Source organism: Convivina praedatoris (assembly GCF_933208495.1).
Lineage (GTDB): Bacteria > Bacillota > Bacilli > Lactobacillales > Lactobacillaceae > Convivina > Convivina praedatoris.
Map to the genome: position 1 here is coordinate 1 of NZ_CAKOET010000003.1, position 57,671 is coordinate 57,671.

The 57,671-nt window shown below is 40.7% G+C and carries 59 protein-coding genes, 1 tRNA gene and 1 other annotated feature (1 of these 61 running past the window's edge); of the genes, 44 read left to right on the forward strand and 16 right to left on the reverse strand.

Annotation, left to right across the window (positions count from 1 at the left end; genetic code table 11):
- From M4974_RS03235 to M4974_RS03255, 5 genes are all read right to left on the reverse strand, one after another.
- Window positions 1–356: hypothetical protein (locus tag M4974_RS03235; protein ID WP_305883171.1), on the reverse strand; the 356-nt coding region annotated here is incomplete at its 3' end.
- 27 nt (window positions 357–383) lie between these two features.
- Entirely contained in the window at window positions 384–977 is a 594-nt protein-coding gene (locus M4974_RS03240) for a hypothetical protein (protein WP_248715747.1), read from the reverse strand.
- Window positions 978–1,127: 150 nt separating this feature from the next.
- Window positions 1,128–1,538 (reverse strand): hypothetical protein, encoded by a 411-nt coding sequence (locus M4974_RS03245; RefSeq protein ID WP_248715748.1) that lies wholly within the window; start codon window positions 1,536–1,538, stop codon window positions 1,128–1,130.
- A gap of 27 nt (window positions 1,539–1,565) precedes the next feature.
- Window positions 1,566–1,976 carry a hypothetical protein gene (locus M4974_RS03250; protein ID WP_248715749.1) on the reverse strand — a complete coding sequence of 137 codons (411 nt, stop codon included), beginning with the start codon at window positions 1,974–1,976 and terminating at the stop codon, window positions 1,566–1,568.
- Between the two features lie 27 nt (window positions 1,977–2,003).
- Window positions 2,004–2,714 (reverse strand): hypothetical protein, encoded by a 711-nt coding sequence (locus M4974_RS03255; RefSeq protein WP_248715750.1) that lies wholly within the window; start codon window positions 2,712–2,714, stop codon window positions 2,004–2,006.
- Here M4974_RS03255 and M4974_RS03260 point away from each other — a divergent pair.
- The gene (locus M4974_RS03260; protein WP_248715751.1) at window positions 2,683–5,088 is read left to right on the forward strand and encodes an LPXTG cell wall anchor domain-containing protein; all 2,406 of its coding nucleotides are present in this window, start codon (window positions 2,683–2,685) and stop codon (window positions 5,086–5,088) included. The two genes, M4974_RS03255 and M4974_RS03260, sit on opposite strands and share 32 nt — an antisense overlap.
- A 111-nt stretch (window positions 5,089–5,199) precedes the next feature.
- On the opposite strand, the gene M4974_RS03265 is transcribed toward M4974_RS03260, so the two are convergent.
- The gene (locus M4974_RS03265; protein ID WP_248706294.1) at window positions 5,200–5,838 is read right to left on the reverse strand and encodes a sunset domain-containing protein; all 639 of its coding nucleotides are present in this window, start codon (window positions 5,836–5,838) and stop codon (window positions 5,200–5,202) included.
- Between the two features lie 891 nt (window positions 5,839–6,729).
- Between M4974_RS03265 and M4974_RS03270 the strand changes: the two genes are divergently transcribed.
- Entirely contained in the window at window positions 6,730–7,503 is a 774-nt protein-coding gene (locus tag M4974_RS03270) for a TraX family protein (RefSeq protein WP_248706293.1), read from the forward strand.
- Window positions 7,504–7,814: 311 nt separating this feature from the next.
- Here M4974_RS03270 and M4974_RS03275 read toward each other — a convergent pair whose 3' ends face one another.
- Window positions 7,815–8,621 carry a CPBP family intramembrane glutamic endopeptidase gene (locus tag M4974_RS03275; protein WP_248706292.1) on the reverse strand — a complete coding sequence of 269 codons (807 nt, stop codon included), beginning with the start codon at window positions 8,619–8,621 and terminating at the stop codon, window positions 7,815–7,817.
- Window positions 8,622–8,683: 62 nt separating this feature from the next.
- A complete protein-coding gene (locus M4974_RS03280) occupies window positions 8,684–9,211 on the reverse strand; it encodes a hypothetical protein (RefSeq protein ID WP_248706291.1) in 528 nt (175 codons plus the stop codon).
- Between the two features lie 412 nt (window positions 9,212–9,623).
- On the opposite strand from M4974_RS03280, the gene M4974_RS07870 reads away from it, so the two are divergent.
- Both M4974_RS07870 and M4974_RS03285 read left to right on the forward strand, forming a co-directional pair.
- On the forward strand, window positions 9,624–9,749 hold the full coding sequence (locus M4974_RS07870) for a hypothetical protein (protein ID WP_256465518.1): 126 nt from the start codon (window positions 9,624–9,626) through the stop codon (window positions 9,747–9,749).
- 832 nt (window positions 9,750–10,581) lie between these two features.
- Complete coding sequence (locus tag M4974_RS03285) at window positions 10,582–10,728, forward strand: hypothetical protein (RefSeq protein WP_248706290.1); 147 nt, start codon at window positions 10,582–10,584, stop codon at window positions 10,726–10,728.
- Between the two features lie 153 nt (window positions 10,729–10,881).
- Here M4974_RS03285 and M4974_RS03290 read toward each other — a convergent pair.
- Window positions 10,882–10,955 (reverse strand) — tRNA-Arg (locus M4974_RS03290).
- Between the two features lie 113 nt (window positions 10,956–11,068).
- On the opposite strand from M4974_RS03290, the gene M4974_RS03295 reads away from it, so the two are divergent.
- From M4974_RS03295 to M4974_RS03335, 9 genes are all read left to right on the forward strand, one after another.
- Window positions 11,069–11,647 (forward strand): TetR/AcrR family transcriptional regulator, encoded by a 579-nt coding sequence (locus tag M4974_RS03295; protein WP_248706289.1) that lies wholly within the window; start codon window positions 11,069–11,071, stop codon window positions 11,645–11,647.
- A 38-nt stretch (window positions 11,648–11,685) separates the two neighbouring features.
- Window positions 11,686–11,769: a sequence feature (ribosomal protein L21 leader region), on the forward strand.
- A 12-nt stretch (window positions 11,770–11,781) separates the two neighbouring features.
- Window positions 11,782–12,081, forward strand: a complete 300-nt coding sequence (gene rplU / locus M4974_RS03300; protein ID WP_089937210.1) for a 50S ribosomal protein L21 — start codon at window positions 11,782–11,784, stop codon at window positions 12,079–12,081.
- A 27-nt stretch (window positions 12,082–12,108) separates the two neighbouring features.
- Window positions 12,109–12,423: a 50S ribosomal protein L27 gene (gene rpmA, locus M4974_RS03305; RefSeq protein ID WP_305883110.1), complete on the forward strand. Its 315-nt coding sequence runs from the start codon at window positions 12,109–12,111 to the stop codon at window positions 12,421–12,423.
- 132 nt (window positions 12,424–12,555) lie between these two features.
- Window positions 12,556–14,442 (forward strand): bifunctional metallophosphatase/5'-nucleotidase, encoded by a 1,887-nt coding sequence (locus M4974_RS03310; RefSeq protein WP_248706288.1) that lies wholly within the window; start codon window positions 12,556–12,558, stop codon window positions 14,440–14,442.
- 87 nt (window positions 14,443–14,529) lie between these two features.
- The gene (locus M4974_RS03315; protein ID WP_248715752.1) at window positions 14,530–15,621 is read left to right on the forward strand and encodes a M24 family metallopeptidase; all 1,092 of its coding nucleotides are present in this window, start codon (window positions 14,530–14,532) and stop codon (window positions 15,619–15,621) included.
- Window positions 15,622–15,706: 85 nt separating this feature from the next.
- Window positions 15,707–17,056, forward strand: a complete 1,350-nt coding sequence (locus M4974_RS03320) for a bifunctional metallophosphatase/5'-nucleotidase (RefSeq protein ID WP_248715753.1) — start codon at window positions 15,707–15,709, stop codon at window positions 17,054–17,056.
- A 12-nt stretch (window positions 17,057–17,068) separates the two neighbouring features.
- The gene (locus M4974_RS03325) at window positions 17,069–17,506 is read left to right on the forward strand and encodes a YutD family protein (RefSeq protein ID WP_248706285.1); all 438 of its coding nucleotides are present in this window, start codon (window positions 17,069–17,071) and stop codon (window positions 17,504–17,506) included.
- A gap of 107 nt (window positions 17,507–17,613) precedes the next feature.
- Window positions 17,614–18,168 (forward strand): biotin transporter BioY, encoded by a 555-nt coding sequence (locus tag M4974_RS03330; RefSeq protein WP_248706284.1) that lies wholly within the window; start codon window positions 17,614–17,616, stop codon window positions 18,166–18,168.
- A gap of 11 nt (window positions 18,169–18,179) precedes the next feature.
- The gene (locus M4974_RS03335; RefSeq protein WP_248706283.1) at window positions 18,180–19,175 is read left to right on the forward strand and encodes a biotin--[acetyl-CoA-carboxylase] ligase; all 996 of its coding nucleotides are present in this window, start codon (window positions 18,180–18,182) and stop codon (window positions 19,173–19,175) included.
- A gap of 38 nt (window positions 19,176–19,213) precedes the next feature.
- On the opposite strand, the gene M4974_RS03340 is transcribed toward M4974_RS03335, so the two are convergent.
- Complete coding sequence (locus M4974_RS03340; RefSeq protein WP_248706282.1) at window positions 19,214–20,254, reverse strand: branched-chain amino acid aminotransferase; 1,041 nt, start codon at window positions 20,252–20,254, stop codon at window positions 19,214–19,216.
- Between the two features lie 150 nt (window positions 20,255–20,404).
- Between M4974_RS03340 and M4974_RS03345 the strand changes: the two genes are divergently transcribed.
- The 16 genes from M4974_RS03345 to pyrE all read left to right on the forward strand — a co-directional run bounded on the left by M4974_RS03345 (window position 20,405) and on the right by pyrE (window position 39,425).
- On the forward strand, window positions 20,405–21,001 hold the full coding sequence (locus M4974_RS03345; protein ID WP_248706281.1) for a non-canonical purine NTP pyrophosphatase: 597 nt from the start codon (window positions 20,405–20,407) through the stop codon (window positions 20,999–21,001).
- A gap of 54 nt (window positions 21,002–21,055) precedes the next feature.
- Complete coding sequence (locus M4974_RS03350) at window positions 21,056–22,087, forward strand: tRNA dihydrouridine synthase (protein WP_248706280.1); 1,032 nt, start codon at window positions 21,056–21,058, stop codon at window positions 22,085–22,087.
- 126 nt (window positions 22,088–22,213) lie between these two features.
- Window positions 22,214–23,362 carry a cation:proton antiporter gene (locus tag M4974_RS03355; protein ID WP_248706279.1) on the forward strand — a complete coding sequence of 383 codons (1,149 nt, stop codon included), beginning with the start codon at window positions 22,214–22,216 and terminating at the stop codon, window positions 23,360–23,362.
- Between the two features lie 20 nt (window positions 23,363–23,382).
- Window positions 23,383–24,873, forward strand: a complete 1,491-nt coding sequence (gene murE / locus M4974_RS03360; protein WP_248706298.1) for a UDP-N-acetylmuramyl-tripeptide synthetase — start codon at window positions 23,383–23,385, stop codon at window positions 24,871–24,873.
- Entirely contained in the window at window positions 24,866–26,095 is a 1,230-nt protein-coding gene (coaBC, locus tag M4974_RS03365) for a bifunctional phosphopantothenoylcysteine decarboxylase/phosphopantothenate--cysteine ligase CoaBC (RefSeq protein WP_248706278.1), read from the forward strand. The genes murE and coaBC overlap by 8 nt, the downstream gene beginning before the upstream one ends.
- A 52-nt stretch (window positions 26,096–26,147) precedes the next feature.
- Entirely contained in the window at window positions 26,148–26,405 is a 258-nt protein-coding gene (locus M4974_RS03370) for a hypothetical protein (protein ID WP_248706277.1), read from the forward strand.
- Between the two features lie 163 nt (window positions 26,406–26,568).
- The gene (gene argS / locus M4974_RS03375) at window positions 26,569–28,260 is read left to right on the forward strand and encodes an arginine--tRNA ligase (protein WP_248706276.1); all 1,692 of its coding nucleotides are present in this window, start codon (window positions 26,569–26,571) and stop codon (window positions 28,258–28,260) included.
- 83 nt (window positions 28,261–28,343) lie between these two features.
- Window positions 28,344–30,425, forward strand: coding sequence for a PBP1A family penicillin-binding protein (locus M4974_RS03380; protein ID WP_248706275.1), 2,082 nt, complete (start codon window positions 28,344–28,346; stop codon window positions 30,423–30,425).
- 47 nt (window positions 30,426–30,472) lie between these two features.
- Complete coding sequence (locus M4974_RS03385) at window positions 30,473–30,820, forward strand: YlbF family regulator (protein ID WP_248706274.1); 348 nt, start codon at window positions 30,473–30,475, stop codon at window positions 30,818–30,820.
- A 56-nt stretch (window positions 30,821–30,876) separates the two neighbouring features.
- A complete protein-coding gene (gene lepB, locus M4974_RS03390; protein WP_248706273.1) occupies window positions 30,877–31,461 on the forward strand; it encodes a signal peptidase I in 585 nt (194 codons plus the stop codon).
- Between the two features lie 191 nt (window positions 31,462–31,652).
- On the forward strand, window positions 31,653–32,564 hold the full coding sequence (locus M4974_RS03395) for an aspartate carbamoyltransferase catalytic subunit (protein ID WP_248706272.1): 912 nt from the start codon (window positions 31,653–31,655) through the stop codon (window positions 32,562–32,564).
- The gene (locus tag M4974_RS03400) at window positions 32,551–33,825 is read left to right on the forward strand and encodes a dihydroorotase (protein ID WP_248706271.1); all 1,275 of its coding nucleotides are present in this window, start codon (window positions 32,551–32,553) and stop codon (window positions 33,823–33,825) included. The genes M4974_RS03395 and M4974_RS03400 overlap by 14 nt, the downstream gene beginning before the upstream one ends.
- 2 nt (window positions 33,826–33,827) lie before the next feature.
- Window positions 33,828–34,907 (forward strand): carbamoyl phosphate synthase small subunit, encoded by a 1,080-nt coding sequence (locus M4974_RS03405; RefSeq protein ID WP_248706270.1) that lies wholly within the window; start codon window positions 33,828–33,830, stop codon window positions 34,905–34,907.
- Window positions 34,907–38,086, forward strand: a complete 3,180-nt coding sequence (gene carB, locus M4974_RS03410) for a carbamoyl-phosphate synthase large subunit (protein WP_248715754.1) — start codon at window positions 34,907–34,909, stop codon at window positions 38,084–38,086. Before M4974_RS03405 ends, carB begins: the two co-directional genes overlap by 1 nt.
- Window positions 38,087–38,101: 15 nt before the next feature.
- Window positions 38,102–38,803 carry an orotidine-5'-phosphate decarboxylase gene (gene pyrF / locus M4974_RS03415; RefSeq protein WP_248706268.1) on the forward strand — a complete coding sequence of 234 codons (702 nt, stop codon included), beginning with the start codon at window positions 38,102–38,104 and terminating at the stop codon, window positions 38,801–38,803.
- Window positions 38,796–39,425 carry an orotate phosphoribosyltransferase gene (gene pyrE, locus M4974_RS03420; protein WP_248706267.1) on the forward strand — a complete coding sequence of 210 codons (630 nt, stop codon included), beginning with the start codon at window positions 38,796–38,798 and terminating at the stop codon, window positions 39,423–39,425. The genes pyrF and pyrE overlap by 8 nt, the downstream gene beginning before the upstream one ends.
- Window positions 39,426–39,474: 49 nt before the next feature.
- Here pyrE and fba read toward each other — a convergent pair whose 3' ends face one another.
- From fba to M4974_RS03440, 4 genes are all read right to left on the reverse strand, one after another.
- Window positions 39,475–40,356, reverse strand: a complete 882-nt coding sequence (fba, locus tag M4974_RS03425; protein ID WP_248706266.1) for a class II fructose-1,6-bisphosphate aldolase — start codon at window positions 40,354–40,356, stop codon at window positions 39,475–39,477.
- Window positions 40,357–40,358: 2 nt separating this feature from the next.
- Complete coding sequence (locus M4974_RS03430; protein WP_248706265.1) at window positions 40,359–40,925, reverse strand: 5' nucleotidase, NT5C type; 567 nt, start codon at window positions 40,923–40,925, stop codon at window positions 40,359–40,361.
- Between the two features lie 140 nt (window positions 40,926–41,065).
- A complete protein-coding gene (locus M4974_RS03435) occupies window positions 41,066–41,896 on the reverse strand; it encodes a Cof-type HAD-IIB family hydrolase (RefSeq protein WP_248706264.1) in 831 nt (276 codons plus the stop codon).
- A 2-nt stretch (window positions 41,897–41,898) separates the two neighbouring features.
- Window positions 41,899–43,404, reverse strand: coding sequence for a BglG family transcription antiterminator (locus M4974_RS03440; RefSeq protein ID WP_248706263.1), 1,506 nt, complete (start codon window positions 43,402–43,404; stop codon window positions 41,899–41,901).
- 219 nt (window positions 43,405–43,623) lie between these two features.
- Between M4974_RS03440 and ulaG the strand changes: the two genes are divergently transcribed.
- The 10 genes from ulaG to M4974_RS03490 all read left to right on the forward strand — a co-directional run bounded on the left by ulaG (window position 43,624) and on the right by M4974_RS03490 (window position 52,944).
- Complete coding sequence (gene ulaG, locus M4974_RS03445; RefSeq protein WP_248706262.1) at window positions 43,624–44,697, forward strand: L-ascorbate 6-phosphate lactonase; 1,074 nt, start codon at window positions 43,624–43,626, stop codon at window positions 44,695–44,697.
- 11 nt (window positions 44,698–44,708) lie between these two features.
- On the forward strand, window positions 44,709–45,347 hold the full coding sequence (locus tag M4974_RS03450) for a 3-keto-L-gulonate-6-phosphate decarboxylase UlaD (RefSeq protein ID WP_248706261.1): 639 nt from the start codon (window positions 44,709–44,711) through the stop codon (window positions 45,345–45,347).
- 5 nt (window positions 45,348–45,352) lie between these two features.
- Window positions 45,353–46,210, forward strand: coding sequence for an L-ribulose-5-phosphate 3-epimerase (locus tag M4974_RS03455; RefSeq protein ID WP_248706260.1), 858 nt, complete (start codon window positions 45,353–45,355; stop codon window positions 46,208–46,210).
- Between the two features lie 9 nt (window positions 46,211–46,219).
- Complete coding sequence (locus M4974_RS03460; protein ID WP_248706259.1) at window positions 46,220–46,918, forward strand: L-ribulose-5-phosphate 4-epimerase; 699 nt, start codon at window positions 46,220–46,222, stop codon at window positions 46,916–46,918.
- A 155-nt stretch (window positions 46,919–47,073) separates the two neighbouring features.
- A complete protein-coding gene (locus M4974_RS03465) occupies window positions 47,074–48,558 on the forward strand; it encodes an FGGY-family carbohydrate kinase (RefSeq protein WP_248706258.1) in 1,485 nt (494 codons plus the stop codon).
- A 39-nt stretch (window positions 48,559–48,597) separates the two neighbouring features.
- Complete coding sequence (locus M4974_RS03470) at window positions 48,598–50,016, forward strand: PTS galactitol transporter subunit IIC (RefSeq protein WP_248706257.1); 1,419 nt, start codon at window positions 48,598–48,600, stop codon at window positions 50,014–50,016.
- Between the two features lie 224 nt (window positions 50,017–50,240).
- Window positions 50,241–50,384 (forward strand): hypothetical protein, encoded by a 144-nt coding sequence (locus tag M4974_RS03475; RefSeq protein ID WP_248715755.1) that lies wholly within the window; start codon window positions 50,241–50,243, stop codon window positions 50,382–50,384.
- A 205-nt stretch (window positions 50,385–50,589) separates the two neighbouring features.
- Window positions 50,590–51,060, forward strand: coding sequence for a PTS sugar transporter subunit IIA (locus M4974_RS03480; RefSeq protein WP_089937275.1), 471 nt, complete (start codon window positions 50,590–50,592; stop codon window positions 51,058–51,060).
- A gap of 27 nt (window positions 51,061–51,087) precedes the next feature.
- On the forward strand, window positions 51,088–52,599 hold the full coding sequence (locus M4974_RS03485; RefSeq protein ID WP_248706255.1) for a PTS ascorbate transporter subunit IIC: 1,512 nt from the start codon (window positions 51,088–51,090) through the stop codon (window positions 52,597–52,599).
- 39 nt (window positions 52,600–52,638) lie between these two features.
- Window positions 52,639–52,944, forward strand: a complete 306-nt coding sequence (locus M4974_RS03490; RefSeq protein ID WP_248706254.1) for a PTS sugar transporter subunit IIB — start codon at window positions 52,639–52,641, stop codon at window positions 52,942–52,944.
- A gap of 58 nt (window positions 52,945–53,002) precedes the next feature.
- On the opposite strand, the gene lexA is transcribed toward M4974_RS03490, so the two are convergent.
- Complete coding sequence (lexA, locus tag M4974_RS03495) at window positions 53,003–53,641, reverse strand: transcriptional repressor LexA (RefSeq protein ID WP_248706253.1); 639 nt, start codon at window positions 53,639–53,641, stop codon at window positions 53,003–53,005.
- A gap of 161 nt (window positions 53,642–53,802) precedes the next feature.
- Between lexA and M4974_RS03500 the strand changes: the two genes are divergently transcribed.
- On the forward strand, window positions 53,803–54,024 hold the full coding sequence (locus M4974_RS03500; protein ID WP_089937288.1) for a YneF family protein: 222 nt from the start codon (window positions 53,803–53,805) through the stop codon (window positions 54,022–54,024).
- Between the two features lie 10 nt (window positions 54,025–54,034).
- Here M4974_RS03500 and M4974_RS03505 read toward each other — a convergent pair whose 3' ends face one another.
- Window positions 54,035–54,670: a lysophospholipid acyltransferase family protein gene (locus tag M4974_RS03505; RefSeq protein ID WP_248706252.1), complete on the reverse strand. Its 636-nt coding sequence runs from the start codon at window positions 54,668–54,670 to the stop codon at window positions 54,035–54,037.
- 62 nt (window positions 54,671–54,732) lie between these two features.
- On the opposite strand from M4974_RS03505, the gene M4974_RS03510 reads away from it, so the two are divergent.
- From M4974_RS03510 to tsf, 4 genes are all read left to right on the forward strand, one after another.
- Window positions 54,733–55,494: a tRNA1(Val) (adenine(37)-N6)-methyltransferase gene (locus M4974_RS03510; protein ID WP_248706251.1), complete on the forward strand. Its 762-nt coding sequence runs from the start codon at window positions 54,733–54,735 to the stop codon at window positions 55,492–55,494.
- Window positions 55,491–55,775, forward strand: coding sequence for a GIY-YIG nuclease family protein (locus M4974_RS03515; RefSeq protein ID WP_248706250.1), 285 nt, complete (start codon window positions 55,491–55,493; stop codon window positions 55,773–55,775). The genes M4974_RS03510 and M4974_RS03515 overlap by 4 nt, the downstream gene beginning before the upstream one ends.
- A 156-nt stretch (window positions 55,776–55,931) precedes the next feature.
- Window positions 55,932–56,705 (forward strand): 30S ribosomal protein S2, encoded by a 774-nt coding sequence (rpsB, locus tag M4974_RS03520; protein WP_089937294.1) that lies wholly within the window; start codon window positions 55,932–55,934, stop codon window positions 56,703–56,705.
- A 109-nt stretch (window positions 56,706–56,814) separates the two neighbouring features.
- A protein-coding gene (gene tsf, locus M4974_RS03525) for a translation elongation factor Ts (RefSeq protein ID WP_248706249.1) crosses the window boundary here: on the forward strand, window positions 56,815–57,671 show its 5' portion. Its footprint extends 25 nt past the window's final position; only the first 857 of its 882 coding nucleotides appear in the window; it begins with the start codon at window positions 56,815–56,817; the stop codon falls past the right edge of the window.

The window sequence follows — 57,671 nt, forward strand, 5'->3', positions numbered from 1 at the left end:
GCGAGTGAGTCCGTTTCGACATCAATTTCTAACTCAGCTTCAACGGCTTCGATGAGTACTTCAATTTCGAACAGCTCATCCAAGTCAACTTCGATTTCAGACTCTGCTAGTGAATCAGCTTCAACGAGTGTTTCGGTTTCTGATTCAACTTCTGGCTCAAAGTCAGCGTCCAAGTCGGCAAGTACGTCAATTTCTGATTCGAACTCTGACTCAACCGCCAAGAGTGAATCAGTTTCAAACTCAACATCAGTTTCAGATGCTGATTCAAAGGCAGCGAGTGAGTCCGTTTCGACATCAATTTCTAACTCAGCTTCAACGGCTTCGATGAGTACTTCAATTTCGAACAGCTCATCCAAGTCAACTTCGATTTCAGACTCTGCTAGTCAATCAGCTTCAACGAGTGTATCGGTTTCTGATTCAACTTCTGGTTCAACATCAGCTTCCAAGTCGGCAAGTACATCGACTTCTGATTCAAACTCTGACTCAAAGTCAACGAGTGAATCAACATCGACCTCAAGTTCAGTATCAACATCGATTTCAAAGTCGACTTCTGACAGTATTTCAAAGTCCGCTTCGACATCTGCTTCGGCAGCATCGGTAAGCACCTCGACATCGATGAGTGACTCAAGTTCTGATTTAAAGGTAGCGAGTGAATCAGTTTCGACTTCGATTTCTAACTCGGCTTCAACGGCTTCGATGAGTACTTCGATTTCGAACAGTTCTTCGAAGTCAACGTCAGCCTCTGATTCAGCGAGCCAATCAGCTTCAACGAGTGCCTCGATTTCTGATTCAGTGTCTGGCTCAAAGTCAGCGTCCAAGTCGGCAAGTACTTCGACTTCTGATTCAAATTCTGACTCAAAGTCAACGAGTGAATCAACATCGACCTCAAGTTCAGTATCAACATCGATTTCAAACTCGAATTCGGACAGTACTTCAAAGTCCACTTCGACATCTGCTTCGGCAGCATCGGTAAGCACCTCAACTTCGATGAGTGATTCAAGTTCTGATTCAAAGGCAGCGAGTGAATCAGTTTCGACTTCGATTTCTAACTCGGCTTCAACGGCTTCGATGAGTACTTCGATTTCGAACAGTTCTTCGAAGTCAACGTCAGCCTCTGATTCAGCGAGTCAGTCAGCTTCAACGAGTGCCTCGATCGCTGATTCAGTATCTGGATCAAAGTCAGCTTCGAAGTCGGCAAGTACATCGACGTCTGATTCAAACTCTGACTCAAAGTCAACGAGTGAATCAACATCAACATCAAGTTCAGTATCAACATCGATTTCAAACTCAACGTCGGATAGTATTTCAAAGTCTGCTTCGACGTCTGCGTCCGCAGCATCGGTAAGCGAATCGACCTCGATGAGTACTTCAAGTTCCGATTCTAATTCAACCTCCAAGTCAACTTCGAAGTCGGGCAGTACTTCAACATCTGATTCGACTTCAGATTCAACATCTATTAGTGGTTCGATCTCAACATCAATTTCTAACTCGGCTTCAACGGCTTCGATGAGTGCTTCAATTTCAAATAGATCATCCAAGTCAACATCAGCCTCTGAATCAGCGAGTCAGTCAGCTTCAACGAGCGCATCTATTTTTGATTCAACTTCTGGCTCAAAGTCAGCTTCGAAGTCGGCAAGTACATCGACGTCTGATTCAAACTCTGACTCAAAGTCAACGAGCGAATCAACATCGACATCAAGTTCAGTATCAACATCGATTTCAAACTCAACGTCGGATAGTATTTCAAAGTCTGCTTCGACGTCTGCGTCCGCAGCATCGGTAAGCGAATCGACCTCGATGAGTACTTCAAGTTCCGATTCTAATTCAACCTCCAAGTCAACTTCGAAGTCGGGCAGTACTTCAACATCTGATTCGACTTCAGATTCAACATCTATTAGTGGTTCGATCTCAACATCAATTTCTAACTCGGCTTCAACGGCTTCGATGAGTGCTTCAATTTCAAATAGATCATCCAAGTCAACATCAGCCTCTGAATCAGCGAGTCAGTCAGCTTCAACGAGCGCATCTATTTTTGATTCAACTTCTGGCTCAAAGTCAGCTTCGAAGTCGGCAAGTACATCGACGTCTGATTCAAACTCTGACTCAAAGTCAACGAGCGAATCAACATCGACATCAGGTTCAGTATCAACATCGATTTCAAACTCAACTTCTGACAGTATTTCAAAGTCTGCTTCGACCTCTGCTTCGGTAGCTTCAATAAGTACTTCGACTTCAATCAGTGCATCCGCTTCTGATTCTAGTTCGACCTCCAAGTCAACTTCAAAGTCGGGAAGCACGTCAACATCTGACTCAAGCTCTGAATCGAAGTCAAACAGTGAATCGACTTCAACTTCGATTTCGATGAGCACTTCAATTTCAAACAGCTCATCCAAGTCAACATCAGTCTCTGATTCAGCGAGCCAGTCAGCTTCAACTAGTGCATCTATTTTTGATTCAACTTCTGGCTCAAAGTCAGCATCCAAGTCGGCAAGTACTTCGACTTCTGATTCAAAGTCAATTAGCGATTCAACTTCAGCATCAATTAGTGAGTCGGCATCAGTAGAGTCGATGAGTACGTCAACTTCAACCAGTTCTTCGATTTCTGATTCAATTTCTGGTTCAAAGTCGGCTTCAAGGTCAGCAAGTACTTCGACTTCTGAATCTGGTTCTGACTCTAAGTCGGTGAGTGATTCTGCATCAATCAGTACTTCCATTGCAAATAGCTCATCAAAGTTGACTTCAGAATCGACTTCATCACATCAGTCGACTTCAACCAGGAACTCAATCTCTGATTCAGCCTCTGGCTCAAAGTCAACTTCAAAGTCGGCAAGTATTTCAACTTCTGAATCTAAGTCAGATTCACAGTCAACCAGCGATTCAAGTTCGATTTCAGCTTCGATTTCGACATCGGCTTTTGATTCAAAGTCAAGTTCTCTAAGTGCTTCTGTTTCCGGATCGAATTCGGCTGCTTCAGCGAGCGCTTCGACTTCAACTAGTGTTTCAAATTCTGATTCAAAGTCAGCCAGTGATTCAACTTCAGTGAGTCAATCGATTTCGAGTTCTATTTCAACTTCTGATTCGAACTCTGGTTCAAAGTCGACTTCAAAGTCGGTAAGTACCTCGACTTCAGAATCTGAATCTGACTCAAAGTCAAATAGTGATTCATCTTCTCAGTCAGGATCAACTTCAAGTTCAGCTTCTGGTTCAAAATCAACTTCGATTTCTGATAGTAGTTCAGTTTCTACTAGCAACTCAGAATCTGTTTCTCAGTCTGTTAGTGATTCAATTGCAGACAGTCAGTCGATTTCAACTTCAATGTCGATTTCAAACTCTGATTCCAAGTCTAATTCAGCCTCCAAGTCGACTAGCAGCTCAACTTCTGACTCGAATTCTGATTCAAAGTCAAGCAGTGATTCACGTTCGGCTAGTCAATCTGAATCTGAATCAACTTCAACTGCTGATTCAACTTCAGATTCAAAGTCAGCATCAAAGGCCGCAAGTACGTCGACTTCAAACTCAGATTCTGACTCAAAGTCAACTAGCGATTCAACTTCAGCATCAATTCATGAATCGGTATCAGCAGCTTCGATGAGTACGTCAACTTCAACCAGTACTTCGGTTTCTGATTCTGTATCTGGTTCGAAGTCCGCTTCAAAGTCGGCAAGCACCTCAACGTCAATGTCAAATTCTGATTCTAAATCAACTAGTGATTCGGCTAGTGAGTCAGCATCGGCTACTTCAATGAGTGCTTCGACCTCAACTAGTACTTCGATTTCTGATTCAGTTTCAGGTTCAAAGTCTGCGTCAAAGTCAGCAAGCACCTCAACGTCGATGTCGAACTCTGATTCTAAATCAACCAGCGATTCGGCTAGTGAGTCAGCATCGGCTACTTCAATGAGTGCTTCGACTTCAACTAGTACTTCGATTTCTGATTCAGTTTCAGGTTCAAAGTCTGCTTCAAAGGCAACCAGTACTTCGATTTCGATTTCAAATTCAGACTCCAATTCAATGAGCGATTCAGCATCACAGTCGGCAAGCACGTCAACTTCTCAATCGAATGCTGATTCAACGTCAAGTAGTGATTCGACTTCAATTAGTCAATCAATCTCTAGCTCGACTTCAGTTTCTGATTCGAAGTCCGCTTCAAAGTCGAGTTCAAAGTCAGTAAGTACGTCAATTTCAGATTCTGAATCTGACTCAAAGTCAATTAGCACTTCTACGTCAACATTAGTAAGCGCTTCAACTTCGACTTCGATTTCTGATTCGACTTCTGGTTCAAAGTCAGCTAGTGCTTCGACATCAGTCTCTAACTCAGATTCGAAGTCAATTAGTAATTCTGCAAGCGAATCAGTATCGGCTGCTTCAGTGAGTGCATCAACTTCAACCAGTACCTCACTGTCTGACTCGATTTCTGGTTCAAAGTCTGCCTCAATATCGGCCAGTGCTTCAACATCGACTTCAATCTCAGATTCAAAGTCCGAATCAAAGTCGGCTTCGATGTCAGCAAGTACGTCAACTTCTGAATCTAATTCAAATTCAAAGTCTGACAGTACTTCAGTTTCAACTAGTCAATCAGCTTCGATCTCGACTTCTAAGAGTGGCGATAATCCAGATTCAAACTCAGCCTCAACGAGTGCGAGCCAGTCGATTTCGACTTCAAAATCAAAGGCCGCTCATGACCCAGCGTCAATGCCTGATTCTGAATCAACGAGTCAGTCAGCTTCAGTTGCTGGTTCAACTTCGACATCAACGAGTGTGAGTCAATCGGCTTCAGCCTCAAGTTCAAAGGCCGCTCATGATCCAGCCTCAATGTCTGATTCTGAATCAATCAGTCAGTCAGCTTCAGTTGCTGGTTCAATGTCAACGAGTTCAGCCCACGGTAAGGTAGTACCAAACTCAACTTCAACAAGCTTGAGCCCTGCTCTTTCAACATCGGTTTCGAATGCGAAGGCGCAAGGACACAGTGCTTTGCCAAATACTGGTAAAGATAGTGATAATCAATCAGCCGCTGGTCTAATCGGCTTAGCAGCTGCAACCTTGTCACTAGGTGTACTTGGTTCAAAGCGTAAGAAAGAGGAAGAAAAGTAAAGCAATAACCATTACTTTCTAACCCTAAGTACGGCAAAAGCCCCTGGATTTTAAATCCAGGGGCTTTTTGTTGTGGAAATATATATAAATAAATGATAATTAATTTATTGCTTACCGTTTAGATTTTCTAAATCCGGCATTTAAGGCATCTTGTTCACTATTGAAATAAACAGTGTTACTCGGTTTGATATTGTAATGCTGTTGATTGGGCATATGATAAATTCTACTTTTAGCATCGCCGATAATTGTACCAGTTCCTTGTGAAGCCGGTTGCGCTACCTCTATTTCCGGTTGAGGTTGCGGACTGGCTGGAGATGTCGGTTGGTTGGGTTGACTCGACTCTGGCTCTACAGCTGGTTGTGTAGTAGAGCTGATTGATGAAGAACTACTAATAGTACTTGTACTGGCAGACTGACTAATGGTACTGCTATTGTGATTGGTTGTTGCAGAGGAGGATTCTTTTTTGATGGGACAAGAATAATTTTCTTGCTTGTGTGATGAGCTGCTAGTACTGGCTTTCTTACTGGATGAACTATTCTGGTGGACTTGTTGGGGTGTCGATTTGCTTTTAGAGCTATTGAAGCCAACGCCGACAAATGATATCAGCAATACAGCTAATGATACCAGTGCTATTTGCTTATTTTTGGCATAATCAATTTTATAAATGAATTTATTAATTAAAATTTTGATACTAAAAATTAAGCTAGTAAAAAAACTAATTAAAAGTAATAGTGCAAAAAATGTAAGCATACTTTTCTCCCGAAATCTATTTATCTGGAGGTAAATAACCACAATGTGGCATATTTAACATTCCAGTTGATTAATATTTTATCAATTTAGGTATAAAAAAAGAAAGCACACAATTATTTTGCATACTTTCGGAACATAAAATTTCAAAGTAGGGTCTTTAATTAATAAAAGTTGTATTACGAACCTTCCCATCTTCGAGTTTTATTCCAGCCATAAAGCATGACTAGCGTCTAGGGGGGACAGGATGCTGAATGAAAAGGCCGTAATGATAGAATTCTAAATAGACAAGCCAATTAAAGAAACTAAATCACCATCAAAGAATAAGGTACAACCGTTTCGAATTTCGTTTGTTGTAGCATTGAAATATTTCTCTTTATTTTTACAAAGCAACAATTTTAGTTTAACACGGTTGGTATTAGACCATTTTGAAAGCTACGGATTAAAAAATTCTCAACTATGAGAAGGCCAAACAATATGTACGCCTGAGATGTTTACATCTTAGACATCACTAATAATATTAACCCGAATACATAACAAGTTATGTATAGGACTTACATCACCATCAGCCAAAATCGATGGCGAACGCCTAGGGTAGACGTAAAAACGCCTGGGACTTATATCATCAGTGTGTAATGTGTGTAATCGTTTCAAACGAGGAGAAATCATCACTGATGAATGCCCGAAATCTGCTGGTTAAAGTTAAATTTTTAATTGGAGATTCACTTACTACACGCTCAGTATAAAACAATTATAAATAAAATCAAATAAAAAAGACCATATGCATACTAACAAATGCTTAAATCTAACAAACTGTAAGGTTCAAAAGATAATGGAAGATTTAATATGAATGTATTGAATATACAAGTTTAAAAGTGGAAAGGATGAGTAATTATGTCAATTGTTAAAAGGGGTTTGAATACCTTTGATATTAAAGTTATTGGGGTTATTTTGATGGTCATTGACCACATGCATGAAATGTTTTTCTATGCGTTACCAGACTGGCTTTCTGCTTTTGGAAGGCCGGTAGGGACTATGTTTTTCTTTGTCAGCGTAGTTGGATTTTCACATACACGTAGCAAAAGAAAATATTTATCTCGTCTTTACGTAGGGGCCGTGATTATGGCAATTGGTAGTTTAATTATTACAAACATTGTGCCAAGTTATGGACCAATGAACAATTTGGGACTAATAAATAATATCTTTCGAGATTTATTTTTAGGTGTAGTTTTGATGTATGGGGTAGATTTTATTGACCGTTTTATGAAAACAAAACGTTTTTCTGATATTTTGGCTGGTATCGGTTTAATACTGTTGCCCATTCTATTAGCTATTCCAATGCTTTTTATGGCACAATTGCCAACTAACGTCCTGATGGCCTATAGTTCTTTGGTTCCAAACATGATGACTGCCGAAAGTAATTTCATGATTTATATAATTCCGCTGCTGTATATTTTCAGAGAGAAAAGGTTGGCACAAGTTCTGATTATTGTTTTAGCATCTTTGATTTCTATTTTTGCTGGGGGAATCCAGTGGTTAATGATTTTAGCCGTTATACCAGTGTATTTTTTCAACGGGCAGAAAGGTCGAAGTATGAAGGGATTCTTTTATATTTTCTATCCGGCTCACATCTGGATTCTATATACAATTTCTTGTTTGATTAGTTAAAAAAATGATTAGTGATATTTTATAGATAATTTATTGATAGAAAAAGGCCTGATGAGTGTAACTCTGAAGGCCTTTTTTGCGCATCATTATAAATATTGTAGTAATTGCTAGTTCAGTGGAAATAAGGGAAAATTTTTGTTTCATCAGTAGTAAACAATTTAAGAAGCACTGGCATTTCCTTTTATATATTAATTGGATTTCTTTGCTGTTAATTTGCATAATCGATTTTGTTTATGATTATTATTTAGATAATCTATAATTGGATTACAAAATAAAAAAGACATTTAAATAATGTCTTTAAAGGCTGCCATTTAAAACAATAATTTATGATTATTGTTGGGCTGATTTTGATAAAGTACATAGTAAGAATAGACCGTGAAAATAATAAATACTAAGAAGCTGGCTAAATCCAATCCACTGTCGCCAGATCCACCTATTAAATTTGAATGTAGATTGAAGATATAGGAACTTGCATCAATAATGGCGTGCAGGATTATAGGAATCCATAAGTTTTGAGTTAAGTAGTATATTGCAGCAAATAGTGATCCAATGCCAATGGCTGATATGATTTGATTGGTGGTGTCCCAAAATGGTTGGTTGGCATAATTCAAGGCGTGAACCAACCCAAATAGTAAACTTGAAACACCGACACCCAGTAGTATGGGGAAGCGTTGTGTATTGTTAATGATAACCCCCATTATGCCGGCTCTAAAAACAACTTCTTCAAAAAAACCAACAATGAAGGCCGAAGTAGTTCCTAAAAGTATTAATAGTATAACATTTATCAAACTGTATTCATGTAGCAATACATGCCAAACAGCCTTATCACTGTAGATAGTACAGTTAGATAGGGCCAACAGCAAGGCTGGCCAACCATATTTCAATAAATTATTCCAGCGCTGACTTTTAAAACTAGGTTTGAGTTTAAAAGCAAAGCGAATGATTAAAATTAAGGCGATAGTACTGAGTAGTTTGAACCAGCCTATGGTAATAACACCAAATATAGATTCAGAAGTACTAAAGGGAATTTGAATTGCCGTATCATCATCGAAGGTGACAATTAATTTAAGATATATTAATAGAAAAATCACAATGGAAGTCTTTTTGATGGTTTTCATGGGCTCCTCCAGGGCCTTTTAACGTGGTTGCAGCACGTACTACGGTAATTATTAATAACTTTTTACTGGTCTGTTCTTTCAAGGCTATCTAATCTAATATCAACTACGGGGAGAGGGTATTTGACTTTTAACTTGTAAAGGACAGCTGTAATAATTGGGCGAACAATAAAAAAGAATACAGGAATAACTACTATAAATGTTTTTTCCCAATTACCTATGTATCCAGATATAAAGTGTGGATACAGTTTGTAATTTAGTTCAGTAAAAATAGCCATCATAACCGTTACGTTAAAAGTAATTACTAATAATGGTACAGTAATTTTTGGAGGCATATATTTTTGAAAATTATTAGGGAAATACTTATGTAATTGGATAGCTAACGGTAGAGTGAAGTAAGTTCTTAAGGCATATACTAGAACTACCGCGAATGGATAAATGATTAGTATTTTAAAAAAGATTTTTTCTGAAAACCCATAACGAATGATGCTATTGTAACTAACCATAATTGCTACCATTGTAGTAATCAATAGCCAAGATAGGGTGTTAGGGTGGTGGAGTATTCTCCTAAAAAATAGTGTTGATTTTTTCATTTAAAGGTCTTTTGTTCATTATTATGAGTATGTTTATATACTAGAGATGTTGAATATTTGTTAAATATCCAGAAATTTATTAACCCTATTAGGATTGATTTTATACTCGGACTGTTCACAAGTTCCCGAAAAATTAACATTTACATGGAAATGTTAATTTAAGACATATACACTTAATACTATCATAAATTTTAGGTGATCAAATACATACTTAGATGTTTTTATTTTTCTGTGGTGCTCGCCATCTATTGTTAATTAAGACTTACCCGCTTATAAACTAAAGATATAAACACTTCTTTTAATGTTAAAACTAAAGATATTGAGAGGTTAAAAATTAATACTTGAAATTGGTATATTTGTTATTTATAATTAATTATTGTTGTTGAGTGTATATAAATAAGGAGAAAAACACATGATTGAACTAACTAATGCAATGCAGGGAATTGTAAGTGGTATTATGAGCCGCAATTGGATTTCAATTGCTCAAGGTATTGTAGATTCAATTCTTGCTACAGTCCATCTATGGGGATTAGTTTAATATATTAATCAATATATTATAATTAAGGTCACTTTATTAAGTGACCTTTTTATGTTATCGATATATATCCAATGTAGTTTATATACGCTCAGGAGAGCATGTAGGTAGGCTAGTAATCCTATAAGTTTCCCTAGCACTATGTAGTAGGGTTTACATCATCAACCTTGGTAATGCTCATATAATTGTGGACACAGCATATTTAAATCACTGATGGTACAAAACCGTTGGGATCCGTGATAGCGACAAAGCAATATCCTTTAATATAATTGCTAAAATATCTATAACTTTACGTTCATCTTGTTTCACATGTTTTCTTCCAACAACTTTTAATGTTGATAAGTCAATTGGACATTAGATTATTTAGATTGAACAATCTCTTGTACAAAATACCAATAATTTGAAGGATGATTGTCTTCAATTCAAACTATACAAATGGTCCTTCACCGGAATATAATGCCTAGCTTGACCTAAAGAAATCAGGAAATAAGGCGATGCAACATGGCTGAAAACTATATTGCGATTTTAGCAGAAGGTATCGGTGGTGCTGTTATTATAAATGCTTTTCTGGATAACAATAAATTAATTTACAATTAAAAAGAGTTAATGGTTGAAGAATTAAGTAGTTGTATTTGAACTTATTCCCAATACAGCAATGAAATACTTTGTTATCTATTGTGAAAGAGTAATAGAATTTTATGGAGTATTAACACCCCCCCATGGGTAATCTGAACCGAGGAACAGGTGATTGTCCCACGAAAAAAGAATAAATTATGTTTATACATACCTTCTTTTTGTGTATACTCAAATTATCTAGTATAAGGAAGGAAACGATATGTCACTTGAAGAAAAGTTAGATGCAACTAAGGATAAGCTTGCTGGTAAGGCTAAGGAGGTCCAAGGTAAAGCTAAGGATGTAGCTGCTGATGCTAAGGATGCTGCTAAAGATGTAGCTGATAAGGCAAAAGACGCTTTTAAGTAAGTAAATTGTCATTCAAGCTTCTGTAGCTAAAATGGAATGTCTTTTAAATAACAAAAAACACCCAGACTACTAATCATAGTTTGGGTGTTTTCTTATTATCCCACCGTTTCCCCACCTTATATGGTAGAAACACTGTTATATCAATAGGTGCAATGCACTGAGGGGGAGTCGAACCCTCGACCTGCCGGGTAGAAACCGGCTGCTCTATCCAGCTGAGCTACCAGTGCAAATATCACTATCTAAGAATAGCAGAATCGAGTCCTAATTGCTAGATTGTCAGGCTGACTTTTTAAACATCTTTGTTATAATGGAAGGAACTTGAATTTTCGGTGGGAGAAGTATGCAAGCAAGTACAGAAGATGCACGCACTGTGCACTCCAAAGAAAAGTTAAAAGCAACTGCTTTTAATTTTATTAGTCGGGGACAAGATTTTTCAGTAGGTGATGTTTTAGAGACTGCTGAGCTATCGAGAGGAACTTTTTATCGGCATTATACTAATAAAAACGCACTAATTGGCGACTTAAATCAAGATCTAATTCAGGAAGTACTAGAACAAGTTGACGATCAATTTCAAGTTGCGCGGGTTATTAATATAGTTCAGCAACGGGCAGCCTTTTATCACCATAGTTTAAACTTAAATGGTAACCCCGGTTTTTACCCAGAACTTTTGCGTCAGTTACGACATGTGGCTAATCATCGCTTGGAACAGATTAACGAACCGGGGCTACATCGTGATTTACTTTATCAGGGTGAGGTGATTATGACCGGCTTTTGGGCTTGTTTGAGCCGATGGTTAACTAATAATATGGAACTTAGCCCAGATAAATTATTGCGTGAATTCACCGAAATATTTCGGATTAGCATGGGTGCTAACAGCCAAACGGCTCTGATTTGGTTTAACTTTGAGTCTTTACCTTGATTTACCAGTACTTTTTTGATAAACTGAAGAAGTTGTTAGCGTAGCTACAACCACTCAGATTAGGTTAAAGCATGCTGCGGACTAGGGCCCAGTCGCCTATAATGGTGAGTCTAAGTAAAAGGAGAATAACAGTAATGGCATACGCAATTATTGTAACAGGCGGTAAGCAATACAAGGTTACTGAAGGAGACACTATCTTCGTTGAGAAGTTGGATGCTGCTGAAGGTGAAAAGGTCGTATTTGACCAAGTTGTATTGACGGATTCAAAGATTGGTGCACCTTTTGTTGAAGGTGCTAAGGTCGAGGGAACTGTTGAAAAGCAAGGTAAGGAAAAGAAGGTTGTTACTTTCAAGTACCGTCCTAAGAAGCATTCCCACACTAAGCAGGGACACCGTCAACCATATACGCGCGTTAAGATTGATTCTATCGCGTAATCATTTTTTGTAAAGGAGAATAGACTTATGTTGATGAATCAAGATAACTTACAGATGTTTGCCCACCACAAGGGAGGCGGATCTTCAGCCAACGGTCGTGACTCAGCTGGTCGTCGTCTAGGTACTAAGGTTGCCGATGGACAAGCTTTGACTGCTGGATCAATTATTTACCGTCAACGCGGTACACACATCTATCCAGGTGTTAATGTTAAAAAGGGTGGCGATGACACACTTTTTGCTTTGACTGATGGTGTTGTTAAGTTCGAGCGTAAGGGCCGTGACAAGCGTCAAGTATCCGTTTATACACGTGAAGAATACAAGCAAATCTTGGCTAACGCCTAAACTTTTTAGAACAGCTTTGGCTGTTTTTTTGTGCCCTCATTTAACTAATTGACGAATTATAATCTGATTATCATTAAAAATGTTTGCTTTTTAGGTATAATAGTATATATAAGGAATATTAGGGGAATGGTAATGGAAAAACAACGATGGATGCGGCTCCTATTGGGAACTGCTGCCTTAGGATTTATGGGGGTTGCTTTACCAGCTAGTGCAGATCAGACAACGCCTGAAACAAACGCACAGTCAGTACAAGTGGCACAACCTCAGGTGACTACGGATAGTACTACTGGTCCGACAGTGACGGTTACTAATGGTGTTGATAAATATAGCAAGCCGATTCAAGAACCGGATTTTTGGTATATACCAGAGCAATATCAAACGGATATCCCGGTTCAATTCTTAGGAATTAACGACTTGCATGGTGGTTTGGATACCAAAGATGCAGTGACTATCGGCCAGCGGACTTACCAAAATGCTGGGACGGTAGCTCGCCTATCTTCATATTTGGATCAAGCTCAAGAGCAGTTTAAAGACACCACTGGTTCAGATAATTCGATTCGGTTGGAGGCCGGGGATGCGGTGGGGGCTTCGCCCGCTAATTCATCTTTATTAGCCCACGAATCAACCATGCATGTTTTAAAAGCGATGAATTTTGATATCGCTACTTTAGGAAATCATGAATTTGATCGTGGCTTGCCAGAGTTTAATCGAATTTTAATTGGTGGACAACCGGCTGCTAATGCCGACGAATTAGTACAAGAATATCCCCACGAAAATAGTGGATTGGATATGGTGGTTGCTAACGTGGTTCGAGCCGATAATGGTCAAATCCCATACGGCTACAAGCCTTACGAAATTCGTAATGTTAGCTTTAACGGTCGTGATGCTCGGGTTGGTTTTATTGGTCTGGAAACTTCAACCTTATCAACCTTGACCATTTACGACAACTACAAGGATTACAAGGTGCTTGACGAAGCTGAAACAATTGCCAAGTACGATAAGATTTTACGCAGTCGGGGCGTTAATGCCATTGTGGTAGTTGCACATACTGGAGTTAAGACTGACCCTAACGCAAGTACGACTGGGCCAACGGTTGATATTTTGCAAAAATTAAATGAAATCGACCCTGACAACAAGGTTGGTTTGTATGTAGCTGCGCACTCACATCAGTATGCCAATGCTAAGGTTGGTAAGACGCATGTAGTTCAGGCCGTTTATACTGGTAAGGCCTACGATGATACTTGGGCCTACGTAAACCCAGATACGGGTGAATTTGACCATATTACTAGTCATGTTTATCCAGTGCTTTCCAAGGCAGATGATCCGGCTACTAAAGATGATGCCAACGTTGCTGCCATTGTAGCTGATGCTGATCATCGGATTGCTAAGAAGGCCAACGCTGTGATTGGTTATGCTCAAGATAAACAGACAATTACTGGTCGTTTGCACAATACGGCTAGCATGGAAAACCAAGCTGGTGAGTTAGTGGCTAAGGGACAGCTTTACGAAGCAACCAAGCAAGGTTTCCATCCTGATTTTGCCATGACAAACACTGGCAGCATTCGTTCTGACCTGGAAGTTAACCCAGCCGATGGCGCCGTTACTTGGTCAGCCGCTACCGCTGTTCAGCCTTTTGGTAATATTTTGAAGGTTGTAGAAATGAAAGGGCAAGACATTCGTCAGGCGCTAAACCAACAGTACATGAACGGTCAACGCCTATCATTGCAAATTGCTGGTTTACATTATACCTACACCAAGCAAGATAATCCTGATCAGCCTTTTGTGGTGCTAGACATTACCAAAGATGATGGTACTAAGGTACAAGACGATCAGACTTATCAAGTTGTCGCTAACGAATTCTTACAAGGCGGTGGAGATTATTTCACAGCTTTTAAAAATAGTAAGGTGATTGGTTCAGCTGGTTCTGATACTGATATGTTCGTTCAATATTTGAAGGATATGTCAGCCGATGGGCACAAGATTCAAACCCCAACTTTGGATCGTAAAATCTACGTTTAAAGTATTTGAGACTAACTCCAAAGAGTTAGTCTTTTTTTGGTCTAGGTCATTTATGTTACAATAAGATTAATAGGAAATGAGGTTAGTATGGCATATTTAGAAAATCGAATTCATAAATTACAACAATTGCTGCAAAAGATGGGCTTAGATGGCTTGATTGTAACGGAAGGTTATAATCTACGTTATCTAACTGGCTTTAAGGGCGGTACTGGGGATGGTTTGCTAGTCGTTGGCTTACATGAGGCCCGTTTAATTACTGATGCCCGTTACCAAACCGAATATCAAGATCAATTACCAGAAGATGTAAGCTTGGTAATTACGCGCGAGTACTACGCTGAAGCCGTTAAAACTGTGGCTGAATTTGGTATTAAACAATTAGCCTTTGAAGCTAGTTTGTCATACGAAATTTATAACTATATTGAAGAGCTATTGCCGGCTGATATTAGTCTGGATGCCTTGCCAGGTGCTATTGAAAGTCTACGTGAAGCTAAAGATGAGCAAGAAATTACGGCCATTAAAAAAGCTACTCAAGCTTCAGTCAAAGCCTTTAATGAATTGTTGAACTTCATTAAAGTTGGTCAAACTGAACGACAAGTAGCTGACGAATTAGATCGCTTACAAAAGAAATTTGGCGGTAGCAAGCCTTCTTTTGACACAATTGTAGCTTCGGGTTATCGTTCCGCTCTACCTCACGGGGAAGCAACTGATAAGGTTATTGAAGCCGGGGACTTAGTAACGATTGATTTTGGTTACTATGTCGATGGTTATACTTCGGATGTGACGCGGACGATTGCCATGGGGCAAATTGATCCTGAACTAGAAAAGATTTACAACATTGTCAAAGAGGCTAACGCCGAAGCAATTGACGTTGTAAAGCCTGGTATCGCCACAGCTGAGGTTGACCGAGTTGCCCGTCAGTACATTGAAGAACGTGGCTATGGACAATATTACAACCATGGAACTGGACACGGGGCTGGTTTGAATATTCACGAAGGGCCAGTTTTGACGGTTAACGCTGGTGATGAAGTTTTGGCCGGTAACTTACTGACGATTGAACCGGGTATTTATTTGCCAGAACGTGGTGGTGTTCGAATTGAAGATGATATTTTGGTAACACCTCAAGGGCATGAAAACCTAACTGAGGGTATTAGCAAGGAATTAATTATTATTGACCGTTAAATTTAAGCTTAACCTCTAACTTGGTTAGAGGTTTTTTTGCGCCAATCTGCATTGTCCCTTACAATAGGAAGAAAGGGAGGTTGCCATGGAAAAAATTGAAATATTACACACCAATGATCTCCACTCACACTTTGAAAATTGGCCCCGGATTGCTCGGTATTTGGAAGCAGAGCAAGCCCAAAATCCAGCGGTTTTTACCTTTGATATTGGCGATGCCATTGATCGGTTAAATCCTTTAACCGACGCTACGATGGGGCGGGCAAATGTCGATTTAATGAATACCGTACATTATAATGCGGTCACGATTGGGAATAATGAAGGACTGGTGTTATCTCACGCCAATTTAAACCGTTTATACGACCAAGCTAATTTTGATGTTTTACTAGCAAATTTTAAAGAATTACCTGAAAATAATCAGCCGACTTGGGCGCAACCTTACCATATTTATACCAGCCCGGCTGGGACAAAGATTGCAGTTATTGGTTTAACCGCTCCCTATGAATTGACCTATCGCTCCTTGAATTGGCAACCCTTGTCAGTGGATGAGACTTTGAGTTGCTATTTACCAATTTTGCACCAACAGGCAGATATTGTTGTACTTCTGTCACACTTAGGTTTACCCACTGATGAGGAATTAGCTGAAAAATTTGACCTAGACTTAATTTTGGGTGCGCATACTCATCATGTTTTACCCGAGGGGAAGTTAATCAATGGCACGATGTTAGCTGCAGCCGGTCGCTACGGTAGTCACGTTGGTCGAGTAGATCTAACTGTTAATGCTCAGCATCAAATGGTTGCTTGCCAGGCTGAGGCAATTCCCAGCTATGAATTAGCTGAAGAGGTTGATGATTTAGAGCAAGTTCGTTCATGGTTGCAAGCGGGGAGCGAGGTTTTAAAGGCTCGCCCAGTCGCTGATTTACCAGAAGGATTATCGGCTAGTCAGCAGGGAGAAGCAACAATGACAGCCCTAAAAGAAATTTTTCAAGTACCGGCGGCGATGGTTTCTACCGGAATGTTCGTTAATGATTTACTAGCAGGGCCACTGAATCAGTATGATTTATTAGAGAGCATGCCTCATTCAATCAATCCGATGCTAGTTACTTTAAACGGCCTTGAATTAAAGCAATTAATGAGCGAAATTGACCAAAAAGCGACTTATCTTTTAGATCATCCCATGAAAGGTAATGGCTTTCGTGGTAAAGTTTTTGGTAAGGTAATGCTATCTGGTATTGAATGTGACCGTACTGGACAAATACTGTATCAAGGACAACCAATTAATGATCAAGCTGATTATCAGTTAGCAACATTAGACCATTATCATTGGATTGATTTTTTTCCAGTTTTGGATGATGCCCGATTAACCATTAAGTTAGGAACCTTGTTACGAGAATTTATGGCTGATTATTATCAGCGTCGTTATGGATTTAAGCCCTAGAAGGAATAAAATATGGACCATGAAACCTTAAAAGAGCGTACGATTGCCCAACAGGCTGAGCGTCAAAAGGCCTTTGAAGTTGGTTATTTAGACGATAAAGTTACGATTGATCATTTAGATTTACAATTGGTGACGAATTTTAAATCGGCCTTTGATCCCATTAAGTTGGCAGTTCGTTACACCCCCTTATTAGCCCGTTATGATTATCTAGTGGGGGATATTTCAGCTGACCAGCTCCGCCTTAAGGGGTTTTACAAAAATAGCCGGGCAGTTCCGGGTGAAAATAAAATTTTTGCTTTAGAAGATTATCTCTATGAGTATGTAAATTTCGGTGCTCCTTATTTTGTTCTAGAAAATTTGACGCCACGCGCTCCTCGTAAAAATACTCATACTGCCTCTCGTAAACACCGTTCTCGTAACTATATTCATAGTAGCAAGACCAACTCCTAAACGAGTTGTTTTTTTATGGTTTCATTTAAGTAACCCTTTATTTTACATATGGGTAACTAAATGATAAAATAAATCCGTTCTTAATCGAAAAAATATGGGAGGAAGATATGAGTAAGAATAAATCATTATCAGCGTTAACGATTTCGGCAGCTTTTTTGGCACTTTTGATTGTAATGGGAATGATTCCGGGGATTCCACTGGGTGTGATTCCAGTACCAATTGTTGTGCAAAATTTAGGAGTCATGTTGATTACGCTCTTATTGGGAACTAAACGGGGAACCGCGGTCATGGCCGTCTTTCTAATGTTAGTTGCCCTAGGGTTGCCAATTTTATCTGGTGGTCATGGTGGTTGGGTTGTCTTTATGGGCCCCACTGCTGGCTATATTATTTCTTGGTTATTCATGCCAAGTCTTTATCATGGTATCCTCAAGGTATCACCTAATGCTAGTAGTTGGTGGGTAAAGGGAATTCTACTCTGGGTAATTAGTATTATCTGGGTTTACGGATTAGGAACTATCTGGTTAAGTATTAGTGTTCATGTACCTTTCTGGTCCGCATTAGCTGGGAATTTATTCTTTGTGATTGGTGATACAATTAAAGTAGTTCTGGCAGTTGTGATTGCCATTGCAGTTAAGCGTCTGCCTGCCATGGCAGACCAATAAGGGAGATAAATATGGTTGAAAGTACCAAAAACTTAGTTCTCGCAGAGTTTTTGCATCACCCGCATGAGTGGTTGTCGGGGGATCTTTTGGCCAATCAAATTGGTATCAGCCGTGAGTCCGTTTGGAAAGCAATCCGTTCCTTAAAAGCCAGTGGCCATCAAATTGAAAGTAAGAAAAAAAGTGGTTATTATTACCAAGGTAGTTTAAAGTTAGACCCTCAAGTTGTTGCTAGTCATCAAAATGAAAAACCTGTCGTGAAATTGCTGTGTTACGACGAAGTTGGTTCGACTCAATGGTATGCCAAGGACTATATTAGCCAACACACGATTGATACACCGGTAGCTATTACGGCCGAAGGACAACAAAGTGGTTACGGCCGACAGAAGCGTCATTTTGTTAGCCCCAGCGGACGGGGGATTTATGTCAGTTTGATTTTACCAGTGCATGACAACCAATTAATGCCAGGTTTATTGACGACTAGTGCAGCGGTTGCTGTTACTCGCGCTTTATCAGCATTTTTTCCTCAAAAGGACTTTAAGTTGAAATGGGTAAACGATTTACTCCTAAATAATCATAAAGTTGGTGGAATTATCACTGAAGCAACGATGGATTTGGAGAGCCAACACTATTCAGCTGTAATTATTGGTTTAGGGTTGAATTTATTGCCAATTGACTTTTCGTCTGAAATTAAAGCCAAAGCGGGAAGTGTGATGGATGAAAATGATCCGGCAGTTGATCGAAACGTGATTTTAGCTAAAATTTTGGATGAATTAGTATTGATGTCGACTAACTACCAAAATGGTGCTTACCTAGATGAATATCGACAAAAATTGATTCTAACGAATCAAGAAGTGACCGTGCAAGTTGGGAGTGATTTCATTAATGGACGGGTAACCGGGGTAGATAATCAAGGTTCTTTGTTGCTAATCAATGAGCAGGGGCAACCTGAAACCATTTATAGTGGTGAAGTTACCAAAATTAAATTGTTGTCCAATTTGAATCTATAAAAAATGACACTATCATCACGATAGTGTCATTTTGGTCCTTACTTAAGCGGGACATCGACCACCCAGCCTTCAGGGCCAGGTTCATCCCCATTTTGAATAGCAGTTAGGCGATCATACAGCTTTTGGGTCCAAGGACCGACTTCGGTTTCGGAGTAGAAGACATGCTTCTTACCGTTATGGGTAATGGATCCAACCGGAGAGATGACCGCTGCTGTACCCATAGCACCAGCTTCAGCGAATTGATCCAAATCATTGATTGAAATGGTCGTTTCTTCTGGTTGTAAGCCCATTTCTTCGGCCAAAGCCAAAAGCGAGTACTTAGTAACAGATGGTAGGATAGAAGGTGACTTGGGTGTTAAGAAACGGCCATCTTTGGTAATTCCAAAGAAGTTAGCTGAACCCAACTCTTCAATGTTTTCATGCAATCGTGGATCCAAGTAAACTACATCAGAATAACCGGCTTCGTGAGCTTCTTTGCCTGGTAACATAGAAGCTGCGTAGTTTCCCCCTGCCTTAGCCTGACCAGTACCACCATGGGCAGCGCGGTCATAAGAATTAGTGACATAGGCAGTTGGCGTCAAGCCCCCTTTATAATAGGCACCAACGGGTGTCGCATAAACTTCGAATACATACTCATCGGCTGGATGGACACCAACGACGGGACCATTCCCAATTTCAAAGGGACGAAGGTAAAGGGTTGCACCGGTACCATAGGGAGGTACAAAATCTTGGTTAGCCTTAACAACTTCTTTTAGTGCTTCTACAAATTGTTCCTGAGGGAATTCAGCCATAAGCAAACGATCAGCCGAGCGTTGAATACGGGCGGCATTCATGTCTGGACGAAAAAGATTAACACCGCCATCTTTACGTCGATAAGCTTTCAAACCTTCAAAAATATTTTGCCCATAATGGAGGCCGGTGGCTGCCTCATGGACAGGCAAGGTTGATGAGGTTTCCAATCCCCCAGCATTCCACTGACCGGCCTTGTAATAGGCGCGGTAACGGTAGGGTAGGTCATGATATTCAAAACCCAAATCATTCCAATCAAAGTCACTAGGCTGTGCTTTTTTCTCAGTCATCTAAATGCCTCCTGTATATATTATGAAATTTACATTAAAATTTTATAATGTAAATATAACTCTTCGCTGGTAAAAATAAAAGGTGTAATTTAAATTCTGTTAGAATAGCAATAGACCATTATTCATTCGAATGAAATATAAGGAGTCAGCATGCGTTTTATCTTAGCTTCCAATAATTCTGCAAAAACTCAAGAAATAGCGATTTTAGCGCAAGAGATGGGTCAAAAGATTATCAATTATCGTGACCTATCCAATCAGAAATTAACTTTTCCAGTGGAAAGTACCAATTCTCAGCGGCATAATGCCCTAACCAAGGCTCGGTTTATTCACCAAGCTTTTCCAGATGAATATGTTTTAGCTGATGATACCGGTTTATATTTAGACGCCTATCCGCAGCGTTTTGGTGTGGTAACCGCCCGCGAGTTTAAAGAAAAAGGAATTATTGGCACCCAGGCGGAACAAGAGTATATTTTGAGCTTGTACCAACCAAAACAGGATCGCTCGGCTTGTCTTTTAGCGGTGATGGCCCTGATTACACCGAGTGGACAGGAACTATTGGCTTGGGGCAAAGGAGGCGTGCGAATTGCTGATAATATTCGTGGTGGTCAATGGCTAGATGGCTTAGATAATATTTTAGAAGCTGAAAATGGCTTAACGCTTTCGGAAATGTCTCTGGAGGAAGTTGTGAGTTACCATGATCGTTCCCGAGCCTTTGCTACCTTGCTAAAGGCTTTTCCAAAAGGCTAAACCGTGCTAAAATAGCGGAGTTCGTTTTACGGTATTTGTTGACAGGAGAATCTAATGAGTGTTAAATTGAGTCCTTATTGGCAAGAAATAGTGGCCAATGCTAAAAATCCAGATGGGTCATCACGACCATTTTTTAGTATGGCGCCAATGGAAGCTGTAACTGATACGGTTTTTCGCCGGGTAATTGCCCAATCAGCTGGACCGGACGTTTACTATACCGAGTTTACTAATGCTAGCTCAATGGTTCATCCCAAGGCAAAATTTTCCGTACAAGGACGCTTGGCTGTAGCCCCCGGCGAACAGCAACCGATTGCGCAACTGTGGGGTTCACGTCCTGAAGAATTAGCTGGAGCAGTTAAATTATTGCCGGAAATGGGTTATCAAGCCGTTGATTTGAACATGGGTTGTCCAGATGGTACGGTGATTAAAAATAGCGCTGGTTCTGATTTAATTCGGCATCCCGACCGGGCGCTGGCCTTAATTGAAGCTGGCAAGCAGGCTGGCATACCACTCTCTGTCAAAACGCGATTGGGCTTTTACCGAGCCGAAGAGTTCCGAGAATGGTTACCAATCTTACTGCAGGCGGATATTCAAGTTCTAACGGTACATTTACGTTCCCGTAAGGAGATGTCCAAAGCACCGGCCCACTATGAATACATTGATGAAATTCTAGCCATGCGCGATGAACTAGCGCCTCAAACCCTAATTCAATTTAACGGCGATATTGCTGATTATCAGGCTGGGATGGCTTTAGTTAAGGAACATCCTGGCATTGATGGCATCATGATTGGCCGGGGTGTGTTAGAAAATCCGTACGCCTTTGAACCGGTGGTTCAAAAACATAGCTTGGCGGAATCAATTGGCTTGTTGGAATTACAATTACAACTGTTTGACGAAGTCAATACGGCCAAAATGCCCAAGCACTTTGAAGCCTTGAAACGGTACTTTAAGATTTACTTGCGGGGCTTTCCGCATGCGGCTCATCTACGTTTGCAGTTAATGGAAACGCACAGTACCGCGGAAGTGCGAGAGATTTTAATGGCTGAAAAACCACGAGTATTGGCTTTTGATCAAGGGCAAGCTTGAGTTTTATTGGTAAATAATTTAATAATTTTTTGGTTGAGGTCATACTCAAGGCGGACACTTGCGGGGGAGCGGTGTTCCTTTGAGTGGCCTTTTTGTTTGAAATGAAAGTGAGAAATGATGTTATTAATGAATTTAATAATCGTTTTATTAGCCAGTCTATTTTTTAGTTACCTAGCTAATTGCATCAAGTTACCTCTAGTGGTGGGACAATTAGTCGCAGGAATTGTCATTGGGCCAGCCCTTTTAAATTGGGTTAAGCCTAGCACAGTCTTGGAATTTTTGGCAGAAATTGGCTTGATAGCTTTAATGTTTTTAGCCGGTTTAGATAGTAATCTGGCCCTGTTAAAAAGATATCTTAAACCGGCGACAGTGGTCGCTTTAACTGGTGTCGTCGTCCCCTTATTTTCTTTTTTATATTTAGGCTGGCAATTTCATTATTCTGGCCAGTATACCTGGCTGTTGGCCGTATTATTTTCAGCAACCTCTGTTTCAATTACGGCCCAAGTATTGAGTCAGTATAATCGTTTGGATTCGGTTGCGGGGGTCACCATTTTAGGTGCAGCTGTGGTTGATGATCTTTTGGCTGTTTTAATGTGGGCCTTCTACGCTGCCTATTTTAAGATCAATGGGGCAAGTGGTAGTCAGCCGTTGTGGTTGCAATTAATGGTCTTACTGACTACGTTAATTTTGTTGGTGGTCTTTTTATGGCAGGTCATGCCACGGCTAATTAATTTGATTAATCAGGTTGATTTACCAGGCTTTTTTGGTGGTTTTTGTCTTTTATTTTTGCTGGGGTTGAGCTACCTAACCGAACAGGTAGGCCTTTCCAGTGCAATTACTGCCTTTTTGATTGGTTTGTTGTTGGCACAATCGTCTTTTAAAAAGAAAATTCAAAATCAAATAGTGCCCTTTGGAGAAAATTTTTTAATACCAGTTTTCTTTGTTGGGATTGGTTTAAATATTACATTCAAAGGCCAATTAAGTCAGCTTTTAGTCATTGTATTGATGACGCTGATAGCTGTTTTTTCTAAGTGGTTAGGGGCTGCTGCCGGTGCAAAAATCATGAAGATTAATCGATTAGACAGTGCCATGATCGGAACCGGCATGGTTTCTCGGGGAGAGATGGCCTTGGTAATTGCTAATTTAGCTTTGGGGAGCAATGTTTTAACAGCTAAAAGTTATGCCACTTTAAGTATTGTGATTCTCTTAACGACTATTTTCACGCCCATTGTTTTAAGATGGCAATTAGGCATAAATGGTCGGGCGAATTTTTAATGGTTTGCTATAATGTTGGTATGCAATTAACTAGTCAAAAAATCACCCAAATACTTAATCAACATCAACTTTTAAAAGATGCTCCCCAAGGAGATAATTTACTTTTTGAGTTTTTACACTATGATAGTCGGCAGGTGCGACCTGACACCTTATTTGTTGTCAAAGGGGCCTTCAAAGCTGAATATCTACAAGGAATAACTGGCGTTAGCGCTCTGGTGACAGAAAAATCTCTGGCATGGGACGGCCCCCAATGGATTGTTACTGATAGTCAAAAAGCTTTGGCGATTTTGTCAATGGCCTATTTTGACTATCCACAAAAGCAATTATGGATTGGTGCCTTTACTGGAACAAAGGGAAAGACAACTGCTGCTTATTTTGCTTACTACATGTTAAAAGCAGCTACGGGCAATAAAACTGCCTTGTTTTCCACGGTTGATCGCATTACGGGCCCAGCCAACAAAGACCGGCATAAGTCTGATTTAACGACGCCGGAATCTTATGAACTTTTTAAAGATATGCGTCGGGCCGTCGATAATGGCATGACTCATTTGGTGATGGAAGTTAGTTCTCAGGCCTTTTTACGTAATCGAGTTTATGGCTTGGATTATCAAGTTGGTGCTTTTTTGAATATTTCCCCAGATCATATCGGCCCTAATGAACATCCGACCTTCGAGGACTATCTTGCTCATAAGTTGATGCTTTTTGATCATTCTGAGCAGGTGATTGTTAATGCTGAAACCGATCACTTAGAGAAAATTATGAATCGGGCGCAAAAAAATCATGACCATATTTACACCTATGGCACTGGGGGTGAGTTCACCTATGTTTCTCATGAAAGTGCGATTCATGAGAGCCGTTTTACCGTTAATGCCTGCCCACTAACTGAGATGGAAGGGGATTACCGTCTAAATGTACCTGGTGATTTTAATGAGTCTAATGCCGTGGCTGCTTTGATCATGGTTGCTTTAGCTGGTGCTAAGCACGGCGACATGGTACAGGGTCTTGATCAGGTTGTCATCCCAGGACGGATGTTAAGTTTGCCAATTGCTGGGCACGGCGTAACCTTTGTGGATTATGCTCACAATTATGCCTCCATGTCAGCTTTACTTAGTTTTGCCCAGGATCAGTATCCTGACGGCAAGGTGATTGTCGTAGTTGGTTCACCTGGGAATAAAGGGGTATCCAGGCGAGCTGATTTTGGAAAAATAATTTCTAAGTTAGCTGATGAAGTCTTTTTGACGGCTGATGACCCTCAGTATGAGAATCCACAAGCAATTGCTCAAGAAATTGCCCAACATATTACCAATCCAAGCGTGAAGATTCACTATCAAATGGATCGGATTAAAGCAATCCATACGGCGATTGATGGGGCTGGTCCTGAAGACATTGTTGTTGTGGCGGGTAAGGGCGAAGATCCTTACCAAAAGATTAATGGCCAAGATGTGCCTTATATTGGTGATTATGCGGTGGTAGTGGCTTATCAAAAGCAGGAAGCATTGTTAGATGACTGATTGGTACACGGATAAAAAAATTTTACTAGCTGTTTCTGGTGGTATTGCAGCCTACAAGGCAGCTGAGTTAACTCGCCTATTAATTAAGCAGGGGGCTCAAGTTCGACTGATGATGACTCAAGCAGCCCAAAATTTTATTCCAGCTAAGACTTTGGCGATTTTATCGCAAAATCCCGTGTTAACGGATGATAGCTGGCAAAGAGATGTAGCTGCTGTGGATCATGTGACTTGGGCCAATTGGGCCGATGTAGTTTTAGTGGTACCGGCGACCGCTAATATAATCGGAAAGATTGCCCAAGGTTTGGCCGATGATGTGGTATCAACAACGATTATGGCCAGTCGGGCTGATAAAATTTTGGCACCGGCCATGAATGATGGTATGTGGGCTAGCCCAGCGGTACAACGCAATGTTAGCCAATTGAAAGCCGATGGCTGGCTAATCATTAATCCAGTTACTGGTTTTTTGGCCGAAGGCTATGAAGGAACCGGTCGTTTAGCGAATTTGACTGAAATTGTGAGTCAGGTACCAATTCGGGTATTAGCTCAAGTCGATAACATTTTAAAGGATAAACAGGTGGTAATTACCGCTGGGGGTACGCAAGAGGCACTAGATCCGGTTCGTTATTTAACCAACCGTTCTTCTGGTAAGATGGGGTATGCCTTGGCTGAGGCAGCCGCTGAACGTGGTGCTCAGGTTATCTTGATTGCAACAGTTGATCGCCCAGTACCTTATGGTGTAAAACTTATTAAGGTTAATGATGCTCAATCTATGTTAGGTGCAGTAAAACAGTATTTACCAACTGCGAGTGTATTTATTGCAGCCGCTGCAGTTTCTGATTTTCGGCCAGCCCAATTGGCCGAAAATAAAATTAAGAAAACTCCTGGACAGACGAGTTGGCAGTTAGCTTTAACTTTGAATCCAGATATTTTAGCAACTGTTGGTCAAGCAAAAGGCCCAAGACAAGTTGTTGTTGGTTTTGCTGCAGAAACTCAGGATTTAGCTGACAATGCGCAAAAAAAGCTAGTTAGCAAAGGAGCCGACATGATTGTTGCTAATGATGTTAGTGAGCAAGCGGCTGGTTTTAATAGTGATAATAATGCGGTGACCCTTTTTATCAAAAATCGATTACCGCAACCAGTGGCATTAGCCAATAAGTTAGTTATTGCGCGTGAAATCATGGATCAAACAATGGCCTTGCTAGCCAGTAAGGTGCTAGAATAAAGCATTTAAGTATGGTAAAATAATGTTTCATGTAAGGTGAACGGAGGCCCAAATGAGTAAGGCAGAAGAAGAACAAGCTGCAAAGTTTCATGTAGGGGATGTCCTATTGGCCCCTGCCTATGGCAATTTAGAAAAACCATTTACCGGTAAAGTTGAAAAAGTTTACGAAAATGCATTATTGGTTGAAATTGTTGAGAATGCACCGGCTGACCAACCAGCAGTTAACGAAATGAACCATCGGGCCATTGTCCGTATGGCTGACGTTGAGGTAATCCAGGCTGCTCCAACTCCAGAAGAACAAGAAGATTAATATTTAGCTAAGACTACTATTATAAAAATCTTGTTGTTGGATTAGTACGGTCGTGCAAGCAGGGCTCGTCTCTTGATTTAATCGGGAGAGAGCCCTTTTAATTTACTAGTTCAATGAGAATTGATACAGTATAATAGTATTAATTAACCGAAAGGATTGTTATATGTCGAAAAATCAAATGGTGGTGGCTGCCTTAACAGCAGTGGTTCCAGAATTAAGCCCCGCCGAAATTGATGAAAAAATGGAAACGCCTAAAACTACTAAATTAGGGGATTGGGCCTTTCCAACTTTTACTTTGGCTAAGTTATATAAAAAAGCCCCTCAGCAAATTGCTGCCGACCTGGTAGAAAAAATTGATAAGAGCAACTTTGAAAAAGTTGTGGCTACGGGTCCTTACATTAATTTTTTCCTAGATAAGATGGCAACGGCTAAGCTAACAATTGCTAGTATTTTAGAAGCTGGTGAGCACTATGGCGATAATCAAGATGGTCAAGCAGGGCATGTGACCATTGATATGTCTTCTCCTAACATTGCCAAGCCAATGTCAATGGGACACCTGCGTTCAACTGTTATCGGTAATTCTTTGGCCAACATTACGGCTAAAAATGGCTATCAACCAGTACGAATTAACCATCTGGGTGACTGGGGAACCCAATTTGGTAAATTAATCTATGCCTACAAAACTTGGGGAAATGAAGCCGAGGTTAAGGATGATCCAATCGGCACTCTTTTGCGTTATTATGTTGAATTTCACGAAAAAGCTAAGGCTGATGATAGCTTAAATGATGCTGGCCGGGCCTGGTTTAAAAAGTTAGAAGATGGTGATCCAGAAGCTCAAGAACTCTGGACGTGGTTCCGTAATGAATCATTAAAGGAATTTACGACTATCTATGACCGCCTAGGAATTGATTTTGATTCATTTAATGGGGAAGCTTTCTACAACGATAAAATGGATGGCGTTGTTAATCAATTAGTTGATAAGAAGCTTTTGGTTAAATCGCAAGGGGCTGAAATTGTTGATTTGTCCGACATCGATCCGAATTTGACGCCCGCCATGATTAAGCGTTCGGACGGGGCAACGTTGTACATGACCCGTGATTTGGCCGCTGCTATTTACCGTAAAGAAACCTATAACTTTGTGAAGTCATTGTATGTTGTTGGTGGTGAGCAACGGGAGCACTTTGTGCAGTTACGAGCCGTTTTGTCTTTGATGGGAATGCCTTGGGCTGATGATATTGAACATATCGCTTTTGGTTTGATTACGTTTAACGGTAAGAAGATGTCCACTCGTAAGGGTGATGTGGTTTTGCTAAAAGATGTTTTGGATGATGCCCATCAACTAGCATTGGCGCAAATTCAAGAAAAGAATCCTGACCTAGCGAATAAAGAACTCGTAGCCGAACAAGTGGGCGCTGGAGCGGTTGTTTTCCACGATTTGATGAATGATCGTAAAAATAACTTTGATTTTAACTTGGAAGAAGTTGTTCGTTTTGAAGGGGATACCGGTCCATACGTACAATATACCAATGCTCGGGCTCAGTCGATTTTGCGGAAAGCTCAACGTGAAATTGATCTGACTGATTTAGACTTAGATGATGACCAAACTTGGGATATCGTCACCACTTTAGGTAATTTCCCACAAACTGTTAAACGAGCGTGGGATAACCGCGAACCAAGTGTGATTGCCAAGTATGCATTATTACTTGCTCGTAACTTTAATAAGTATTATGCTAATTCCAAGATTTTGACCAACGATCAGCAGTTAAATGCTCGGCTAGCTTTAGTTGCTGCCGTCTCAACGGTTTTAACTGAATCATTACGTTTGTTAGGTGTACAAGCCCCTAGTGAAATGTAAGAATTAGGTTTTACTAATTAATAATTGGAAATTTTAAATTGGCAATATCAGCTTTGATTTGTGTAATTTAAATAAGGACAAGTATGAAAAAAACAAACTCTTTAATAGGGTGGCCTAAGTTTCAGCAGAGTCTAAAGGCTTTCTGGGACCGATGGCAACTGGGACGTTTATTGATCGTCAGCTTTTTGGCTTTGTTTTTAGTGGTTAGTCTTTATTTGGTGACCATTGCTAAGACGGCTCATGTCCAAAAATTAGAAGCGAACCTGTCGCAGACAACTAATATCTATGATAATAGTGGCCAGATGGCGGGGGAGTTATATTCTCAAAAAGGTACTTACGTTAAATATAACCAGATTTCACAAAATATGCGTGACGCGGTGTTATCGGTTGAAGATCGTAATTTCTACCACGAACATGGTTTCTCGATTAAGGGCCTAGGACGAGCAGTTTTTCTTTTTGTTCGAAACCGTCTGACTGGTTCCCATGTCATTTCGGGTGGTGGATCGACCATTACGCAGCAGTTGGTTAAAAACGCCTATTTGACTCAGGAACAAACTTTTTCCCGTAAGCTTAAGGAAATTTTCTTATCCATGCAGGTAGAACAAGTTTATTCTAAGGATGCTATTTTAACCATGTATTTGAATAATTCATGGTTTGGAAATGGTGTCTGGGGGGTCGAAGATGCTTCCCAAAAGTATTTTGGGGTTCATGCTAGTGAATTAACGACGGCCCAAGCCGCTACTTTGGCTGGGATGTTAACTAATCCTAGTGGCTTTAATCCGATTGATCATCCCGATCGATCTAAAAGTCGGCGGGATTTAGTTATTCAGACCATGGTTGAGAATAAAAAGTTAACCAGTCAGGAAGCTGCTCAAGCTAAAGCCACGCCAATTGTTTTAAATGATACTTATACTGGTGATGATTCCTATCGTTATCCTTGGTTCTTTGATTCTGTAATCGCCGAAGCTGTTAACAAATATGGCCTAGATGAAAAAGACATCATGAATCATGGGTATAAGATTTATACGACGCTGAACCAAAAGGATCAGCAAAATCTACAAAATGACTATCAAAATAACGCCCTGTTTAATAGCCAAAGTGAAGCTCAGGCTGCTACCATAGTGTTAAATGCGCAAAGCGGTGGCGTTCGGGCGGTGATTGGTGGCCGGGAAACTACTCATACTTTCCGAGGTTTCAATCGGGCTAATCAATCCCGACTGCAACCTGGGTCAATTATTAAGCCAATTGTTGTCTATGCACCAGCGTTAGAGGCTGGTTATACGATTGACAGTAAGTTACCTAACCATCAGTTAAGCTTTGGAACCAATGGTTATTCACCTAATAATGCCTTAAATGTGCAAACTGGTGATGTAACTATGTATCAAGCACTGGAGCATTCCTACAATATTCCGGCGGTTTACTTACTAAATAAATTGGGTGTCAATGTTGGTTTTGATAGTGCCCAGAAGTTTGGCCTACCAGTTACGAACGATGATAAGAATTATGCATTGGCCTTGGGTGGTTTGACCAAGGGGGTCTCACCACAAGATATGGCGCAGGCTTACACGGCCTTTGCTAATGATGGGACGATGAGCCAGGCACATTACATCAATAAGATTGTTGATTCTTCTGGCAAAGTGGTTGTTAGCCAACCGGACTACAAACAAAAACAGGTGATTAGTAGTAAGGTTGCTGACAACATGACTCGGATGATGTTAGGTACCTATACTAATGGAACAGGTGCTGGTGCTGCACCAAGTGGTTATACCATTGCTGGTAAGACCGGAACAACTGAAAATCCCAATGATCCTAACAATGCTAACTCATCGAAAGATTCATGGGCAGTGGCCTATACGCGTGATGTGGTGCAGGTTAGTTGGATGGGATTAGAAGGAAGCAGTCCTAATTCTCTGCCACTTGGCTTGATGGGAACAATTGGGCCATTGGTAAAAACTTCAATGGGTCAAATTCTGCCTAATACTGATGAACGCAATTTCACCGTAACTAATCCCAATAAGCCTGCTAGTGATAGTAATAAAAATAACAGCGATAATAAGCAAGATTGGGCTAGCAACGCCCAAAATGCAATTAACGATGGGGTCAATAAAACGGTTGATGGTGCTAATAAAGTATGGGATACTATTAGGAGTTGGCTAGGTAATTAGCCATGAGTACAAGAAGATAATTTTAAGAGTTAGAAGGGACTAGTCAAATGACAGTAAATATTTACGATAATGCAAACGAAATGGCTAATGTTTTAACTGAAACTGATCAGTATATTACTTGGCAAAATGCTTTTTCAGCCGTGAAGGCTGATGTTGAAGCTAAGGCTTTGTTTGAACAATTCCAAGGCATTCAAATGAAGGTGCAACAAATGATGCAGGCTCAAGAAACTCCTGCTCCTGAACAAGAAAAAGAATGGGATGCTGTTGCTAAGCAAGTACAAGAAAACGAATTGATTAAAGGATTGATGGCTGCTGAACAGGCTCTAAATAGCTTGTTGGGTGAATTAAACGACATCGTTACTAAGCCAATTTCAGAGGCCTATGCAGCTCAATAAGTAATAATATTGTAAAAGCAATTCAATCGAATTGCTTTTTCTTTAAAAATAATTCTATGGAAAAAGTAAAAAAAATATGGCCCAGCATCGTAAAATTTACTAAGCAGTACTTGCTTTTGATTTTAGCTGCCCTCGTGGTTGGTTGGTTAATTCATCGTTTTATTTTTACCGCCAGTCTGGTTCAGGGTAATGCGATGGCGCCAACCCTTAAAAATCATCAGTATGTTTTTATTAATCGTTTGACTAAGATTCAACGGGGAGATCTGGTTAACTTTGCCGCTCGTGGAATTGATGCTCGGCAGGGAAAAGCTAATAATTATGTCCAACGGGTAATTGGCCTCCCTGGTGATACAGTTGCTTATCATCAGGGAGCACTATATGTAAATCAAAAATTAGTCCCACAAACCTATCTCAGTAGTCAAGAAAAAGGAAGTGGAACCGAATTAATTTTCGGTGATCCCTGGGACTTAAAGACCTTATCCGAGAGTTCATTATGGAAAAGTGGGGATCGTCATCAAGAACGAGTACCAGCTGGAAAATATTTTGTACTAGGGGATAAACGCTCTCAATCCAATGATAGTCGCTATTTTGGTTTCGTAGCACAAAAAGATATTCGGGGTAAAGTGGTCGGGACTTTTTAGGTATCAGTAGGCCACTTGTTATAGATTTATATCCGTGTTATATTTAATAAAATTATAAAACCTTTAATCAGGTCCTGCGAGGCCTGCAAGGAGTTCAATTAATTACAAGGCCTAACTGGATCCTCGTAATTCTTTTTAGCCAAGCAGGTAGCACTATCTGCTTGGCTTTTTTATAATCAGAAAGGAATCCAATGGCTCATTTTCTAAATATCAACGCGCAATCAACGAAGCAAATTATAGCTTTGGTGGAGCGTTCGCTGGCCCTTAAACAAGGGGCACAACCTGTCGGTCAAACATACACGGTGGCTAATTTATTCTTTGAAAATTCAACACGAACCGCGACTAGTTTTCAAATGGCTGAACATCGTTTAGGTTGGCAGGTCATTGACATTAATCCGCAAAATAGTTCTATGTCAAAAGGCGAGAGTTTAGCAGATACCTTGAAAACGATTAAGGCTATTGGCGTTGATGTAGCGGTAGTTCGCCATGCCCAAACTGCTTGGTATGAACATTTAGATGATGGTCGTCATCCCTTACCAACCCTAGTCAATGCTGGGGATGGTAGTGGGCAGCATCCTTCCCAAAGCCTGTTGGATTTAGTAACGATTTACGAACATTTTGGCCATTTCCAAGGACTTAAGATTCGGATTGTTGGTGATCTTGCTCATTCGCGCGTGGCTCATTCCAATGCTGAAATTTTCCAGCGTTTGGGGGCTAGCATTACGTTAAGTGGGCCTGAGATTTGGCATGATTCGACATTTGAAAAGTTTGGGGACTATGTTGATTTGGATGACCAATTGGATCAAGTCGATGTCTTGATGTTCTTGCGAGTACAACATGAGCGGATTACTAATCAAGAAAATCAGTCCTTTTCAGCCTTACAGTACCACCAAGCTTATGGATTGACCCAGGAACGTTACCAAAGATTACGAGATAACGCCATTATCATGCATCCCGGTCCGGTGAATCGCGATGTGGAAATTGCTAGTGATTTAGTTGAAGCACCTAAATCAAAGATATTTGAACAAATGACTAACGGGGTTTATGCCCGCATGGCCATGCTAGAAAGTATTCAATCGGAGGTAGCAGATGCAATTAATTAAGGAAGCTCAGATTTTAAACCAGGGAGCCTTGGTAACCCGAGATGTGTTAGTAGATCAAGGAAAAATTGTTGAAGTTGCACCGACAATTACACCTAAAGCAGGTATGACAGTATATTCCGCTCATGGCTCCTTTCTAACGCCGGGATTAGTTGATGTGCACGTACACTTTCGTGATCCGGGCTACACTGAAAAAGAAACGATTAAAACTGGTTCAATGGCAGCTGCGGCCGGAGGATTTACTACCGTCTTAGCTATGCCAAACTTAAATCCAGTACCTGATACGGTGGCCAAATTGGAGGCTCAAATTCACCGTAATCAAGCTGATGGTGTGATCCATGTAGGTCAGTACGGTGCGATTTCTGCAGATTTGACCGCCACTGAAGTTGCTGATATTAAAGATATGGCCGCAGCTGGGGCAGTAGCTTTTACCAATGATGGTAAGGGGGTGCAAATGGCTGAGACAATGTACCAAGCCATGCAGGCAGCTGCCTTGGTTAATAAACCTTTATCGGCCCATTTGGAAGATGATTCCATGCTTCATGGTGGGGTGATGAATGCTGGCAAACGGGCTGTAGAACTTGGTTTACCAGGAATTACACCTTTGGCTGAAAGTTCTCAATTAGCCCGAGATTTAGTGCTAGCCCAAGCGACTGGGGTTCACTATCACGTCGCCCATATTTCTACTAAAACATCGGTTGAACTGGTTCGTCTGGCCAAACAAGCCGGAATCAAAGTGACTGCCGAAGTTTCACCGCACCATTTATTACTATCGGAAAATGACATTACCGAGGACGATGCGCTCTTAAAGATGAATCCACCTTTGCGTTCAGAAGATGATCGTCAAGCTTTAATTGCTGGTTTGTTGGATGGCACGATTGATATGATTGCCACGGATCATGCCCCCCATACGAGTGAAGAAAAGGCCCAAAGTATGCGCCAGGCACCCTTTGGGATTACGGGTATTGAGACTAGTTTTGCCTTGATGTACACCCATCTAGTCCAATCGCGAGTAATGGATTTGGCAACCTTGGTTGATCGGATGTTGGTAAAACCAGTTCAGGCCTTCAACTTATCCGCTCCAACGGAAATTAAAGCTGGAGTAAGGGCTGATTTAGCACTTTTTGACTTAGAGAATCAAGCCGAAATTACGGCCGATCAATTCTACTCCAAGGGTCGTAATTCACCCTTTATTGGTTGGTCAGTTTATGGGACCACGGTCGCCACTTGGGTAGCCGGACAGCAAGTATTTGAAAGGAATTAAGCATGGAAAAACGTTATTTGGTACTGGAGAATGGTTCGGTTTATGCAGGACAGGCTTTTGGCTCAAAGAAAGATGTTTACGCCGAATTAGTGTTTAATACTGGGATGTCGGGTTATCAAGAGTCAATTACCGATCTTTCTTATCGCGGTGAGATTATTGTCTTTACTTACCCTTTGATTGGAAATTACGGTATTAATCGTGATGATTTTGAAAGTATCAAACCGGCTGCTGCTGCGATTGTCGTCCATGAAATTGCCCGTCGACCAAGTAATTGGCGGGAAATGATGTCACTACCACAGTGGGCTGAGGAAAATGATTTACCTGGTTTAACTGGGGTCGATACGCGGGCATTGACCAAGGAACTCCGCCAAGAAGGCAGCATGAAAGCGGCCTTAGTTGATGAAGTAACCGATGAAGTTTTCCAAGCATTAAAGGAATTTGATCCTAAGCATGATCGTGTTGAACAAGCTACGACCAAGACCCAATATTTAAATCCTAATCAAGGTGTTACAGTTGCCTTAATTGATTTTGGCCTTAAAAATTCAATTCTGCGTTCTTTGGCTAAACGAGATGTGAATGTGATTGTTTTTCCGGCTGACACAGATGCCAAGACGATTTTGGCCGCTCATCCTGATGGTATTATGCTTTCGAATGGACCTGGAGATCCTCAAGATGTGCAAGAAGTGTTGCCAGTTATTTGTGAACTTCAAGAAGAACTACCAGTTATGGGCATTTGTTTAGGGCATCAGCTCTTTGCCATGGCCAATGGGGCTTCCACTTACAAGATGAAGTTTGGCCATCGGGGCTTTAATCACGCCATTGCGACCAAGGGCAAGAAGCGGATGGACTTTACTTCGCAAAATCATGGTTATGCGGTTGATCGTGATAGTTTGAAAGATACTAACTTGATTGTGACCCATGAAGAAATTAATGATGGAACCGTTGAAGGTTTGACCTTAAAGAATCACCCGGCCTTTTCAGTCCAGTTCCATCCGGATGCTGCACCAGGTCCACATGATGCTGAATATCTTTTCGATGATTTCTTAACCATGATTGAACAAAATAAGCAGGGGGATAAGTAATGCCAAAGCGGACAGACATCCAAAAAATTTTAGTTATCGGTTCGGGACCAATTGTGATTGGCCAGGCCGCTGAATTTGATTATTCTGGAACTCAGGCGGCGCTTTCTTTAAAAGAAGAAGGTTATCAGGTCGTATTGGTCAACTCTAATCCAGCTACGATTATGACCGATACTGAAATCGCTGATAAGATTTACATCGAACCCTTGACGGTTGAATTTTTAGACCGGATTATTCGAAAAGAACGGCCAGATGCCCTGCTGCCAACCTTGGGTGGCCAGACTGGCTTAAATTTAGCCAAAGATTTAGCTGAGGCTGGTATTTTAAAAGAATTGGACGTTGAGCTACTCGGGACCAAGTTGACGGCCATTGAACAGGCCGAGGATCGCAAAGACTTCAAGGAATTGATGGAAGCGCTAAATGAACCCGTTCCTGAATCAGTCATTGCCACCCAGGTAGATGAGGCCGTGGCCTTTGCCAATGAGGTTGGCTATCCAGTGATTGTTCGGCCAGCCTATACCCTAGGTGGAACCGGTGGAGGCATTGCCGAAGATGAAGCCGAATTGATTACCATTGCTGAAAATGGTTTGGAACTTTCACCAGTTACTCAGGTGTTGATTGAACGTTCAATCGCTGGCTGGAAGGAAATTGAATTCGAAGTCATGCGTGACAGTCACGACAATGCCTTGATTGTGGCCTCCATGGAAAACTTTGATCCGGTTGGTGTGCACACTGGCGATTCAATTGTGACCGCCCCAGTCCAAACTTTGTCTGATCGTGAATTGCAAATGATGCGCAATGCTGCTTTGAAAATTATCCGGGCCCTCAAAATTGAGGGTGGGGTTAATATTCAAATGGCGCTCAATCCCGCTTCTTATGAATATTACATTATTGAAGTAAATCCACGAGTTTCTCGGTCATCGGCTTTGGCTTCCAAGGCAACTGGTTATCCAATTGCCAAGGTTTCGGCTAAAATTGCTGTTGGCTTAACTTTGGATGAAATTATGAACCCCGTGACTGGAACAACTAAGGCCGAATTTGAACCAGCCTTGGATTATGTGGTGGTTAAAATTCCACGTTGGCCTTTTGATAAATTTGTGACAGCCGATCGGCATTTAGGTACGCAAATGAAGGCGACGGGAGAGGTGATGGCCATTGGCCGTAACTTTGAAGAAGCTCTCTTAAAAGCAGTGCGTTCCTTAGAAATTGGGGTTGATGGGCTTAATGAGCTTCGCTTTGAAGACTGGTCGACAGCAGGTTTGTTAGAGAGCTTGATGCCAGCTGAAGATGATCGTTTGTTCCGCTTGGCCGAGCTAATGCGGCGTGGCGTGACGGTGGAAGAAATCCATGCCAAAACTAAGATTGACTTATTCTTCTTAGACAAGGTCTTACATGTTGTTGAGATTGAGGCTGAATTACCGCAGCATGTCGATGATGTTGATTATTTGCGCTACGCTAAGCAAAATGGCTTCGCCGATACAACGATTGCGCAGTTATGGGATTGGGTGGATGCGCAGGTCGTTCGTGATTTCCGTAAAGAAAATGGTATTTTACCTGTTTATAAGATGGTTGATACGGCTGCGGCTGAATTTGAGTCACAAACACCGTACTATTACGCAACTTATGAACAGGAAAATGAATCCGTTGTCGCCCAAAAGCCAAGAATTTTGGTTTTGGGTTCAGGACCAATTCGGATTGGTCAGGGAGTCGAGTTTGATTACACTACGGTGCATGCCGTTAAGGCCATTCAGGCGGCTGGCTATGAAGCCATTATCATGAATTCTAATCCTGAAACGGTTTCAACTGACTTTTCAATTTCAGATAAATTGTACTTTGAACCGCTAACCTTAGAAGATGTTTTGAATGTCACTGATTTAGAACAGCCAGCCGGTGTAGTAGTACAATTTGGTGGCCAAACAGCCATCAACTTAGCCGCTGGTCTAGATGAAGCGGGCGTTAAAATTCTAGGCACTTCCGTTACTGATTTGAATCGGGCCGAAGATCGAGAAGCCTTTAACCAGGTAATTCAGGAATTGCAGCTGCCACAACCTAAGGGTAAAACGGCTACGACGGTTGACCAGGCCCTAGCAGCAGCCCAAGAAATTGGTTATCCGGTTTTGATTCGACCTTCTTATGTGCTGGGTGGTCGGGCCATGGAAATTGTTGTTGACGATGATGAATTAAAAGATTATATGAAGCGGGCGGTTAAGGTTTCCCATGATCATCCGGTTTTAATTGATTCTTATCTAACTGGGAAAGAAGCCGAAGTGGATGTCTTGTCAGATGGTACGACTACTGTGGTGCCAGGTATTATGGAACATATTGAACGAGCAGGTGTTCATTCGGGTGATTCCATGTCTGTTTATCCACCGCAAAGTCTTTCACAAAAAGTTCAAGATGAAATGGTGGCAGCGGCCACGAGTTTAGCAATTAAACTGGGTACAATTGGTTTAATGAACGTTCAATTTGTGATTCATGAGAATCAAGCCTATGTCATCGAAGTTAATCCGCGAGCGTCGCGAACGGTACCCTTTATTTCTAAAGTAACTAAGCTGCCCCTAGCACAATTAGCAACTCGAGTGATGCTGGGTGAAAAATTGGCTGATTTAGGTTTGACGACCGGCCTGGTACCTAGTGGCGAAATGGTACATGTCAAGGCTCCGATTTTCTCCTTTACTAAGTTACCCTTGGTTGATTCACTTTTGGGACCTGAAATGAAGTCCACCGGAGAGGTAATGGGCTCTGATTTCACTTTGCCTAAAGCGCTCTATAAGGCCTTTGTGGCCGCTGGTATTCAAGTGCCAAAGTATGGTAACGTGCTCTTTACGGTCGCCGACCGGGACAAGGCTGAAGCTTTAGCTTTGGCTGAGCGTTTCCGCAATTTGGGCTACTTTGTTTATGCCACTGCTGGAACGGCCGATTACTTTACGAAGCATAATTTACCGGTGGAACGCTTGGATAAACTCGGCGAATCAGCTAATAATCCGGTGACTGCTATGCAAGATCAGCGCATTCAGGTGGTGATTAACACGACTCCTGTTGATGACCGGGCCGAGGAAGATGGTCAAAAAATTCGAGCAGCCGCAATTGAAAATGGTTTGCCACTTTTCACAGCCTTTGACACAGTCCGAGCCTTCCTCGATGTCCTAGAAAGTCAAAGTTTAACCGTAACTGAATTATAAAAAGTGATAGGAGTTATGATGGCTGGACCAGTATTTATAGCGCTAGATTTTCCTGGTGCTGAACCAACACGTGAATTTTTAAATTTATTTGATGCGGCTAAGTTAAAGCCAGCCGTCAAAATAGGGATGGAATTATTTTATGCTACCGGTCCTGACTTTGTCCGAGAAATTAAAGCTGCCGGTTTTCCAATTTTTTTGGATTTAAAATTATATGATATTCCTAATACAGTGGCTAAAGCGGTTGAATCAGTGGCTGCTTTAGGTGTTGATTATTTAACCCTGCATGCCGCTGGAGGGCCTACTATGTTGGCCGCTGCTCATCAAAGTGCGCCAGCTAGTTTAAAATTACTAGCCGTGACTCAGTTAACTTCTTTTAGTGAAACAGAATACCAGTTAGTTTCGCAAAGTCAGCAGACATTAGCTCAAAGTGTGGTTCATCTAAGCCAGCTGTCCGCTCAAGCTAAAGTAGCAGGGGTGATTTGTTCAGCCTGGGAGGCAGAGCTAATCAATCAGCAGTTACCAGCTAGTTTCTTGAAAATTACACCCGGAATTCGTTTAACAGGCGATGACCATCAGGATCAAAATCGGGTTGCTAGTCCCAATCAAGCTCACAAATTAGGATCAAATGGGATTGTCGTTGGCCGAAGTATTACCCAGGCTAGCGACCCAGTAGCCGCTTATCAACGCGTAGTAAAAGAATGGAGCGAAAATGACTGATATTAAAGCGCAAGTTGCCCAAGATTTGTTAGATATTGGGGCTGTTAAATTCTCACCACAAAAGCCCTTTACTTGGGCATCGGGGATTCAAAGTCCAATCTATACTGATAATCGTTTAACAATTGGTTTTCCAACGATTCGCCAGCGGCTTGCCCGTGGTTTAACGGAATTAATTGCCGAAAAATTCGATCAGGTTGATATTATTGGTGGGGTGGCCACAGCCGGAATTCCTCATGCGGCTTGGGTGGCTGATCTGTTGGAAAAACCCATGGTTTATGTGCGTTCTAAGCCTAAAGATCATGGAGCTGGTCGGCAAAGCGAAGGAGCCGCCATTGAGGGGAAACGCTTAGTTTTAATTGATGATTTGATTTCAACAGGTGGTTCGGTCTTAGCAGCGGCTAAAGCCGTTAATGCCAGTGGCGGACAGGTCGTTGGTGTGGTATCGATTTTCTCCTACGAGTTACCAGCTAGTCAGGTTAATTTTGAAGCAGCTCAAATTCCTTTCTATCCATTGACAACTTTTAGTGAATTAATGGCTATGGCTCAAAAATCAGGTCAGTTGAGCGAAAGTGATTTAACTAGCTTGGCCCAGTGGCGACAAAACCCACAAGCATGGCAATAAAAAAAGGTGTTAGTCATTTTAAAATGACTAACACCTTTTTTGTACTATTTTAAATACGATTACCATTGCCAAAAACGGCAATTCGTTCGGCCAGGGCTGTTTCAATGCCCTGAATGCCAGGTGCTAAGAGTTTACGGGGGTCATAATTTTTACCTTCTAAATCTTGATTACTTAAAATAAAGTCACGTAGGCCCTGGTGAAAGGCTAACTGAGCTTCAGTATTTACGTTTACTTTGGCAATGCCAAGCTCGATCGCCCGTTTGATTTGGTTATCAGGAATACCTGAACCACCATGTAAAACAAATGGCATTTTATAGCCGCTGGCAGCGTCAACAGCCTGAGTTAATTCCCGAAGATGGTCTAGTTTTAGACCAGTCCAATTGGCCGGGTATTGACCATGGATATTACCAATTCCAGCAGCTAAAAAATCGATACCAGTAGCCGCCATGGTAAGTGCATCTTTAACTGAAGCGATTTCGCCATTGCCAATAATGCCATCTTCTTCGCCACCGATGGTGCCAACTTCGGCTTCAACGGAAATGTTGCGAGCATGGGCTAGGGCTACGATTTCATTGGTTTTAGAAAGATTTTCAGCTAGCGGAAGATTAGAACCATCAAACATGATCGAAGTAAAATCAGCCTGAATCGCTGCCTTAGCCGCTTCAAAATCACCATGATCAAGATGAATGGCAATGGGAACAGTAATATTGAGTTCTTGATCTAAATTACGGATTAAATTTGCAACCGTGTGATAACCACCCATATATTTGATGGCACCCATGGATGCAGCTATGATTGTGGGTGCTTGTTGGGCTTGGGCCGTTCGTAAAATGGCTTCCGTCCATTCAAGGTTATTAGTGTTAAAAGCACTGATGGCGTACCCATGGTCACGTGCTTGTTGAACCATTTCTTTTGCAGCTACAATTGTCATTTTTATTCCCATCCTTCTTTTTTAAAGTCATCATTGGGGCTATGCAAGTCGTAGTGATGGTTGTGATTAGCGGTATTGATTCGGCTGTGTAAGCTATTTCCCGGTGTTTTGGCAATTTCAATTAAGAAAGGAACTAATTGATCTTGCCAAACTAAGTGCTGATCATAGCCATACTGAAGCCAAAAACTGTCGAGTTGGGCGTCATTCCAAGCACTAGCTCCATGATAGGGGCGGTCATCAAGTAAAATGGCGTCGCTATTTTTGACTAAATCCTTTTGATGAGCTAGCACGACCTTTTTATAAAAAGGACTCCTAGCATCGTTGCCAAAATGTTCAGCCAACCATTCTAATTTATCCTGCCAGGCACTAGAGTTGTACCAAGGTGCCGTTGATAAAATGTAGAGGTCGTAATATTTAGTTAGTTGGTTAATACCGTCAATAGATCCCGGAAGGCTAGCTAAGTTACGAAAAATCCCGGGAATTTGATCGGGTTTAGTGACCCCATACTGGTCTAAATCGTGATTACTTTGATTTAAAACGGGTAGGGTATCAACAATGGTATTGTCCATATCTAAAAATAATTTAAGTTTGATAATTAATACCTCCTTATCCTTATTCGAGCTTTTTAATAAGGAGAACAAGGATATTATATAGCTATACCAATTGTAATACAAACCAATTTGTAATTTTTAAAAAATCAATGGTCTAGTTATGATTGAAACGATTCAAGTTTGAAATATTTAGTTAAAAACTGGGCAACTCCGTCATCGGCATTACTGCTAGTTACATCAGTTGTGATGGCTTTGATACTGGGAATGGCATTATCCATTGCAACACTGACATGGGCCAGTTGAAGCATCGAACGGTCGTTTTCCTCATCACCAAAAGCCATTAAATTAGCCGGCTTCAAGCCAAGATGGTGCAAGAGATATTTTAAGGCATTGCCCTTGTCAACGCCCTTGGGCATGAATTCCAATAGAGTTCGCCGCGAACGCATCATATTCAAATTCTTAGTCAATATTGGTGTTTTGGCTAGTACGTCCTCTAGATAATCCAATTGACTTTCATCGGCACAAACGAGAAATTTATTAAAGGTTGTGCCCATCGGAATTTGGTCCAGTCCCGTGAGACTATAATCGATTAGATTGCCAACAAAATCAATATAGGCTGATTGACCATATTCTTTGATGGCATAAACGTGATCCTGGCTAATTAAATCCACTGGCAAATTTAAATTATGAATTAGATTTAAGACGGAGGATAATTCATCTAAATAAAAAGGCTGATTAAATAAGGGTTCTTGGGCGGCTAGATCTAGAATTAGGGAGCCGTTAAATAAAATTACGAAGTCATCATTAATTAAATTGAGTGGTTCAATAAAGGGCTTAACATTGGGAAAGGGACGTCCGGTGGTAAGGACGATTTTAATCCCCTTTTTTTGTAGAGCCGTTAACACTTTTTGATTTTGATTGGATAAGGTTTTATCGGGAAGAAGTAGGGTGTTGTCCATATCTAGGGCAATAAGTTTAATAGCTGACATTATCAGGCCTCCGTTAAATAAATTTGAGATAAGACATTCTTGAGACGGTTTAATTCCCTATTGGTTAACTCGTTTCCGATTAAAAAAGTTGGGGAATTAAGCTTAATTTCCATTGATTCGGTAATGATTAAATCGTAGGATTCGACATAGTTAGTAATGTAATCATAATTATTTAAACTTTTAAGGGTTAAATTCACTGGTACCAACGTACATTTTTCAATAAAGGCTTTAATTAGATTTTGGCTATAGACCGGCAGGGAAGTTAAAATCAGTAAATTTAACTTTTTAATCGGCCGATGATTGAGATTGTAGTTGTACAAAATCATGGCCAAAATCGTAATCTGATCATTGGAAAGACCCATCGGAAATAAACTATGATACAAATTTAATGATTTTTCTTGAGTAAGTGCCTCTTGCACATACTTTTCAAAGTGAGATTCATGGTACAAATATTCGTGAACGTTCACGCTTTGAAAACGAGTAGCAAACCAAAACGGCTTCAATTGAGTTTGAATTTCCCGTACTAGTTGATTTTTTTCTACGCGATTATTATTAATATCAGTACCAGACATTGCCAAAAAAGAATCTACAATTTGTTCACTTAAAATTAGTAAATCTTGAAAGGACTGGGCATTGAAGTGACCATCATGTTCTTTGGTTAAACTAAGTAACTGCAGGGTTAAAAATAATTGTAGCGATTCCGAAATATTGCTTTCAGTTACCTGGGTAACAATTGGCATGAACTGTTGAATAACATTGAATTCTTGCCGGCTGGTCAGGGCCTGGATGTCTTGACTATTAAAAATTTCATCTGGGGATTGAATTGGATGGGCCGTTTCATACAAGGAAGCCAAGACGATAAAAACCGAGAGAGTTAAGGCACTAGCACCTGATATCGTTTTACCCAGTAATTTTTGATATTCCTTTTGCAGCCCTTCACTCATTGATAAGTAATCTTGGTAGTTGACATCATCATACAATGTACTGACAAAATAGGCTAAGGAACCATGCTGATGTTGCAGTAATACTAGTTTATTGTAGGCATGAACCAGCAGAGAATAGATGGATTCGCTATAGGTGAAGCCATCTTTTTTATTAAAGACTGGACTGAAATTCTTACGTTCTTTGAGCTTGGCAATATCTCGTAAAATGGTATTTCTAGAAACTTCAAAAACCATTTGAAATTTAGAAATCGTCCATTTTTGATTAGGTAGGGACATACAAATGTCAATCATTAACTGGCGTTGATAAGAATTAATGCTGTCGGTAACCGGATATTTTAATAGTTTTCTTTGTAAAATCGTAATTTGATCTTTAGAAATTTCTTGGCCAGTTGCCAAAAAAGTTTGATGTGATGATTTTAATTCTAAATTAGCTTTTTGAAGTAGGGAATAAACCTTGCGGTTTGACAGGTTTAACTGATTAGAAATAATACTCACCCGGGGTAACTTAATTTGAGTGGCTAAATAGCCAATAAAGTTTGAATAAACTAGGTCTGTTAGTTGCATTCAAAGGTCCTCCACAGCTCCTATAAAAGGAAAAGTTGATTAATCTATCTAAAGTATATAGCCTAACGAATAGGCTCAACAGTCTCATTCAAGCAGTCTCTTTGTGAGCAAATGAGACTGTTTTTTTTATTTTGTTTATTTGATAATTCAGTTGTCGCCAAGAAGGTATGCGCTTACATGACAAAACGCTACTGAGTGTGAACTGAAAGGAAATTTATTATGGCAAAGCCAAAGAATATTCAAGAAGCAACTCGTGAGAATTGGATTCAAAATACTTTCCCTGAATGGGGAACTTGGTTGAATGAAGAAATTGAAGCTTCAAAAGTACCTGAAGGCAATTTCCGGATGTGGTGGTTGGCTAACAATGGTATTTGGTTGAAGACCCATGAAGATACCAATATCTTGGTTGATCTTTGGAATGGTACTGGTAAGCAAAGCCACGGTAACGGCAAGATGAAGGATGGCCATCAAATGATGCGCATGAGCGGGGTGCAAAACTTGCAACCTAACTTGCGCTTGCAACCCTTTGTGATTGATCCATATGCGGTTAAGAATGTTGATGCCTTACTAGTAACCCACATTCACTCGGACCATTTGGATATCAATACCGCTGCCGCCGTTTTACAAAATAGCGGTCCTGAAACCAAATTTATCGGCCCTCAAGCAGTTGTTGATATTTGGGAGAGCTGGGGCGTACCTAGTGATCGGACCATCGTTGTCCACCCTGGGGATGAAGTTAAGATTAAGTCCGTTACGATCAAAGCTTTGGAAGCCTTTGACCGGACTGCTCTCTTAACTGTTGATTCCGATGTAACGATTAAGGGCTCATTGCCACAGGATATGAATGAAATTGCCGTTAACTACTTGTTGAAGACTTCTGGTGGAAATCTTTACCACGCTGCTGATTCACACATGTCAAACATGTTTGCTAAGCACGGTAACGAAAATGATGTCGATGTGGAAATCATCAACTATGGTGAAAATCCCCGTGGTATTACCGATAAGGTAACTTCGATTGATGTATTACGTTCAGCCGAAGACTTGAAAACTAAGGTTGTCATTCCAGTTCACTACGATATCTGGTCAAACTTTGATGCTGACCCACAAGAAATCGTGAAGTTGTGGGCGATGAAGAAGGATACCTTGGACTATAAGTTCCATCCATTCGTTTGGAAGGTTGGTGGAAGTTATACCTTCCCTCAGGATAAAAATAAGATTCAATTCCACTATGACCGTGGTTTTGCCGATGTCTTCTCTAAGGACAACGACCTACCATTCCCATCATTCTTGTAAGGAGAAATATTATGAGAAAGCCTAATTTACAAATTGCCTTAGATCAAAATACTTTAGCTGAAGCTGCACGTATTGCCCACTTTGCTGGTCCGATTGTTGATATTGTTGAAGTTGGAACCATTTTGGAATTGCAAGCTGGACAAGAAGCAATCAGTGTCTTGCGGGCCATGTTCCCCGATAAGATTATTGCTTCAGATACTAAGTGTGCCGATGCTGGTTCAACAGTCGCTCAGAACTCTAAAGATGCTGGGGCGGACTTAATGACAGTCATTGATTCAGCTACGGTTGCAACCATGAAGTCAGCTAAGTCAGTCTTAGACGGCATTCAAGTTGAATTGTATTCCGCTTGGGACTGGGACCGTGCTGCTCAATGGAAAGAAATTGGGATTGAACAGGTCATCTATCACCAAAGCCGTGATGCCTTGTTAGCCGGTGAAGTTTGGGGTGAAAAAGATTTAAACATTGTTAAAAAGTTTATTGAAATGGGCTTCAAAGTTTCAGTTACCGGTGGTTTAAACCTCGATACGATTAAGTTATTTGAAGGCGTGCCCGTTTATACCTTTATTGCTGGTCGTGCAATTACTGGACAAGAAGATCCAGCCGCTGCCGCTCAGAGTTTCCAAGATGAGATTAAAAAGTACTGGAACTAAAGACTATGGTAAAGCTTGGAATTAATGAAAAATCACTACCGTTTGCCATGACTTGGCGTGAAAAATTGCAATTAGCCAAGAACCAAGGCTTTGATTTTATTGAAATGTCAGTTGATGAAACCGATGAGCGTTTAGGTCGTTTGGATTGGACCAGGCAGCAACGTTGGGACTTAGTTCAGGACATGTATGCCGTGGATTTGCCGATTGACACGATGATGTTGTCTGGTTTGAGAAAGTTTCCGCTGGGATCTGAAGAGGGCGATATTGCTGAAAAGTCCTATTTAATTTGTCAAAAGGCCATTATTTTAGCCCGTGATTTGGGTATTCGTAATATTCAAATCGCTGGCTATGACGAATATTATGGCGAAAAAAACGATTTAACTCGGGAGCTTTTTATCGAGAATCTGCAACGGGTAGTTGATTTTGCGGCTGAAAATCAAATTATGATTGCTATTGAAACGATGGATGATCCTTTCATTAATTCAGTGGCCAAAGTTCAAGAAATTAAGCAATCAGTACGATCCCCTTGGCTACAAGCCTATCCTGACTTAGGGAATATCTCGGCTTGGCCAGAAAATGTTCCTGGGCAAGATTTGGCCGATGGTTTAGACAGTATCGTGGCCATTCATGTTAAAGACACGTACAAAGTAACAGAAACTACGCCCGGTAAATTTAAAAACGTGCCCTTTGGTCGCGGAGAAGTTAACTTTTTAGGTCTATTTAAAACGTTGAAGCGGATTGGTTATCAAGGAACACTGACGATTGAGATGTGGTCCGAACATGATGCGGATGCTATTGAGCAAGTGATTGAGGCACAACAGTTTGTCCAAGATTTGTTAGCTCAAGCTGGTTTTTACAAGTAGGAGTGTCATATGTTAGAAGAATTAAAAGAAGAGGTTTATCAAGCCAACATGCAATTGCCAGCGCTTGATTTAGTAACCTTTACCTGGGGAAACGTGTCTGGTATTGATCGGAGCAAGGGTCTCTTTGTCATTAAGCCTTCCGGCGTTGATTACCAAACTTTGAAACCAGAAGATATGGTGGTTGTTAACTTGGACGGTGAGGTTGTTGAAGGGAATTTGAATCCATCCAGTGATACACCGACCCATGCTTATTTATACAAGCATTTTCCAAATATTGGTGGCATTACGCACACGCATTCACCATGGGGAGTGGCTTTTGCTGCAGCTAAATTAGATATCCCAGCCGTTAGCACGACTCATGCTGATACTTTTTATGGTGATATTCCAGCCGTACCAGCCCTAAATGAACAAGAAATTGCAGAAGGTTACGAGCTAAACACCGGTAAAGTCATTGTTAAAGAATTTGCCCAACGGGGCATTGATCCCGACGCTGTACCAGCTGCCTTGGTTAGTCAACATGGACCTTTTTCCTGGGGCGCAACACCGGCCAAATCGGTTTATAACGCTAAGGTTTTGGAAGTATCAGCTGAAATGGCTTACCATGCTTTGCAATTAACGCGCAATGAACTGCATGTACCACAATATTTATTAGATAAACACTATTATCGTAAGCATGGTGCCCATGCCTACTACGGACAAAAAGAGTAACTCAGGATTTACAAATAATGTCCCTGTTGTTTTAAGAGGGGCCAAAGATGAGCCTGTCATTTTATTCAAAGTGATGGGCTTTTCTTTCCAATATAATGAAAGCGCTTTTATAGATATGGGTGCAGTCATTATAGCAAAAATTAGGAGAAAATAGCATGAACACCTACTTAATTATTGATATTGGTACGTCAAGTATCCGCGGTATCATTTACGATAAGACGGGTAAGATAATCTATAAAGTTAGTCAAACTTATAAGCCCGAATATTTACCAGACGGTTCGGTAACCCAAGATCCACAAATTTTTATCGATTTACTGATTAAAATCATTGCGCAATGTACGCTTTTTGCCCGCGATAACGCTTATGAAATTAAAGCAATTTCAATGACTTCACAACGTTCATCCTTAATTCCAACTAAGGGTGGTCAGCCAATTGCCCAAACAATTATGTGGCAAGACACCCGGGTTAATAAGATTTTGGACCAGTACCGTGACTATGATGATTTCTTCTTACAACGCTCAGGGAGTCGTTTAAATGCCGTGTACTTAGGGGCTAAAATTTGCTGGGTTAAGTACCAAAGTCCTGAAATATATACTGAAGCGGACAAGATGTTAAACATTCCGTCTTTATTGCTCTACCAAATGACAGGGACCTATACGACGGACACGACCTATGGTAGCCGGACGAACTTAATGAACATTCATGATTTAACTTGGGATCAGGATTTGTTTAAAATTTTAGGCTTGGATGTTAATAAGATGCCTGAAATCACAGCCCCTGGAGATGTTTGTGGCTATATTACGGAAGAATTTTCTCAAAAAACTGGCTTAAAAAAGGGCATTCCCGTAATTTCAGCTGGTGGAGATCAGCAGTGTGCGGCTGTAGGTTCAGGAAGTATTACCAATGATGAAGTTTCAATTAATACCGGTACGGGTGGCTATCTAATCAAAAATGTGGATGTCTTACCTAAGATATTAGACGGAAATATCATCTATAATACTTCGGCTAATCCGAATAAATATATTTTAGAAATTGACTTGCTGGCTTGTTCTTCAATTTTAAATTGGTTTATCGATAATTTTTATGGTGAACGTGATTTTGATAAACTAAATCAAGATTTGAGTGATTGCTATGGTCAACATATTAATTTAGCGGTTCTACCATTCCACAAAGGAAAATCGATTGGGGTATACGATACACATATTCGGGCAGCATTTTCTAACGTTGGGCTTTCTACTCGACGAAAAGATATGCTTTATGCCTTGATGGCCAGTCTCTTTGTTGAAATTAATAAAGGTTTAGGAATCTTCAAAGCTAATGGGCCAATTTCTTCGGTTATTATTAGTGGTGGCCTAACAAACAGTAAGGTCATGGATCAAATGCAAGCCGATGCTTACAATATGCCCGTTCATAAGACCGCCAGCGTTGAATCAACAGCTATTGGAGCTTTGATTTCGGTCCTAGTCCAACAGGGTGAATATGCCAGTTTTGATGAAGCAGCCCAAAATATTATCGATGATCCCGTACAAAGTTATGAGCCAAATCTTGACAATGTACAGTGTTTGTTAGATTTTGATGCTCGCAATACGAATTTATACAGTAATCTACAGGGGACAGCATCCGGCTACTACAAAGAATAGGGATTTACTTGTGAAGGTAAATCTTGGGGAGTATGAACGATGGAAATATTTATGAATTTTGTGACAACTTTAGGTCACAATGTAATTGTGCCAATCATCATCTTTTTAGTGGCCGTTGTCTTGGGTGTAAAAATCACAACGGCGATTCGGAGTGCTATTTTGGTCGGGGTTGCTTTGACCGGATTTTCTTGGATAATCGGCTCCTTTACACCGGTTGTGACGAAAATTATTAATCAAATGGTTAAAGTCACCGGGCTAAACTTACCAATTGTTGATACTGGTTGGCAGTCTTCGGCTTTAACGGCCTTTCAATCACCAGTGGGTATTTCATTTTTCCTAGGTGGATTAATCTTAGAAACGATTCTCTTTTTAGTGGGTTACACCAAGGTGTTTTTTCCGACCAACCTCTGGCAAAATTGGGGATTTATGGTTTGGGGTACCGTGGCTTACGTGGTAACGAAAAACTTTTGGCTGTCATTTAGTTTGAGTGTCTTCTTGATGTTGATTTCACTTCTGTTAGCTGAAATTCAATCGGACCGTTATTCTGACTACTATCAGATTCCTAACGGGACAACGGCTTCCATGCAAAACATTGAAAATGTTATTCCAGCACTTTTGCTTGATCCAGTTTGGAACATGGTTGGTTTAAACAAAATCAACATTACGCCGGAACGGTTGAAAGAAAAAATGGGTATCTTTGGCGAACCAACAATGATTGGGGCAATTTTAGGCCTAATTTTAGGTTTTTTGGCCAATTTAAATCATTTGGGTTCTTTGAAGGCTTGGGGACAAATTTTGTTCTTTGCTGTTCAATTAGCCACAGTAATGACGATTTTCCCGATGATTGCCCACTTATTTGGGAAAGCCTTCAAGCCAATTACCAGTGAGATTTCTAATCGTTATCGTAAGGAAGATGAAAAAAGTGGTGCCAGTGTCACCAATAAAAAGCGCTGGTTTATCGCTGTTGATGATGGCCTTGGCTATGGGGAATCAGCAACTTTGATTTCAGGTATGATCTTGATGCCGGTAATGTTAGTGTTGGCGGTTATTCTGCCTGGCAATAAAATGATTCCAGTGGTAGATTTGATTGCCTTACCATTTATGTTAGAGTCGATGGTAGCCATCCACCGAGGGAATATGACTAAAATCTTCGCCAGTGCAATTGTTTGGTTTAGCTTGGGACTCTATGCTGGTACCTATATGGCGCCAATGTATACTGAAGCGCTAGCTAAATATGGCATTGCCGTGGCTACTGGTGCGACTCTGATTGTTAGCTTTAATGTCATGGCTCGTCCCTTTACGGCCCTAATCTTTGCGATTTGGATCACTGGAAACTGGTTCTTGATTTTACCAGTCGTCCTCTTGTATGTCCTTGCCCAAGGAACGCTACGTTTCAAGCGGGCACAAATCTGGACTTACTTAGCCCGTATGGCCGATAAAAATAAGGCTGATGTTTAGTATGTATGATTGAAAAGACGTCCTGCAGTGGACGTCTTTTTTGTTTCAAACTAAATCGAAATAAAGATGCTATACTATCGGTAGGAAGTGTATCTTCGCATTAATTAAAACACGAGGGAGCTTGATAGATGATCATATCACTAATACCAATCGTTTTAATTATTATAATTGCATTTGTTATACAGCTTAGGGTCAGAGATAAAGACCCTGAAAAGTTTAAGAGAATGAATAAATACAGCGGTTTTATTGTAGTTGCTGTATCCATCATCGCTATCACAGCTAATTTTTTACAAAATAAAAATGGATTAATTGATGTAATCTGGTTGGCACTTTTAGGACCCGCTATCTATTTAATCAGAAGCAATTAATTTAAAAGGACTATGAATATTTTATTCATAGTCTTTTTTTGTGCATAATCCAATTTAAGACCGTCTCATTCTGGTAAAAATAGTCGGGATATGTGGGACTGTTTTTTACTAGGGGTGCTTGCGATAATGAGGTTGTAATAAATTAAGAAAGCCCTTACAAAACAAGAAATAGAGCGTTTCTTGAGCGAGGGGATGGGTAATTTAAATGACAATGTTGAAATATTTTCGTGATAACGACTTAGTGCGGATTTACGATGAGACGCCCCAGGATTGGCAGACAGCTTTGCGAGTTTCGAGTGAAAACTTAAAAGAAAAGCAAATGATTACAGATGTCTATGTTGATGAAATCATTAAAAATGTCGAAACCAATGGTGCTTATATCGTGATTACGCCTGGGGTCGTTATGCCTCATGCACTAGCAACTGGTCCGGGTGTTTTGGATACAGGTATTAGTTTTTCAAAGTTTAACGAACCAGTTTACTTTGAGGAGAATAATCCAGAAAAGGCTGGCAAATTGTTCTTTACTTTAGCAGCTAAAGATGAGAATCAACATCTGGAAAATATCCAAAACCTAATGGAACTCCTGATGACTGATGGTATGGTTGAAGCTCTGTCAGCCATTGAAAATATGGACGATTACCAGGCAGTGTTAGATAAGTACGAAGCGACTAATTAAGTCAATAAATGAGAGGGGAGTAGGATTATGAATGCAATGCTAGCTGTACTGCTAGGTATTTGGGATTTCTTTGCTAAGAATATCTTGACTCAGCCGGCCTACATGATTGGTTTCATCGTGTTGATTGGTTATATGTTAGAGAAAAAGCCCTTTTATGATAGTTTGGCCGGTTTTTTGAAAGCAACGATTGGTTATATGATTTTGATTGTTGGATCAAATGGCCTGGTTACAAGCTTCCGACCAATTCTAGCTGGGTTAAAGGATCGTTTTCATTTAACTGCCACAGTTATTGATCCTTATTTTGGTCAAAATGCGGTCACTGAAGGAGTTATGAAGACTTTTGGTAAGTCCTTTGGGGATGTGATGGTGCTCTTGCTAATTGCCTTTGTTTTTAACATTTTGTTGGTGCGCTTTTCTAAATACACCAAGTTGCGCGCCGTCTTTACGACTGGTAATGTTCAGGTTCAGCAAGCAGCCACAGCCTTTTGGATTATCTTGTTTGCCATTCCTAGCCTAGGCCGTATTGAAGTGCTCTTAGTCATGGGTCTGCTACTTGGTCTGTACTGGGCCGTTGGTTCAAACATGACCATCAAGCCTATCCAAGAATTAACTGATGGTGGTGGCTTTGCGATTGCCCACCAGCAAATGTTTGGAATTGCCCTAGTAGCCTGGATTTCAGATAAGATGAAGCTTCGTGCTGATAAGAAGGATAATGATCAAGAAACAAAGCGCTTGGAAGATTATGAACTACCTGGTTTTCTACGTATTTTCAATGAAAACATGGTTGCTACGGCAATCTTAATGTTTGCCTTCTTTGGAATCATCATGTTGGTTTTGGGCCGTGATTACTTTACAACCCTTTATGTAACTAGCCATGGCGCAACTGGTTTGGCTAAGGATGCTAGTTTCTTCTTCTACATCATGACGACTTCATTAAGCTTCGCGGTTAATTTGGCCATCTTGCAGTTAGGTGTGCGGACTTTCGTTGGTGAATTAACCGAAAGCTTTACCGGAATTAGTGACACGATTCTACCTAACTCAGTTCCTGGTATTGATGTTGCCGCAACCTTTGCCTTTGGTGAACAAAATGCCGTGACAATTGGCTTCTTGTTTGGTGCCTTAGGACAGTTCCTAGCCATTGGAGCCTTGATGCTCTTCCATTCACCAACTATTATTATTGCCGGATTTATCCCGCTCTTCTTTGATAATGCGGTCTTTGGTGTAATCGCCAATAACCGGGCGGGTGCTAAAGCAGCCATGATTCTACCATTCTTATCCGGTATTATTCAGGTTGTTGGTGCAGCTCTAATTGCCACTTGGATTGGTATGGCTAAGTATGGTGGTTACATTGGTATGTTTGATTGGGACACGGTTTGGCCAATGTTTACCGTTATTCTTAAGTATTTGGGCTATGCAGGTGTTGCTATTGTCGCGATTATCTTGTTGGCAATTCCGCAGTTGGAATACCGTAAGGACCCTAAGCATTACTTCTTAATGGTCGAAGACTACGAAGAGTACAAGGAACAAACGGAAAAGTAAATTATTGTTTTAAATAAAAAAGAATTGAGGAAATATATTATGAATATCTTAGTTGCCTGTGCAAATGGTTCTGGAACAAGCTTGATGATGATGAAAAACGTCGAGAAGTCAATGAAAAAGCTGGGCATTCCAGTTACCAAGATTAATCACACTAGTATTGCTGAAGGTAAGTCAACAGCAGCTCAATATGATGCCGTCTTTACGCCCCTAAATTTCGTAGACATGTTTAAAGACGTTGCCGCTAAAGGTATTAAAGTTGTTGGGGTTAAGAATGTAATGAGTGAAAAAGAAATCACGCAACGCATCACTGACGAAACGGACTTCGAAGAAAAGTATAAAAAATAATTAGAAAAAGCTGGCTGGCAGTCAAGACTGTCAGTCAGCTTTTTTTGTAGAGATAAAATTAATAAATCGCATCGCGGTAGAGGCCAACAACCTTACCAAGAATAGAAACTTGATCTAAAATAATGGGTTCTAGACTATCATTTTCTGGTTGCAGGCGATAGTGATTAGCTTCGCGGAAGAAACGCTTAACTGTGGCTTCGTTATCTTCATTCATTGCTACAACTACATCGCCGTTGTCAGCATTGGTTTGTTGACGAACAATCACTTTGTCGCCATCGAGAATACCAATTTTAATCATTGAATCACCACGAACATTTAACATAAAGAGGGAGCCATCATACTGAACTAAATTATCTGGAATCGGGAAAAATTCGGTAGCTTCTTCTTCGACAGCTAAAATGGGTTGACCAGCGGTAACTAAACCAAGCACTGGGATTTGTCCACTATTGGCTGAAACACCTAAAATTTCTAATCCGGCCGTGGTAACTTCAATTGCCCGGGCTCGAGGTTTGTTAGCGTCTTTAGAAAGATAACCCTTATCAACTAAACGTTTAATGTGACCGTGAATTGTGGAAGAAGAAGATAGACCAATTGCTTCACCAATTTCACGTACAGTGGGGGGATAGCCGTTTTTGCACTGGTTATCATGAATAAAGCGTAATACTTGAATTTGTTTACTGTCCGCGCTTTTAACCATAAAATCTTCCTTAACGTTTACTAATATACCAATACTACCGAAAAAACAACAAAAAATCAAACATATGTTCGTTTTTCTGCTTTTTATAGTTAACCGGAGTATTGACTGGCAATATGATATAATTATCTGGAAGTTTTCGATAAAAACAAAGGAGGACGGCTATGATTTACCTAGTTGGTATTTTAGCCTTAGCAGTTGGTTTAGTCGGAGGATTTTTCTTAGCTCGCATGACAATGAAGAGCTACTTAGCTAAGAACCCACCCATTTCAGAAGAAATGATGAAGTCAATGATGATGTCAATGGGTCAAAAGCCTTCACAAAAAAAGTTGAACCAAATGATGAGTCAAATGAAGCAACAAAGCCAAAAAGCACAAAAAAAATAAGCTCAATGGCTTATTTTTTTTGTGCTTTTGGATCGTGATACACCCAGTTAGGATTAATTTCTAGGTCCAATTCATCAAAACTAGCTTGGATTTGATCGTTGTATTTGGCAATGACTTCTTCAGAAAGTTTTCCTTTGTTGTCAACGGTAATCGGAGTACCAATGTTAATTGTGGTATTATTGCGTTTGAACAAATGACTAAACTTAACCGGTCCCTGATAAACGGCAGGGACAATCGCTTTGCCAGACATCCGTGCAATGAGAATCGTACCAGATTTAAGCTTGGCACTGTGACGGGAACCACTTGGAAACATAATTAAGGAACGATCGCCCTTGCGTAGCTCCTTAACAGGATACTTAATAACATTGGGACCAACTTTTTTACGATCAACTGGGAAAGCGCCCAACTTAGAAACAAACCACCTTACTGGGGCATGTTTGAAGATTTCGACCTTAGCCATAAAAATAAAGTGCTTAGGATAAGCGGCCATGGCATACCAAACCGGATCCCACCAGGTCCGATGCGGGCCGACTAAAATATAATTGTCGTTTTTTGGTAAGCGGTCGCGGTTCATATAACGAACCTGTCCGTTGACTAACCAAACCAAACTGGTAATTACGATTTTCATAAAATCATAAAATTTCATTATTATAGCTACCTTTCAATTACAATCCAACTAATTTTACTTATATTTGGGGTGAAACGCAAATGATTAATCCTGATTTACAGCTGGGAGAACGCCTTGATGGGTTACCCGCTCAAGAAATTTATATTATTCAAAATCCAGACATGTTTTCATATTCTCTGGATGCAATTTTGTTGGCTCATTTTGCTCAGGTTAAGGGTCGTGGACGGGGATTAACCGTTGATTTGGGTGCTGGTACTGGGGCAGTTGGCCTTTTTTATGCACCTAAAACGGTTGGGCCAGTCTATCTGGTTGAAATTCAAGCCCAATTAGCTGCTATGGCTAAGCGCAGTGTGGTGCTTAATCAACTCCAAAAGCGGGTGCAGGTTCTCCAAGCAGATATGCAGGCTATTTTTAACGACATCAAACCAGGTTCAGCTGAAGTTGTTTTATCCAACCCTCCATATTTTCCATTGAATGAAACAACTAAGGTCAATGATGATGAACATTATTTGCTGGCCCGACATGAAGTTTCAATTGATTTACCAGCTCTAGTTCAGGTGGCCAACAAATTATTGAAAAACAATGGAAAGTTTTATATGGTCCACCGACCGGAACGTTTGGCTGAAATTTTAGCGGCTTTAACTGCTCGAAAATTAATGCCCAAGCGGATTCAGTTCGTCTATGGAAAGGCTGACCGAGAAGCAAATATGGTCTTAATAGAAGCGATAAAATCTGGTCGTCCGGGTGGCGTTCGGATTATGCCACCGTTGATTGCTTATCAGGATAATAACGAGTACACAGCAGCAATGCATGAAATCTTATATGGGCCTGCCTGGCAATGATTAAAGAGTATTTCTTTTACGTGCTCTATACTGCTGATGGCTATTTTTACGGTGGTTATAGTGATAATGTTTATCGCCGTTTTTTAACCCATCAAGCTGGTAAAGGGGCTAAGTTTACCCGGGTTAAAAGTCGACATCCCATACGTTTAATTTACTTTGAAAGCTTTGATAATCAGCATGATGCCCTACACGCCGAAGCAATGTTTAAAAAATTATCACGAGTAAAAAAAGAAGCTTACCTGCAAAGTCAGGGAGTGGATGTCAATATTTGGGTTAAATAAAAAATCAAAATACTTGTCTTTTATGTTACTTTTGGGTAAAATATCTCTGTTGTGCAATGCAACCAAAATACACACGGTAGAGGAGAAGGCAGAGGTGCATCCCTGATGTCGCTGCCAACCACGAATTTACCGGAGGATTAACCTAGGAGGCCTATTATGGCAGTTATTACAATGAAAGAGCTCCTTGAAGCAGGAGTTCACTTCGGTCACCAGACTCGTCGCTGGAACCCAAAGATGGCACCGTTCATCTTTACAGAACGTAATGGTATTCATATTATTGACTTGCAAAAGACTGTTAAGTTGATTGATGAAGCCTACAACTTTATGCGTAACGCATCAGCTGATGGCGCTACTTTCCTTTTTGTTGGTACTAAGAAGCAAGCTTCAGATGCAATTGCTGAAGAAGCTGCTCGTGCCGGTCAATTCTACATCAACCACCGTTGGTTGGGTGGAACTTTGACTAACTGGAACACAATCAAGACTCGTGTACAACGTCTTAAGGACTTGAAGGCTATGGCCGAAGATGGTACTTTCGAGCGTCTTCCTAAGAAGGAAGTTGTCTTGTTGAACAAGCAACGTGAAAAGTTGGAAAAGTTCTTGGGTGGTATCGAAGACATGCAAGAATTACCAGATGTTTTGTTTGTTGTTGACCCTAAGAAAGAAGAAATCGCTGTGAAGGAAGCTAACATGCTTAACATTCCAGTGGTTGCTATGATCGATACTAATGCTGATCCTGACGTTGTTGACGTTAAGATTCCAGCTAACGATGACGCTATTCGTGCCATCCGTTTGATTACTGCTAAGATGGCTGATGCTGTTATCGAAGGCCGTCAAGGTGAAGATGGCAATGCTGAAGCGGTTTTCATCGAAGGTGATGACCAAACAGAGTCAATTGAAGAAATTACTAACATTGTTGAAAAAGACAACTAAGGTTTAAACCTTAATTTGCCGTTCCGGTGGACCTGTTTGGGACGCGGAACGGCCTTTTTTTATGATACAATAACACCTAGTTAACGTTTAAATTAAAGGAGTATTAAAAATGGCAGTTACTGCAAAGTTAGTTAAGGAACTACGTGACAAGACTTCCGTAGGAATGATGGACGCCAAGAAGGCTTTGGTTGAAGCTGAAGGGGACATCGAAAAGGCAATTGATTTGCTACGTGAAAAGGGTATGGCTAAGGCTGCCAAGAAGGGTGACCGTGTTGCCGCTGAAGGTATGACTTACGTTACTACTGATGGTAACAAGGGTGCCGTAATCGAATTAAACTCTGAAACTGATTTCGTTGCTGGTAACGCAGAATTTAACGATTTGCTTCTGGCCGTTACTAACGCCATTGTGACTTACGAACCTAAGGATGTTGAAGAAGCTTTGCAGCTTAAGATTGACGAATCTGGTCAAACTGTTAACGATAAGATTATCAACGTTTCTCAGATTACTGGAGAAAAGATTACTTTGCGTCGTTTCGCTGTTGTCAACAAGACTGACGACCAAACTTTCGGTGCATACTCACACATGGCCGGTTCAATCTCGGCTTTGGTTGTTTTGGATGGCGGCAATGAACAAACAGCTCGTGACGTTGCCATGCACGTAGCTGCAATTTCACCTAAGTATGTTTCTGATGACCAAGTACCAGCCGATGTTGTTGCTAAGGAAAAGGAAGTTCAAATGGCTTCTGAAGACTTGAATGGTAAGCCTGACAACATTAAGGAAAAGATGGTTCAAGGTCGAATCAAGAAGTTCTTGGCCGACATTACTTTGTTGGATCAACCATTTGTTAAAAACGGTGATCAAACTGTTGCCGAATTCGTTGCTGCTAACAATGGTAAGGTTGTTTCTTTCGTTCGTTACCAAGTTGGTGACGGTATCGAAAAGCAAACTACTGACCTTGCAGAAGA

Coding starts and splice junctions, on each gene's coding strand:
- M4974_RS03255 (WP_248715750.1), bottom strand. CDS start 2,714: ATGGAAGTACTGATTGATGCAGAATCACTCACCGACTTAGAGTCAGAA.
- M4974_RS03265 (WP_248706294.1), bottom strand. CDS start 5,838: ATGCTTACATTTTTTGCACTATTACTTTTAATTAGTTTTTTTACTAGC.
- M4974_RS03270 (WP_248706293.1), top strand. CDS start 6,730: ATGTCAATTGTTAAAAGGGGTTTGAATACCTTTGATATTAAAGTTATT.
- M4974_RS03275 (WP_248706292.1), bottom strand. CDS start 8,621: ATGAAAACCATCAAAAAGACTTCCATTGTGATTTTTCTATTAATATAT.
- M4974_RS03280 (WP_248706291.1), bottom strand. CDS start 9,211: ATGAAAAAATCAACACTATTTTTTAGGAGAATACTCCACCACCCTAAC.
- M4974_RS07870 (WP_256465518.1), top strand. CDS start 9,624: ATGATTGAACTAACTAATGCAATGCAGGGAATTGTAAGTGGTATTATG.
- M4974_RS03285 (WP_248706290.1), top strand. CDS start 10,582: ATGTCACTTGAAGAAAAGTTAGATGCAACTAAGGATAAGCTTGCTGGT.
- M4974_RS03295 (WP_248706289.1), top strand. CDS start 11,069: ATGCAAGCAAGTACAGAAGATGCACGCACTGTGCACTCCAAAGAAAAG.
- rplU (WP_089937210.1), top strand. CDS start 11,782: ATGGCATACGCAATTATTGTAACAGGCGGTAAGCAATACAAGGTTACT.
- rpmA (WP_305883110.1), top strand. CDS start 12,109: ATGTTGATGAATCAAGATAACTTACAGATGTTTGCCCACCACAAGGGA.
- M4974_RS03310 (WP_248706288.1), top strand. CDS start 12,556: ATGGAAAAACAACGATGGATGCGGCTCCTATTGGGAACTGCTGCCTTA.
- M4974_RS03315 (WP_248715752.1), top strand. CDS start 14,530: ATGGCATATTTAGAAAATCGAATTCATAAATTACAACAATTGCTGCAA.
- M4974_RS03320 (WP_248715753.1), top strand. CDS start 15,707: ATGGAAAAAATTGAAATATTACACACCAATGATCTCCACTCACACTTT.
- M4974_RS03325 (WP_248706285.1), top strand. CDS start 17,069: ATGGACCATGAAACCTTAAAAGAGCGTACGATTGCCCAACAGGCTGAG.
- M4974_RS03330 (WP_248706284.1), top strand. CDS start 17,614: ATGAGTAAGAATAAATCATTATCAGCGTTAACGATTTCGGCAGCTTTT.
- M4974_RS03335 (WP_248706283.1), top strand. CDS start 18,180: ATGGTTGAAAGTACCAAAAACTTAGTTCTCGCAGAGTTTTTGCATCAC.
- M4974_RS03340 (WP_248706282.1), bottom strand. CDS start 20,254: ATGACTGAGAAAAAAGCACAGCCTAGTGACTTTGATTGGAATGATTTG.
- M4974_RS03345 (WP_248706281.1), top strand. CDS start 20,405: ATGCGTTTTATCTTAGCTTCCAATAATTCTGCAAAAACTCAAGAAATA.
- M4974_RS03350 (WP_248706280.1), top strand. CDS start 21,056: ATGAGTGTTAAATTGAGTCCTTATTGGCAAGAAATAGTGGCCAATGCT.
- M4974_RS03355 (WP_248706279.1), top strand. CDS start 22,214: ATGAATTTAATAATCGTTTTATTAGCCAGTCTATTTTTTAGTTACCTA.
- murE (WP_248706298.1), top strand. CDS start 23,383: ATGCAATTAACTAGTCAAAAAATCACCCAAATACTTAATCAACATCAA.
- coaBC (WP_248706278.1), top strand. CDS start 24,866: ATGACTGATTGGTACACGGATAAAAAAATTTTACTAGCTGTTTCTGGT.
- M4974_RS03370 (WP_248706277.1), top strand. CDS start 26,148: ATGAGTAAGGCAGAAGAAGAACAAGCTGCAAAGTTTCATGTAGGGGAT.
- argS (WP_248706276.1), top strand. CDS start 26,569: ATGTCGAAAAATCAAATGGTGGTGGCTGCCTTAACAGCAGTGGTTCCA.
- M4974_RS03380 (WP_248706275.1), top strand. CDS start 28,344: ATGAAAAAAACAAACTCTTTAATAGGGTGGCCTAAGTTTCAGCAGAGT.
- M4974_RS03385 (WP_248706274.1), top strand. CDS start 30,473: ATGACAGTAAATATTTACGATAATGCAAACGAAATGGCTAATGTTTTA.
- lepB (WP_248706273.1), top strand. CDS start 30,877: ATGGAAAAAGTAAAAAAAATATGGCCCAGCATCGTAAAATTTACTAAG.
- M4974_RS03395 (WP_248706272.1), top strand. CDS start 31,653: ATGGCTCATTTTCTAAATATCAACGCGCAATCAACGAAGCAAATTATA.
- M4974_RS03400 (WP_248706271.1), top strand. CDS start 32,551: ATGCAATTAATTAAGGAAGCTCAGATTTTAAACCAGGGAGCCTTGGTA.
- M4974_RS03405 (WP_248706270.1), top strand. CDS start 33,828: ATGGAAAAACGTTATTTGGTACTGGAGAATGGTTCGGTTTATGCAGGA.
- carB (WP_248715754.1), top strand. CDS start 34,907: ATGCCAAAGCGGACAGACATCCAAAAAATTTTAGTTATCGGTTCGGGA.
- pyrF (WP_248706268.1), top strand. CDS start 38,102: ATGATGGCTGGACCAGTATTTATAGCGCTAGATTTTCCTGGTGCTGAA.
- pyrE (WP_248706267.1), top strand. CDS start 38,796: ATGACTGATATTAAAGCGCAAGTTGCCCAAGATTTGTTAGATATTGGG.
- fba (WP_248706266.1), bottom strand. CDS start 40,356: ATGACAATTGTAGCTGCAAAAGAAATGGTTCAACAAGCACGTGACCAT.
- M4974_RS03430 (WP_248706265.1), bottom strand. CDS start 40,925: ATGGACAATACCATTGTTGATACCCTACCCGTTTTAAATCAAAGTAAT.
- M4974_RS03435 (WP_248706264.1), bottom strand. CDS start 41,896: ATGTCAGCTATTAAACTTATTGCCCTAGATATGGACAACACCCTACTT.
- M4974_RS03440 (WP_248706263.1), bottom strand. CDS start 43,404: ATGCAACTAACAGACCTAGTTTATTCAAACTTTATTGGCTATTTAGCC.
- ulaG (WP_248706262.1), top strand. CDS start 43,624: ATGGCAAAGCCAAAGAATATTCAAGAAGCAACTCGTGAGAATTGGATT.
- M4974_RS03450 (WP_248706261.1), top strand. CDS start 44,709: ATGAGAAAGCCTAATTTACAAATTGCCTTAGATCAAAATACTTTAGCT.
- M4974_RS03455 (WP_248706260.1), top strand. CDS start 45,353: ATGGTAAAGCTTGGAATTAATGAAAAATCACTACCGTTTGCCATGACT.
- M4974_RS03460 (WP_248706259.1), top strand. CDS start 46,220: ATGTTAGAAGAATTAAAAGAAGAGGTTTATCAAGCCAACATGCAATTG.
- M4974_RS03465 (WP_248706258.1), top strand. CDS start 47,074: ATGAACACCTACTTAATTATTGATATTGGTACGTCAAGTATCCGCGGT.
- M4974_RS03470 (WP_248706257.1), top strand. CDS start 48,598: ATGGAAATATTTATGAATTTTGTGACAACTTTAGGTCACAATGTAATT.
- M4974_RS03475 (WP_248715755.1), top strand. CDS start 50,241: ATGAATAAATACAGCGGTTTTATTGTAGTTGCTGTATCCATCATCGCT.
- M4974_RS03480 (WP_089937275.1), top strand. CDS start 50,590: ATGACAATGTTGAAATATTTTCGTGATAACGACTTAGTGCGGATTTAC.
- M4974_RS03485 (WP_248706255.1), top strand. CDS start 51,088: ATGAATGCAATGCTAGCTGTACTGCTAGGTATTTGGGATTTCTTTGCT.
- M4974_RS03490 (WP_248706254.1), top strand. CDS start 52,639: ATGAATATCTTAGTTGCCTGTGCAAATGGTTCTGGAACAAGCTTGATG.
- lexA (WP_248706253.1), bottom strand. CDS start 53,641: ATGGTTAAAAGCGCGGACAGTAAACAAATTCAAGTATTACGCTTTATT.
- M4974_RS03500 (WP_089937288.1), top strand. CDS start 53,803: ATGATTTACCTAGTTGGTATTTTAGCCTTAGCAGTTGGTTTAGTCGGA.
- M4974_RS03505 (WP_248706252.1), bottom strand. CDS start 54,670: ATGAAATTTTATGATTTTATGAAAATCGTAATTACCAGTTTGGTTTGG.
- M4974_RS03510 (WP_248706251.1), top strand. CDS start 54,733: ATGATTAATCCTGATTTACAGCTGGGAGAACGCCTTGATGGGTTACCC.
- M4974_RS03515 (WP_248706250.1), top strand. CDS start 55,491: ATGATTAAAGAGTATTTCTTTTACGTGCTCTATACTGCTGATGGCTAT.
- rpsB (WP_089937294.1), top strand. CDS start 55,932: ATGGCAGTTATTACAATGAAAGAGCTCCTTGAAGCAGGAGTTCACTTC.